This window comes from Mycobacterium saskatchewanense (genome assembly GCF_010729105.1).
Lineage (GTDB): Bacteria > Actinomycetota > Actinomycetes > Mycobacteriales > Mycobacteriaceae > Mycobacterium > Mycobacterium saskatchewanense.
Genome location: NZ_AP022573.1, coordinates 5594607 through 5651271, shown reverse-complemented (window position 1 = coordinate 5651271; position 56665 = coordinate 5594607). Strand labels below are relative to the sequence as shown.

The 56665-nt window shown below is 69.4% G+C and carries 52 protein-coding genes, 2 tRNA genes and 1 pseudogene (2 of these 55 only partly in view); 19 read left to right on the top strand and 36 right to left on the bottom strand.

The features are described 5' to 3' along the window. Positions 1-1035 carry the 5' portion of an alpha/beta hydrolase gene (locus G6N56_RS26540; protein ID WP_085256205.1) on the bottom strand. Its footprint begins 84 nt before the window's first position, so only the first 1035 of its 1119 coding nucleotides appear in the window; the start codon lies at positions 1033-1035; the stop codon falls past the left edge of the window. Here G6N56_RS26540 and G6N56_RS26535 point away from each other — a divergent pair. Together G6N56_RS26535 and G6N56_RS26530 are read left to right on the top strand one after the other, a co-directional pair. After that, a complete protein-coding gene (locus tag G6N56_RS26535; protein WP_085256204.1) occupies positions 1034-1879 on the top strand; it encodes an aldo/keto reductase in 846 nt (281 codons plus the stop codon). The genes G6N56_RS26540 and G6N56_RS26535 overlap by 2 nt on opposite strands. A gap of 63 nt (positions 1880-1942) precedes the next feature. Then, on the top strand, positions 1943-2767 hold the full coding sequence (locus G6N56_RS26530; RefSeq protein ID WP_085256203.1) for an aldo/keto reductase: 825 nt from the start codon (positions 1943-1945) through the stop codon (positions 2765-2767). Here G6N56_RS26530 and G6N56_RS26525 read toward each other — a convergent pair. From G6N56_RS26525 to G6N56_RS26515, 3 genes are read right to left on the bottom strand one after another with little or no spacing between them, the layout of a single operon-like run. Further along, entirely contained in the window at positions 2748-3461 is a 714-nt protein-coding gene (locus G6N56_RS26525) for an HNH endonuclease family protein (protein WP_085256202.1), read from the bottom strand. The genes G6N56_RS26530 and G6N56_RS26525 overlap by 20 nt on opposite strands. Further along, positions 3458-5683 (bottom strand): ATP-dependent DNA helicase RecG, encoded by a 2226-nt coding sequence (recG, locus tag G6N56_RS26520; protein WP_085256201.1) that lies wholly within the window; start codon positions 5681-5683, stop codon positions 3458-3460. The genes G6N56_RS26525 and recG overlap by 4 nt, the downstream gene beginning before the upstream one ends. A 2-nt stretch (positions 5684-5685) precedes the next feature. After that, the gene (locus G6N56_RS26515) at positions 5686-7368 is read right to left on the bottom strand and encodes a DAK2 domain-containing protein (protein ID WP_085256200.1); all 1683 of its coding nucleotides are present in this window, start codon (positions 7366-7368) and stop codon (positions 5686-5688) included. Between the two features lie 267 nt (positions 7369-7635). Between G6N56_RS26515 and rpmB the strand changes: the two genes are divergently transcribed. Further along, the gene (gene rpmB, locus G6N56_RS26510; protein WP_085256199.1) at positions 7636-7830 is read left to right on the top strand and encodes a 50S ribosomal protein L28; all 195 of its coding nucleotides are present in this window, start codon (positions 7636-7638) and stop codon (positions 7828-7830) included. A 10-nt stretch (positions 7831-7840) separates the two neighbouring features. Here rpmB and G6N56_RS26505 read toward each other — a convergent pair whose 3' ends face one another. From G6N56_RS26505 to G6N56_RS26490, 4 genes are read right to left on the bottom strand one after another with little or no spacing between them, the layout of a single operon-like run. After that, a complete protein-coding gene (locus G6N56_RS26505) occupies positions 7841-8491 on the bottom strand; it encodes a nitroreductase (protein WP_085256198.1) in 651 nt (216 codons plus the stop codon). 32 nt (positions 8492-8523) lie between these two features. Then, positions 8524-9054 carry an alcohol dehydrogenase catalytic domain-containing protein gene (locus tag G6N56_RS26500; protein WP_085256197.1) on the bottom strand — a complete coding sequence of 177 codons (531 nt, stop codon included), beginning with the start codon at positions 9052-9054 and terminating at the stop codon, positions 8524-8526. A 5-nt stretch (positions 9055-9059) separates the two neighbouring features. After that, a complete protein-coding gene (locus G6N56_RS26495) occupies positions 9060-9743 on the bottom strand; it encodes a uracil-DNA glycosylase (protein ID WP_085256196.1) in 684 nt (227 codons plus the stop codon). 41 nt (positions 9744-9784) lie between these two features. Next, positions 9785-10753, bottom strand: a complete 969-nt coding sequence (locus tag G6N56_RS26490) for a thiamine-phosphate kinase (RefSeq protein WP_085256195.1) — start codon at positions 10751-10753, stop codon at positions 9785-9787. A 119-nt stretch (positions 10754-10872) separates the two neighbouring features. Here G6N56_RS26490 and G6N56_RS26485 point away from each other — a divergent pair, with 119 nt between their 5' ends. Next, a complete protein-coding gene (locus G6N56_RS26485) occupies positions 10873-11445 on the top strand; it encodes a DUF3515 domain-containing protein (RefSeq protein WP_085256194.1) in 573 nt (190 codons plus the stop codon). Here G6N56_RS26485 and G6N56_RS26480 read toward each other — a convergent pair. After that, positions 11442-12560 carry a D-alanine--D-alanine ligase family protein gene (locus G6N56_RS26480; protein ID WP_085256193.1) on the bottom strand — a complete coding sequence of 373 codons (1119 nt, stop codon included), beginning with the start codon at positions 12558-12560 and terminating at the stop codon, positions 11442-11444. The genes G6N56_RS26485 and G6N56_RS26480 overlap by 4 nt on opposite strands. A gap of 67 nt (positions 12561-12627) precedes the next feature. Continuing rightward, entirely contained in the window at positions 12628-13647 is a 1020-nt protein-coding gene (locus G6N56_RS26475) for an NAD(P)H-dependent glycerol-3-phosphate dehydrogenase (RefSeq protein ID WP_085256192.1), read from the bottom strand. A gap of 223 nt (positions 13648-13870) precedes the next feature. On the opposite strand from G6N56_RS26475, the gene cofC reads away from it, so the two are divergent. The 3 genes from cofC (at position 13871) to mutT1 (ending at position 17986) form a co-directional block, all read left to right on the top strand. After that, the gene (gene cofC, locus G6N56_RS26470; protein ID WP_085256310.1) at positions 13871-14521 is read left to right on the top strand and encodes a 2-phospho-L-lactate guanylyltransferase; all 651 of its coding nucleotides are present in this window, start codon (positions 13871-13873) and stop codon (positions 14519-14521) included. A gap of 248 nt (positions 14522-14769) precedes the next feature. Then, positions 14770-16959 carry an RNA degradosome polyphosphate kinase gene (locus tag G6N56_RS26465; protein ID WP_085256191.1) on the top strand — a complete coding sequence of 730 codons (2190 nt, stop codon included), beginning with the start codon at positions 14770-14772 and terminating at the stop codon, positions 16957-16959. Positions 16960-17044: 85 nt separating this feature from the next. Next, entirely contained in the window at positions 17045-17986 is a 942-nt protein-coding gene (mutT1, locus tag G6N56_RS26460; protein ID WP_085256190.1) for an 8-oxo-(d)GTP phosphatase MutT1, read from the top strand. Positions 17987-18050: 64 nt separating this feature from the next. On the opposite strand, the gene G6N56_RS26455 is transcribed toward mutT1, so the two are convergent. From G6N56_RS26455 to leuC, 3 genes are all read right to left on the bottom strand, one after another. Beyond that, positions 18051-18686 (bottom strand): HU family DNA-binding protein, encoded by a 636-nt coding sequence (locus G6N56_RS26455; protein ID WP_085256189.1) that lies wholly within the window; start codon positions 18684-18686, stop codon positions 18051-18053. 214 nt (positions 18687-18900) lie between these two features. Beyond that, complete coding sequence (gene leuD, locus G6N56_RS26450) at positions 18901-19497, bottom strand: 3-isopropylmalate dehydratase small subunit (RefSeq protein ID WP_085256188.1); 597 nt, start codon at positions 19495-19497, stop codon at positions 18901-18903. Positions 19498-19515: 18 nt separating this feature from the next. After that, positions 19516-20964: a 3-isopropylmalate dehydratase large subunit gene (gene leuC / locus G6N56_RS26445; protein ID WP_085256187.1), complete on the bottom strand. Its 1449-nt coding sequence runs from the start codon at positions 20962-20964 to the stop codon at positions 19516-19518. A gap of 67 nt (positions 20965-21031) precedes the next feature. On the opposite strand from leuC, the gene G6N56_RS26440 reads away from it, so the two are divergent. Both G6N56_RS26440 and G6N56_RS26435 read left to right on the top strand, forming a co-directional pair. After that, the gene (locus G6N56_RS26440) at positions 21032-21733 is read left to right on the top strand and encodes an IclR family transcriptional regulator (RefSeq protein WP_085256186.1); all 702 of its coding nucleotides are present in this window, start codon (positions 21032-21034) and stop codon (positions 21731-21733) included. A gap of 329 nt (positions 21734-22062) precedes the next feature. After that, complete coding sequence (locus G6N56_RS26435) at positions 22063-22575, top strand: pyridoxamine 5'-phosphate oxidase family protein (protein WP_085256185.1); 513 nt, start codon at positions 22063-22065, stop codon at positions 22573-22575. A 6-nt stretch (positions 22576-22581) separates the two neighbouring features. Here the strand turns inward: G6N56_RS26435 and G6N56_RS26430 are convergent. The 4 genes from G6N56_RS26430 to G6N56_RS26415 all read right to left on the bottom strand — a co-directional run bounded on the left by G6N56_RS26430 (position 22582) and on the right by G6N56_RS26415 (position 25209). Then, positions 22582-22654 (bottom strand) — tRNA-Glu (locus G6N56_RS26430). 80 nt (positions 22655-22734) lie between these two features. Next, positions 22735-22809 (bottom strand) — tRNA-Gln (locus G6N56_RS26425). A gap of 139 nt (positions 22810-22948) precedes the next feature. Next, positions 22949-24415, bottom strand: coding sequence for a glutamate--tRNA ligase (gene gltX, locus G6N56_RS26420; RefSeq protein WP_085256184.1), 1467 nt, complete (start codon positions 24413-24415; stop codon positions 22949-22951). After that, entirely contained in the window at positions 24412-25209 is a 798-nt protein-coding gene (locus G6N56_RS26415) for a fumarylacetoacetate hydrolase family protein (protein ID WP_085256183.1), read from the bottom strand. The genes gltX and G6N56_RS26415 overlap by 4 nt, the downstream gene beginning before the upstream one ends. Before the next feature lie 103 nt (positions 25210-25312). Between G6N56_RS26415 and G6N56_RS26410 the strand changes: the two genes are divergently transcribed. Beyond that, positions 25313-26617 (top strand): MFS transporter, encoded by a 1305-nt coding sequence (locus G6N56_RS26410; protein ID WP_085256182.1) that lies wholly within the window; start codon positions 25313-25315, stop codon positions 26615-26617. Here the strand turns inward: G6N56_RS26410 and G6N56_RS26405 are convergent. Both G6N56_RS26405 and serA read right to left on the bottom strand, forming a co-directional pair. Then, a complete protein-coding gene (locus G6N56_RS26405; RefSeq protein ID WP_085256181.1) occupies positions 26517-27527 on the bottom strand; it encodes a 3-isopropylmalate dehydrogenase in 1011 nt (336 codons plus the stop codon). The two genes, G6N56_RS26410 and G6N56_RS26405, sit on opposite strands and share 101 nt — an antisense overlap. Further along, positions 27524-29110, bottom strand: coding sequence for a phosphoglycerate dehydrogenase (serA, locus tag G6N56_RS26400; protein ID WP_085256180.1), 1587 nt, complete (start codon positions 29108-29110; stop codon positions 27524-27526). Before serA ends, G6N56_RS26405 begins: the two co-directional genes overlap by 4 nt. A gap of 228 nt (positions 29111-29338) precedes the next feature. Between serA and wrbA the strand changes: the two genes are divergently transcribed. Next, entirely contained in the window at positions 29339-29941 is a 603-nt protein-coding gene (wrbA, locus tag G6N56_RS26395) for an NAD(P)H:quinone oxidoreductase (RefSeq protein WP_085256179.1), read from the top strand. 71 nt (positions 29942-30012) lie between these two features. Here wrbA and ilvC read toward each other — a convergent pair whose 3' ends face one another. From ilvC to G6N56_RS26380, 3 genes are read right to left on the bottom strand one after another with little or no spacing between them, the layout of a single operon-like run. Further along, positions 30013-31014, bottom strand: coding sequence for a ketol-acid reductoisomerase (gene ilvC, locus G6N56_RS26390; RefSeq protein WP_085256309.1), 1002 nt, complete (start codon positions 31012-31014; stop codon positions 30013-30015). 58 nt (positions 31015-31072) lie between these two features. Continuing rightward, a complete protein-coding gene (gene ilvN, locus G6N56_RS26385; protein ID WP_085256178.1) occupies positions 31073-31579 on the bottom strand; it encodes an acetolactate synthase small subunit in 507 nt (168 codons plus the stop codon). Then, positions 31579-33438, bottom strand: coding sequence for an acetolactate synthase large subunit (locus G6N56_RS26380; RefSeq protein WP_085256177.1), 1860 nt, complete (start codon positions 33436-33438; stop codon positions 31579-31581). The genes ilvN and G6N56_RS26380 overlap by 1 nt, the downstream gene beginning before the upstream one ends. Positions 33439-33772: 334 nt before the next feature. Here G6N56_RS26380 and G6N56_RS26375 point away from each other — a divergent pair. Continuing rightward, positions 33773-34108: pseudogene (locus tag G6N56_RS26375) on the top strand (PH domain-containing protein); the annotation flags it as partial. Between the two features lie 12 nt (positions 34109-34120). Here the strand turns inward: G6N56_RS26375 and G6N56_RS26370 are convergent. Continuing rightward, positions 34121-34978 carry a DoxX family protein gene (locus G6N56_RS26370; RefSeq protein ID WP_085256175.1) on the bottom strand — a complete coding sequence of 286 codons (858 nt, stop codon included), beginning with the start codon at positions 34976-34978 and terminating at the stop codon, positions 34121-34123. Positions 34979-35207: 229 nt separating this feature from the next. Between G6N56_RS26370 and G6N56_RS26365 the strand changes: the two genes are divergently transcribed. Continuing rightward, positions 35208-36329, top strand: coding sequence for a PQQ-dependent sugar dehydrogenase (locus tag G6N56_RS26365; protein WP_163645175.1), 1122 nt, complete (start codon positions 35208-35210; stop codon positions 36327-36329). A 66-nt stretch (positions 36330-36395) separates the two neighbouring features. On the opposite strand, the gene gatB is transcribed toward G6N56_RS26365, so the two are convergent. From gatB to gatC, 4 genes are all read right to left on the bottom strand, one after another. Then, positions 36396-37907 carry an Asp-tRNA(Asn)/Glu-tRNA(Gln) amidotransferase subunit GatB gene (gene gatB / locus G6N56_RS26360; protein ID WP_085256967.1) on the bottom strand — a complete coding sequence of 504 codons (1512 nt, stop codon included), beginning with the start codon at positions 37905-37907 and terminating at the stop codon, positions 36396-36398. Between the two features lie 403 nt (positions 37908-38310). Continuing rightward, complete coding sequence (locus G6N56_RS26355; RefSeq protein ID WP_085256966.1) at positions 38311-39342, bottom strand: ATP-dependent 6-phosphofructokinase; 1032 nt, start codon at positions 39340-39342, stop codon at positions 38311-38313. Positions 39343-39464: 122 nt separating this feature from the next. Further along, positions 39465-40946 carry an Asp-tRNA(Asn)/Glu-tRNA(Gln) amidotransferase subunit GatA gene (gene gatA, locus G6N56_RS26350; RefSeq protein ID WP_085256965.1) on the bottom strand — a complete coding sequence of 494 codons (1482 nt, stop codon included), beginning with the start codon at positions 40944-40946 and terminating at the stop codon, positions 39465-39467. Next, positions 40943-41242 carry an Asp-tRNA(Asn)/Glu-tRNA(Gln) amidotransferase subunit GatC gene (gene gatC, locus G6N56_RS26345; RefSeq protein ID WP_085256969.1) on the bottom strand — a complete coding sequence of 100 codons (300 nt, stop codon included), beginning with the start codon at positions 41240-41242 and terminating at the stop codon, positions 40943-40945. Before gatC ends, gatA begins: the two co-directional genes overlap by 4 nt. A 107-nt stretch (positions 41243-41349) precedes the next feature. Here gatC and G6N56_RS26340 point away from each other — a divergent pair, with 107 nt between their 5' ends. Then, positions 41350-42006, top strand: a complete 657-nt coding sequence (locus G6N56_RS26340; RefSeq protein ID WP_142280716.1) for an ACT domain-containing protein — start codon at positions 41350-41352, stop codon at positions 42004-42006. 4 nt (positions 42007-42010) lie between these two features. On the opposite strand, the gene G6N56_RS26335 is transcribed toward G6N56_RS26340, so the two are convergent. The 3 genes from G6N56_RS26335 to G6N56_RS26325 all read right to left on the bottom strand — a co-directional run bounded on the left by G6N56_RS26335 (position 42011) and on the right by G6N56_RS26325 (position 46544). Next, complete coding sequence (locus G6N56_RS26335) at positions 42011-43255, bottom strand: glycosyltransferase (RefSeq protein ID WP_085256963.1); 1245 nt, start codon at positions 43253-43255, stop codon at positions 42011-42013. 127 nt (positions 43256-43382) lie between these two features. Next, a complete protein-coding gene (ligA, locus tag G6N56_RS26330) occupies positions 43383-45467 on the bottom strand; it encodes an NAD-dependent DNA ligase LigA (protein WP_085256962.1) in 2085 nt (694 codons plus the stop codon). A 63-nt stretch (positions 45468-45530) separates the two neighbouring features. After that, the gene (locus G6N56_RS26325; protein WP_085256961.1) at positions 45531-46544 is read right to left on the bottom strand and encodes a uroporphyrinogen decarboxylase/cobalamine-independent methonine synthase family protein; all 1014 of its coding nucleotides are present in this window, start codon (positions 46542-46544) and stop codon (positions 45531-45533) included. An 86-nt stretch (positions 46545-46630) separates the two neighbouring features. Here G6N56_RS26325 and G6N56_RS26320 point away from each other — a divergent pair, with 86 nt between their 5' ends. Beyond that, positions 46631-47266 carry a sensor domain-containing protein gene (locus tag G6N56_RS26320; RefSeq protein ID WP_085256960.1) on the top strand — a complete coding sequence of 212 codons (636 nt, stop codon included), beginning with the start codon at positions 46631-46633 and terminating at the stop codon, positions 47264-47266. On the opposite strand, the gene mnmA is transcribed toward G6N56_RS26320, so the two are convergent. From mnmA to G6N56_RS26300, 4 genes are read right to left on the bottom strand one after another with little or no spacing between them, the layout of a single operon-like run. Further along, the gene (mnmA, locus tag G6N56_RS26315) at positions 47263-48339 is read right to left on the bottom strand and encodes a tRNA 2-thiouridine(34) synthase MnmA (protein WP_142280715.1); all 1077 of its coding nucleotides are present in this window, start codon (positions 48337-48339) and stop codon (positions 47263-47265) included. The two genes, G6N56_RS26320 and mnmA, sit on opposite strands and share 4 nt — an antisense overlap. Beyond that, positions 48336-49517: a cysteine desulfurase family protein gene (locus G6N56_RS26310; RefSeq protein ID WP_085256959.1), complete on the bottom strand. Its 1182-nt coding sequence runs from the start codon at positions 49515-49517 to the stop codon at positions 48336-48338. The genes mnmA and G6N56_RS26310 overlap by 4 nt, the downstream gene beginning before the upstream one ends. A gap of 33 nt (positions 49518-49550) precedes the next feature. Further along, positions 49551-50369, bottom strand: coding sequence for a lysophospholipid acyltransferase family protein (locus G6N56_RS26305; protein WP_085256958.1), 819 nt, complete (start codon positions 50367-50369; stop codon positions 49551-49553). After that, positions 50369-51217 carry a GNAT family N-acetyltransferase gene (locus tag G6N56_RS26300; RefSeq protein WP_085256957.1) on the bottom strand — a complete coding sequence of 283 codons (849 nt, stop codon included), beginning with the start codon at positions 51215-51217 and terminating at the stop codon, positions 50369-50371. The genes G6N56_RS26305 and G6N56_RS26300 overlap by 1 nt, the downstream gene beginning before the upstream one ends. Positions 51218-51428: 211 nt before the next feature. Between G6N56_RS26300 and G6N56_RS29560 the strand changes: the two genes are divergently transcribed. Beyond that, entirely contained in the window at positions 51429-51560 is a 132-nt protein-coding gene (locus G6N56_RS29560; RefSeq protein WP_264020691.1) for a hypothetical protein, read from the top strand. Between the two features lie 59 nt (positions 51561-51619). Here G6N56_RS29560 and G6N56_RS26295 read toward each other — a convergent pair whose 3' ends face one another. Next, complete coding sequence (locus G6N56_RS26295; RefSeq protein ID WP_085256956.1) at positions 51620-52576, bottom strand: electron transfer flavoprotein subunit alpha/FixB family protein; 957 nt, start codon at positions 52574-52576, stop codon at positions 51620-51622. A gap of 35 nt (positions 52577-52611) precedes the next feature. Beyond that, positions 52612-53403: an electron transfer flavoprotein subunit beta/FixA family protein gene (locus tag G6N56_RS26290; protein ID WP_085256955.1), complete on the bottom strand. Its 792-nt coding sequence runs from the start codon at positions 53401-53403 to the stop codon at positions 52612-52614. 281 nt (positions 53404-53684) lie between these two features. Between G6N56_RS26290 and G6N56_RS26285 the strand changes: the two genes are divergently transcribed. The 3 genes from G6N56_RS26285 to G6N56_RS26275 all read left to right on the top strand — a co-directional run. After that, positions 53685-54509: a class I SAM-dependent methyltransferase gene (locus G6N56_RS26285; protein ID WP_085256954.1), complete on the top strand. Its 825-nt coding sequence runs from the start codon at positions 53685-53687 to the stop codon at positions 54507-54509. Further along, the gene (locus G6N56_RS26280; protein ID WP_085256953.1) at positions 54506-56077 is read left to right on the top strand and encodes a 1,4-alpha-glucan branching protein domain-containing protein; all 1572 of its coding nucleotides are present in this window, start codon (positions 54506-54508) and stop codon (positions 56075-56077) included. Before G6N56_RS26285 ends, G6N56_RS26280 begins: the two co-directional genes overlap by 4 nt. 92 nt (positions 56078-56169) lie before the next feature. Next, on the top strand, positions 56170-56665 hold the 5' end (the start) of the coding sequence (locus tag G6N56_RS26275) for a glycosyltransferase family 4 protein (protein WP_085256952.1). It continues 758 nt past the right edge of the window; 496 of the gene's 1254 nt are visible here — the first part of the coding sequence; the start codon lies at positions 56170-56172; the stop codon falls past the right edge of the window.

Here is a 56665-nt window from a genome sequence, read left to right as displayed (position 1 = left end):
CACGAAGCCGTGGGTGAGCGAACCCATGCACCGCAGGTCGACCGCATTGCCGGCGGCCCGCAGCGCCGTCGCGTAGCTCTCCCCTTCGTCGCGCAGCGGGTCGAAACCCGCGATCGCAATCAGCGTGGGCGGCAGCCCCGACAGCGACTCGGCGAGCAGGGGCGAGACCCGCGGGTCGGTGCGGTCGATGCCCGAACCCCGGAGGTACTGCGCCTCGAACCAGTCGATGTCGCGCTTGGTCAGCAGGAAGCCGCGGGCGAACAGGCTCAGCGACCGGGTCTGCGCAGTGTGGTCGGTCCGCGGATAGATCAGCCACTGCAGCACCGGAGCGGGCGCACCCTCGTCTCGGGCCAGCCGGCAGACGACGGCGGCCAGGTTGCCGCCCGCACTGTCGCCGCCGACCGCGACCCGGCCCGGGGCGGCGCCGAGCTCTCCGGCGTGTTCGTAGGCCCAGGTGAATGCCGCGTAGGCGTCCTCGATCGCCGCGGGGGCCGGATGCTCGGGCGCCAGGCGGTAGTCGATCGACAGCACGTGGATCCCCGCGTCGCGGCACGTCAGTCGGCACAGCGCGTCGTAGCTGTCGAGGTCGCCGATCGCGAAGCCGCCACCGTGGTAGAAGACCAGCAGGGGCGCCGCGCCGCCGTGCGGCGGGCGGTAGTGCCGCGCCGCGATCTCCCCCGCGGGCCCGGGCAGTGAGAGCTCGTCCACCTCGACGTGTATCTGGGGCCCCGGAAGTTCGGTACACATGCGGTGCATCTGGGCGCGAGAGGCGGCCGCATCGTCGTCGACCACCAGGCCGTCGATGCCGACGGCGCGCGAACTCGACAGCATCAGCTGCAACGTCGGGTCCAGCGTGTTTCCGTCGATGATGACCGCGCGGCCGCCGCACAACGCCCGCTTGGCCAGGTTCGGGATCCACGGCATGACCTTGAGCCCCCCGCCGACCGCCGCGCCCTGCACGCGACTCTTCAGGCGCATCGGCGCGGGTTTCGCGCCGTAATGGAGCGCCGGCGCGCCTGGCAGACTCTTGGTCATGGGCAGTTCCCTCCGACAAGCCTTTGTCACCCTCAACGACGGCATTTCGATTCCCGCCGTTGGGCTGGGAGTCTTCCAGGTACCGCCGACGGACACCGAGCAGGTGGTCGGCGCCGCGCTGCGCGCCGGTTACCGGCACATCGACACCGCCGCGGCCTACCGCAACGAGCGGGAGACGGGGCGGGCGCTTGCCGACTCCGGCGTGCCGCGCGAACAACTGTACGTGGTGACCAAATTGTGGAACGCCGACCAGGGTTACGACAGCACGCTGGCCGCGTTCGACGCGAGCATGGAGCGGCTCGGGCTCGACTACCTGGACCTGTACCTGATCCACTGGCCCACGCCCGCCCTGAACAAGTTCGTCGACACCTTCAAGGCGTTCGCCCACCTGCGCGATCAGGGCCGGATCCGGTCCATCGGCGTCAGCAACTTCGAGCCCGAGCACCTGACCGTCCTCATCGACGCCACCGGCATCGTTCCCGCGGTCAACCAGGTGGAACTGCATCCGCGGTACCCGCAGAAGGAGTTGCGGGACGTGCACGCCCGGCGCGGCATCGCCACGGAGGCGTGGGCGCCGCTGGGCCAGGGAGCGCTGCTCACGCACCCGACGGTCACGGCGGTGGCCGAGGGACGCGGGCGGACTTCCGCGCAGGTGTTGATTAGGTGGCATATCCAGCTCGGTAATATCGTGATCCCCAAGTCGGTAAATCCCTCACGGATTGCGAGTAACTTCGACGTGTTCGATTTCGAACTCAGTCCCGAAGAAATGGCGTCGATCTCCTCGCTCGATGACGGAAAGCGGCTTGGTCCGGATCCACGAACCTTCAATTTCACAGGCAGGTGAAAGACGTTGACTGACGCGGCAGGCGTTGCCATACCGTCCATAGCTTTAAATGACGAAAACACGATGCCCGTGCTCGGCCTCGGCGTCGCGGACCTGTCGGACGACGAGGCGGAACACGCGGTGTCGGCGGCCCTGGAGATGGGCTGCCGGCTCATCGACACCGCCGCCGCCTACGGCAACGAGGCCGCCGTCGGCCGCGCGATCGCGGCTTCCGGCATCGCCCGCGCGGAGTTGTTCGTCACCACCAAGCTCGACATCCCCGACCAGGGCTTCACGAAGGCGCAGGACGCCTGCTCGGCCAGCCTCGAGCGCTTGGGCCTGGACTACCTGGACCTCTACCTGGTCCATTGGCCCGCCCCGTCGCTCGGCCGGTACGTCGACGCCTACGGTGGCCTCATCCAGTCGCGCGGGGAGGGACACGTCCGCTCGATCGGTGTCTCCAACTTCACCGCGGATCACCTGGAGACGGTCATCGACCTGACCTTCGTCACCCCCGCGGTCAACCAGGTCGAGCTGCATCCGCTGCTCAACCAGGCCGACCTGCGCAAAGCCGACGCGCAACACAACGTGGTGACGCAGTCTTACACCCCGCTGGTGCTGGGCAAGCTGATGGACAACGCGACGGTGACGTCGATCGCGGGCGAGTACGGCAAGACCGCGGCGCAGGTTTTGCTGCGGTGGAATCTGCAGCTGGGTAATTCGGTGATTTTCCGGTCGGCCAAACCCGAGCACATCGCCGGCAACCTGGATGTCTTCGATTTCGAATTGGCCGCCGAGCACATGGACGCGATCAACGGGCTCAACAACGGGACGCGGTTGCGTCCGGACCCGGACACGTTCAACGGGGCCGACGATCCGGCCGGCCCCGCTAGCTCGTCGGGCAGGTAGTCGCGGCTCCACGCAGCACGCCGGCCGACGCCTGGTCGACCGGCAACTGGTAGCCGCGCAGCACGGCGATGAACTGCATGGCGTACTGGCACGCGAACGCGGTGTTGGGCGGCATCCACCGCGCCGGCGGCGAATCGCCCTTGTCCTGGTTGGCCTGGCCGTCGACGGCGAGCAGGTTGGCCGGATCGTTGGCGAACCGCAGGCGCTCGGGGTCGGGCCAGGCGGACGCCCCCATGTCCCAGGCGTAGGCCAGCGGGACGATGTGGTCGATCTGGACCGATTCCCCGACCTTGGGTCCGCGCTGGAACGCGATGGTCTTGCTGGTGTAGGGGTCGTGCAGCGTGCCGGTGGCCACGGCGTCCGGGCAGCGCTTGACCCACACATAGGTCTTGTCGACGAGGTCGCGGTTGAGAATGTCGTCGCGGGTGTCACATCCGTTGTGACCCAACGGGGCATCGCTGTTGTCGTCCCAGGCGTCACCGAACGCCGCCCGGCGGTAGTCGTAGCGGTGTTGCCGCAGCGGCAGCACGGCGACGCCCGCCAGCACGTCGGCGCCGGGCAGCACCGTGGGGACATCGGCACGTGCGGCGTACTGGTCGGCGCGGCGGGCCGCCGACGACCCCAGCGTCTGATAGGCGACCAGGACGGCGACGATCGTTGCCGCCGTCAACCAGAACAGGACCCTGCGGTTCATGCCTTGTCGAGGTATTCGATGCGGTCGGTACTGGTGAATCGCGCGGCCAGCGCTGCCAATCCGGGGTTGGTGGCGTCCTCCTCGTAGGCGGAGACGCAGAAGGCGCGGGCCGCGTCGATGACGTCGAGATGGTCGGCCAGTGAGAGCAGCTTCAAGCTGATGGCACGGCCGGATTGGTTGCGCCCCAACACGTCTCCTTCGCGCCGCTCCTTGAGGTCGAGGTCGGCGAGCGCGAAACCGTCCAGAGTCTCGGCCACCGCGCGCAGGCGCTCGCCCGCCCCCGAGTCCGGCGATACCCAGCTGGCCAGCAGGCAGAGACTGGGATGCCGGCCGCGCCCGATGCGACCGCGCAGCTGATGCAGCTGGCTGATGCCGAAGCGGTCGGCGTCCATCACCAACATCACGGTCGCGTTCGGGACGTCCACGCCCACCTCGATGACCGTGGTGCACACCAGCACATCGATGTCACCCGCCCGGAAGGCGGACATCACGGCGTCCTTGTCATCGGCGGACAACCGTCCGTGCATCAATCCCAGGCGCACGTCCGCGAGCTCGCCCGATCGCAGCCGGGCGTAGAGCCCTTCGGCGGTTTCCGACGGCTTGACGTTCTGCTCCTGCTTCTCTTTCTCCGGATCGTCGGTCTCGTCGATCCGGGGGGTCACCACATAGGCCTGGCGGCCGGCGGCGACCTCTTCGGTGATCCGCCGCCAGGCACGTTCGAGCCAGGCGGGCTTGTCCCTGACGAAGATGACGTTGCTGGTGATCGGTTGGCGTCCGCGCGGAAGTTCGCGCAGCGTCGAGGTTTCCAGGTCGCCGTATACCGTCAGCGCGACGGTGCGCGGTATCGGCGTCGCCGTCATCACCAGCAGGTGCGGTGTCACACCCGGACGGGCCTTGGCCCGCAACTGGTCTCGTTGTTCGACACCGAACCGGTGCTGCTCGTCGACCACCACCATGCCCAGGTTGTCGAACTCCACGGCGTCCTGCAGCAGCGCGTGGGTCCCGACGACGATGCCGACCTGCCCGCCGGCGATCTCGGCCCGGACCTGCTTCTTCTGCGCCGCCGTCATCGAACCGGTCAGCAGGGCGACGCGCGTGGCGGTATCCGCGCCACCGAGCTGGCCCGCCATCGCCAGCGGGCCGAGCACGTCGTTGATCGACCGTACATGTTGGGCGGCAAGAACTTCCGTGGGCGCCAGCAGCGCGCATTGATATCCGGCGTCCACCAGCTGCAGCATCGCCAGCACCGCGAGGATGGTCTTCCCGGAACCCACCTCTCCCTGGAGCAGGCGGTTCATCGGCCGGGTCGCCGAGAGCTCCTCCGCAAACACGGCGAACACCTCACGTTGCCCCGCCGTCAGCTCGAAAGGCAACCGCGCCAACAGTTCTGCGGCCAGGCCCTCGGGGCGCGGCGGGGCGGGCGGACCCGATTCCGAGAGCTCGCTGTGCCGCCGGGCGACCAGCGCCCACTGCAGCCCGACGGCTTCGTCGAAGGTCAGGCGTTGCCGCGCCCGCCGCCGCGCCGATTCGTCCTCCGCCAGATGGATGTCGCGCAACGCCCGGTCCTCGGAGACCAGGCCGTGGCGTTCGCGCAGGCCGGCGGGTAGCGGGTCATCGATTGGATCCAGGACGTCGAGCACCTGGCGCACGCAGCGGAAGATGTCCCAGCTCTGCAGCTTCGTGGTCGCCGGATAGATGGGGAAGAAGGCGCGCTCGAACGCCGACATCTGCAGCTCGCCGGTGCTGGCCTTGGAGGCGATGGCGATGTTCTTCAGCGAGCTGGTGCCGCGATCCCGGCCGTCGGGCGAGTCCAGGATGAGGAACGCCGGGTGCGTCAGCTGCATGGCGTTGTTGAAGAATCCGACCTCCCCGGACAGCATCACCTTGGTGCCCTTGACCAGGTCCTTCTTCAAATAGTTTGCGTTGAAGAACGTCGCGGTCACCTTGTTGCGGCCGGCGCCCAGGGTGATCCGGTGACACAGCTTGTTGGGGGTCTTCTTCATCGGCCACGTCTTGGTTTCGGCGATCGTGTCGACGATCGTGACGTGCTCGCCGGCCGGCGGGCGCCGACCGTCGGCGTCCCAGCGGGTCGCGCCCTCGGTGTAGCTGCGCGGGTAATGGCGCAGCAGGTCGTCGACGGTGCGGATCCCCAGCTCCTCGTCGAGCTGGTCGGCGGCCTTGGCGCCCACCACGAAGTCCAGCCGGTCGCCCAGCGATGCCACGACTACTCGACCCCGATCAACAGCGCGTCCCCGCGATGGCCGGTGCGGTAGGTCACCAGCTCGGTCCCCGGGTGATGGTCGTGCATGTGCTCTTCCAAAATGTCGCCCAACGCCTCGGCGTCGACGTCGGCCTCGAACCCGGCGCCGACGAGGACGGTCGCCAGGTCACCGCCCGAGGCCAGCAGGAGGTCGAGCAGGCCGATCGCCGCCCCCACCGCGTCGGCGGCCACGATCAGCACCTCGTCGCCGGCGATGCCCAGCCCGTCGCCCGGCTGGCAGCGACCCGCCCACGTCAACGCGCTCTCGGTCGCGATGCGCACCGAGCCGTGCCGGGCGGCGCCGGCGGCGCGGGCCATGGTGTACCCGTCGTCGACGGCCGGCCGGTCCGTCTCGTGCACGGCCAGCGCGGCCAGGCCCTGCACCATCGAGCCGGTCGGTATCGGCACCACGTCGATGCCCCATCCGATGGCCGCGGTGCAGCCGGCCACCAGCTCCTCGGCGGCCACGTAGCCGTTGGGCAACACCATGACCTGGGCGGCGCCGGTGTCGACCACGGCACGCATCAGCTGATGTGCGCTGATGTCCGTTGCGGGATGGCCGGCGGTCACGTCCGGCCGCAGCACGTTGGCCCCCTCCGCGGCGAACAGTTCGGCCGCGCCGTCGCCGTCGACGACGGCGAGCACGGCCCGTTCGCGCGTCCAGCCGCCCGCCGGCAGCCCCGTCCCCCCCGAACCGAGGACCGAGATCACGATCCGGCTGGGACGCCCGGCCACCAGGCCCGCTTCGACGGCGGCGCCGGCGTCGTCGGTGTGCACGTGCACGGAGTAGGTGCCGTCGGTCGCGGGCGCGGCCGCGATGGCAACGGAATCCCCCAGCTCCTCCAGTCGGTCCCGCAACGCGTCAGCGGCGGGGGGATCGCACCCGTCCAGCCGGTACATCACCTCGAATTGCGGCGCCGGGCGCTCCGCGGGGGCGTGCGGCGGCATCTGGCGGGGCGCGATCTCATACACCGTGCGGGCCGGAGCCTGACCGGAGATGGTGGACCGCAGCGCGTCCAGCAGGACCAGCAAACCCCTTCCGCCGGCGTCCACCGCGCCGGCGTCGGCCAGCACGTCGAGCTGTTCCGTAGTCTTCTCCAGCGCGACCACCGCCGCGTCCCCGGCGGCGGTGACCGCCGCCACCAGACCTTCGTCCGCGCATTCCGCGACCGCCTCGGCGGCGGCCCGCAGCACCGAGACGATGGTCCCGGGGACTTCCTCCCCGCCCATCGAGGCGATGACCAGGTCCACCCCGCGCCGCAGGCCGGCGCCGAGGAGCGCGGCGTCGATGCGGCCCAGTTCACCACCGGAGTCGGCCGCCGCGGCCGCGGTGACGTCGGCGATGCCGCGCAGGATCTGGGACAGGATCACGCCGGAGTTGCCGCGCGCGCCGTTCAGCGCCCCGGCCGACAGCGCCGCCGCCGCGCGAGCCACGCACCCGGGGCCGCCGTCGGTATTGGCCCCCGCGTTGGCCTCGGCCAGCGCTGACCGCATGGTGAACAGCATGTTGGCGCCGGTGTCGGCGTCGGCGACCGGGAAGACGTTGAGGCGGTTGATCTCGTCGATGTGGGTGATCAGGTCGCTGACGGCGGTGTGTGCCCAGTCCCGCAGGGTCGCCGCGTCGAGCACGCGATGGGACGTGTCCAGTGTGACCCACCTCCTCCGTGCCCCGCACCCGGTGCGCGCCAGCGTAGCGCCGCGACACCCGCGGCGGCTGCCCGTGCGTGCCCGACCGGGTTCGTTGAGACTAACCAGTGCATACGACAGCGCCCGCCATACGCGGGACCGCGGCTGTGGGCCGTTTTGGCGGTTGCCGCAACTGTCGGTATCCTGGGAAGCCCGGGTCGATCCGGGTGCTGTGCCGGCCTTCCGTCAGACCCGAGCCGGACCCCCGATATTTGAGGAGCTTGAACAATGGCCGCTGTGTGCGACATCTGCGGGAAAGGCCCCGGCTTCGGTAAGTCGGTGTCCCACTCCCACCGCCGCACCAGCCGGCGCTGGGACCCGAACGTGCAGACCGTGCACGCCGCGACCCGTCCCGGCGGCAACAAGCAGCGCCTCAACGTCTGCACCTCCTGCATCAAGGCCGGCAAGGTCGTCCGCGGCTGACGCGGCCGCCTCACTCGTCGAGAAAGACCGCGTGCCGGTCGACGCGTTCGCGTCCGACCCGCAACGAATTGCCCGGGAAATCCGGGTCTGAGTAGCCGACGGCCAAGCCGCACAGGATTGTCGTTTCCTCCGGGATGCCCAGCTGCTCCCGCACGATTCCCGGGTATCCGGCGATCGAGACCTGGACACAGGCACCCAAGCCGCGCGCGGTCAGCGCCAGCACCAGTGTCTGCAGGAACATCCCGACGCCCAAGCTGTCCACCAGGCCGAAGTCGCGGTGCGTCGACACCACACCGCCCAGCGGGGCGCGGAAGAACTCCCAGTTGCGCAGCACCGCGACGCGCCTCGCCTCGGCGTCGTCGCGGGCGATGCCCATCGCGCCGTACACGTGCGCGCCAAGATCGCGGCGCAGGTGGGCGAATTCGGCGGGCAGCTGCGGCACCTTGGGTGGTTCCGAGCGGGCCTGCTCCAACATGGCGGCGACGAGCCGGTCGCGGGCAGCGCCGGAGACGAACACGACATGCCACGGCCGCACGTTGGAGTTCGACGGCGCGCGCGTGGCCAACTCGAGCGACTCCTCGACCAGGTGATGCGGCACGGGGTCGGGCAGGAACATTCGCGTCGAGTGCCGCCGCCGGATGGTGTCGTCGAGGTCGTACATGTCTGTGGTTGCCTCCCTGCCGGTCCCGGCACTCATTCCAGGACGATGACCGTCTTCCCGGGGCGCCGGCCCGGACGCTGGCCGCTTTCGAAGGCCTCCCGGCCCTCGCCAAGGGGGAAGGTCGCCGCGATCTGCACGCGCAGCCGTCCGTCGTCGACCAGCGCCGCGAGCCGGGTCAGCTGATCGCGATCGGGGGGGACGATGAAAAACGTGGCTGTGACACCGTATTCGTCGGCCCGGCCGGCCGGTCGGGGCGCCGAAGCCGCGGCCGCGGCGCCGTCTCGGTCGAACGGAATCAGCCCGTACACCTCGTCTCCGGGTGCGAAATCCGTTACTCCCGTGCCGATTTGATGTACCACGCCGGACACCTCGTGCGACGGGATGACGGGCGTCCGGCTCGCCCCGTCGCGGGTCCACGTCTCCTCCCATGTCAGCTCGTCGAAGGTGATCGCGGCGGCGTGCACGGCGACCAGCACTTCACCCGGCGCGGGAACCGGCACGGGCGCCGGCTCGACGACCAGTTCCCGCGGCCCGCCCCGATGATGCGCCCGCAGCGCCGTCATCCCGGTCAGGGCAGCCGCCAATCGATAGGGTCGGCGCCCATCTCGGCCAGCAACTTGTTGGCCCGGCTGAAAGGGCGCGAGCCGAAGAAGCCCCGAGACGCCGACAGCGGAGAGGGATGCGGCGATTCGATCGCCACGCAATTACCCTCGGCGAGAACGGGTTTAAGGGTGGACGCATCACGGCCCCACAGGATCGCCACCAGCGGTTGAGACCGTGCGACCAGCGCGCGGATGGCGCATTCGGTGACCGCTTCCCACCCCTTGCCGCGGTGCGACGCGGGATTGCTGGGACGGACCGTCAGCACCCTGTTCAACAGCATCACGCCGCGCTGCGCCCACGGGCTCAGGTCGCCGCACGAGGGCTGCGGATGACCCAGGTCGGTGGTGTATTCGTCGAAGATGTTGGCCAGGCTGCGCGGAAGCGGCCGCACTTCCGGCGCCACGGAGAAACTCAGCCCGACGGCGTGGCCCGGCGTCGGGTAAGGGTCCTGCCCGACGATCAGGACACGGACGTCGTCGAATGGGAAAGTGAAGGCGCGCAACACGTTCGGTCCCGCCGGGAGATACCGGTGGCCCGCGGCTATTTCGGTCCGCAGGAATTCCCCCATCCGGGCCACCTGGCCGGCAACCGGTTCGAGCGCGGTCGCCCACCCCCGCTCGACGAGCTCGCTCAGCGGGCGCGCGGTCACCGCCGTCCCTCTGCCATCGCGTAAACGATCACCGCGTCACCCTAACCTTCGAACGATTGCCAGCCGGCGTAGCCGGCCCACTCCGCGCCGTCGACCAGAACCCGGGCCGGCCCGTCGAGTACCCGGCCGATCGGTCGCCAGCCGGTCGGCACCGGACCCGCGAAACAGGCCACCAGGGCGTGATCTTCACCACCAGCCAGCACCCACGGCCAGGGATCTTCGCCCGCGGCGGCCGCGGCCGGGGCGAGCGCGTCGCGGTCGGCGACCAGCGCGGCGGTGGACAGGTCGAGCCCGACCCCCGACGCGTCGGCAACATGGCGCAGGTCGGCGATCAGACCGTCCGAGACGTCGATCATCGCTTCGGCGCCGGCGGCCGCGGCCGCCGCGCCCTGGCCGTACGGCGGCCGCGGCACCAGGTGCCGCTGCCGTAGTTCGTCGTGCCCCTCGATCCGCTTGCGCCACAGCCAGTATCCGGCAGCCGAGCGGCCCAGCTCGCCCGCCGCGGCGATCACCGAGCCGGCCTTCGCGCCCGAGCGCAACACCGGCGCGCGGCCGGCGAGGTCTCCCAGCACCGTCACCGAGATCACCCACTGCGGGCAGCTGACCAGGTCACCGCCGGCGATGCCCGCGCCGACCCGCCCGGCCTCGTCCCACATTCCGTCGACCAACGCCTCGGCCTGGGCGGCCGGGGTGTCCGCGGGCGCGCCGAACGCGACGACGAAGGCCGTGGCCCGCCCGCCCATGGCCTCGATGTCCGCGGCGTTCTGCGCGATCGCCTTGCGCCCGACGTCGTGGGGTGTCGACCAGTCCAGCCGGAAATGCCGGTCCTGCACCAGCATGTCGGTCGATACCACGGCGCGGCCGTCTCCCGCCGCGATCACGGCGCCGTCGTCGCCCGGCCCGAGCAGCACCGCCGCGGACTGCCGGCGGCCGCGCACCAGGCGATCGATGACGCCGAACTCGCCCACCTGTCGCAGCGTCGGCGGCTGCGCCGAAAAGTCGTCGTCCACGTCACCTCCTCCCGCGGTTCCGGCTATGTGAGGCCACCATACGGTCGCCCGGCCCGCGGTAAGTTAGGTCCCTGCCCGTGCCAGCGGAACCGCGTGACGAGACAGGAGGTGCGCGGGCGGTGCCGACCGACCCCGATACCGGCTCTAAGGACGACGCGGGACCCCCCCGCGCGGCGGTCCTGGCCGCGGTCGCACTGGCCGTCGTGGCGGTCGGGGTGATCCTGGCCATCGCGGCAGGCCGCGAGGCGCCGCGGCGGCCGGTTGACGTCGCCGCCATCCCCGCGCCGCAGGCCGCCAGTCCGGCTTGCCGGTCGCTGGCCGCGGCGCTCCCGCAGCGGCTCGGGGACTACCAGCGTGTGCCGATTGCCGCGCCGGTGCCCCCGGGTACATACGCCTGGCGGGCGAGCGCGGACGTCGGGCCGGTGGTCCTGCGCTGCGGCCTCGCCCGTCCGGGCGAATTCGTCGTCGGCACGCCCATTCAGGTGGTCGACAAGGTGCAGTGGTTCGAGGCCTCGGCGGAGCGGCAATCGGCCGGTGATGCGGGCACTTTCACGTGGTACACGGTGGACCGGCCGGTATATGTGGCGCTCACGCTGCCGTCGGGGTCGGGACCGACGCCAATCCAGCAACTCTCCGACGTGATCGACCACGCCATGCCGGCGGTGCCGATCGATCCCGCCCCTGCCCGCTAACGCAGACCGACGCCCCGTGCCAGTGCCGTTTCGACCATGGTCGCCAAGAGGGCCGGATAGTCCACGCCGCTGGCCGCCCACATCCTCGGAAACATCGAGATCGTGGTGAATCCCGGCATCGTGTTGATCTCGTTGATCACCGGCCCCTCCTCGGTGAGGAAGAAGTCGACCCGCGCGAGCCCCTGGCAGTCGATGGCCTTGAACGCCAGGACCGCCAATTGGCGTACGGCATCCGCGATCTCGTCGTCGACCTTGGCGGGCACGTCCAATTCGGCCGCGTCGTCGAGATATTTCGTGGCGAAGTCGTAGAACGAATCCTCGCGACCGCGCACCCCCACCACCCGGATCTCGCCCACCGTGCTGGCTTCCACGGAGCCGTCGGGCATTTCGAGCACGCCGCACTCCAGCTCGCGACCGTTGATCGCCGCCTCGACGATCACCTTCGGGTCGTGACGGCGGGCGGCGGCGACCGCCGCGGGCAACTGGTCCCAGCTCGTCACCCGGCTGACGCCGATCGACGAGCCCCCGCGCGCGGGTTTGACGAACACAGGCAGGCCCAGGCGCTCACGTTCCTCGGGATGCAGCGTCGGGCGGTTGGGGCGCAACACGATGTGCGGGCCGACGGGCAGCCCCTCGGCGGCCAGCAGCTTCTTGGTGAATTCCTTGTCCATGCCGGCGGCGCTGGCCAGCACCCCGGCGCCCACGTACGGCAGACCGGCGAGTTCGAGCAGTCCCTGGACGGTGCCGTCCTCGCCGTACGGGCCGTGCAGCACCGGGAAGACGACGTCGACGGACGCCAAAACCTCGCCCGCACCGGGCTGCAGTGCCACCAACTGGCCGCTGCGCCCTGGATCGGCCGGCAGTGCAAGCTCCCTTCCCGACTGGGCCGTCACCGCGGGCAGCTGCCGGTTGGTGATCGCCAGCGCGTCGGGGTCACCGTCGGTGAGCACCCACGCGCCTTCCGGCGTGATGCCCACCGCGACCACCTCGAAGCGCTCGGGGTCGAGGTTGCGCAGGATGCTGCCGGCGGAGACGCAGGAGATGGCGTGCTCGTTGCTGCGGCCGCCGAAGACGACCGCGACACGCACCCGGTTCGACCGGTCGCTGGCACTCACAACCTTCAGAGGCTACCGGGTGCGCGGCCCTTGGGCCGGACGGCGGCGGCCGAGCTGCGGGTTTACGTCACTCGGGCTTGGTCCTGCGGCCCAGCAACAGGGCCATCGCCTCGTCGACGGAAAGGCCCTTGTGGCAGACCCGGTGCACAGCGTCGGTCAGCGGCATCTCGACGTCGTAACTCAAGGCCAGCGCGAGTACCGACTCGCAGGAGGTGACGCCCTCGACGACGTGCCCGTCGCGCGCCTGCATCGCCGACTCCATCGTCCCGCCGCGCCCGAGGCATTCGCCGAATGACCGGTTGCGCGAATACGGCGACGTGCAGGTGGCGACCAGGTCACCGACTCCGGCCAGCCCGGCCAGCGTCGCGGCCTTGGCCCCGAGTGCGATTCCCAGCCGCATGATCTCCGCGAGACCGCGGGTGATGATCGCCGCCGCGGTGTTCTCGCCGAGCCCGACGCCTGCCGCCATCCCGCACGCCAGGGCGATGACGTTCTTGCACGCCCCGCCGATCTCGGTGCCGATCAAGTCGCTGTTGGTGTACGGGCGGAAGTAACCGCTGTTGAGCATGCGCTGCAGGGCAACGGCGCGCCCGGAGTCGTTGCACGCGATGACCGTGGCCGCCGGTTGGCCTCCGGCGATTTCGCTGGCCAGGTTCGGGCCCGAGATCACCGCGACGTGGTCGGGCTCCACGTCGGTCACCGAGACGATGACCTGGCTCATCCGCATGAGCGTTTCCAGCTCGATGCCCTTGGCGAGGCTGACCAGCGTCGCGCCCTCGGTCAGTGCGGAAACCCAGCGCTCGAGATTCGCCCGCAGCGTCTGGGCGGGAACGCCGAGCAGCACGGTCGTCGCGCCGCTGAGCGCCTCGCCCGGGTCCGACGTGGCGCGGATGCCGGCCGGCAACAACGTGCCGGGCAGGTAGTCGGGGTTGTACCGGGTGGAGTTGATCTCGTCGGCGATATCGGGCCTGCGGGCCCACAACTTGACCGCCGTCTCCGGCCCGCCGGCATCAACGAGCACCTTGGCCAGCGCGGTGCCCCAGGCACCGGCGCCCATGACCGCAACGGCGCCCGATGTGCCGGCCATTCACCACCCCCGTCTGTCCCTGTGGAATGCAGCCGATACACCCTAGAACAGGGACCGCCCAGCGGTCGATCAGCGGTGATCGCGAGCCCGGCGATGCCGGGCGACGCGGGTCACCGCCATCAGCCCAGCGGTGATCGCGAGCCCGGCGGTGCCGGGCGATGCGGGTCACCGCCATCAGACCAGCGGTGATCGCGAGCCCGGCGGTGCTGGCAGGATGGCCTTCATGAGCGGCACGCGGGCCGGCGGTGCGGGCGAGGTGGCCTTGATCATCGCGGTCAAGCGGCTGGCCGCCGCCAAGACCAGGCTGGCGCCGGTCTTTTCCCCGCGGACGCGGGAAAGCGTGGTGCTCGCCATGTTGGTGGACACGCTGACCGCCGCGAGCCGCGTCAGAGCCGTGGGCTCGATCACCGTCATCACGCCGGATGCGGCCGCCGCGGCCGCGGCGGCCGAGCTCGGGGCCGAGGTGCTGGACGACCCGACGCCCGAGGGCCACAACGACCCGCTGAACAACGCGATCGGCGCGGCGGAGCGTTCGGTCGCCGATTCCTTTGCGAATTTCGTTGTGCTGCAAGGAGATCTGCCCGCTCTGCAGAGTCAGGAGCTGGCCGAGGCGATCGGGGCGGCGCGCCAGCACCGGCGGAGTTTCGTCGCTGACCGGCTGGCGACGGGCACCTCGGCGCTGTGCGCGTTCGGAACGGCGCTCGATCCGCACTTTGGAGCGGATTCAGCGGCGCGGCACCGTCATTCGGGGGCAATCGAGCTGACCGGCGCGTGGCCGGGGCTGCGCTGCGATGTCGACACCCCCGCCGACTTGGCGGCCGCCCGCCAGCTCGGAGTGGGCCCGGCGACAGCACGGACCCTCGCGCATCACTAGGCCGTGTTGCGTAGTCGGCACCGAGATTGCCACGGGGTCGCGGTACGCCGGCGAATCACGACCCGCACCGCGGTCTCGGCGGTTGAGCCCCCAGAGACGATCGCAAGCGCGGCGCAGCCCGGCCGCTGGGGCACATCCCGTTTGCGGCAGACGAGTCACCACAATCGGACTAAGCCGCGTTTCCAGACGGTGAACACAGCGCCAACGGCGAATGGATGTCCGCAGCGCGCTAGCAGCATGAGCGGGTCATACGCAATGATCGCAGTGTGACCGACATCGAAGCCGAGGCGAGGCCCGACGAGAACATCTGGCATCCAGGCGACTCCACCTTGACTGCGCCGCCCGCGGCCACACCCGCGGCGATCACGGACCAGCTACCGGAGGAGCGATACCTCAACCGGGAATTGAGCTGGCTGGACTTCAACGCGCGCGTTCTGGCGTTGGCGGCCGACAACTCACTGCCCCTGCTGGAGCGCGCCAAATTCCTGGCGATCTTCGCGTCGAACCTCGACGAGTTCTACATGGTTCGGGTCGCCGGCCTCAAGCGCCGCGACGAGATGGGGTTGTCGGTCCGGTCGGCCGACGGCCTGACGCCGCGCGAGCAACTGGCGCTCATCGGCGAGCAGACGCAGCGGATCGCGACCCGGCACGCCCGGGTCTTCCTCGACGCGGTGCGCCCCGCGCTCGCCGAGGAGGGCATCCACATCGTCACGTGGGCCGATCTGGACCACGCCGAACAAGACGAGCTGTCCACCTATTTCACGGAGCAGGTCTTCCCGGTCCTGACGCCGCTGGCCGTCGACCCGGCCCACCCGTTCCCGTTCGTGAGCGGGTTGAGCCTGAACCTGGCGGTCATGGTCCGCCAACCGGAAGACGGCGGCCAGCATTTCGCCCGAGTCAAGGTGCCCAACAACGTCGATCGCTTCGTCGAACTCGAGTCTCGTCGTGTCGCGGACGACGGTGAAGGGCCTGCCGTTGTCCGCTACCTGCCGATGGAGGAGCTGATCGCGGCGTTTCTGCCGGTGCTTTTCCCGGGCATGGAGATTGTCGAGCATCACGCGTTCCGCATCACCCGCAACGCCGACTACGAGGTTGAAGAGGACCGCGACGAAGACCTGCTGCAGGCGCTGGAACGGGAGTTGGCGCGCAGGAGATTCGGGTCGCCCGTGCGTCTCGAGATCGCCGACGACATGACCGAGAGCATGTTGGAACTTCTGCTACGCGAGCTCGACGTGAATCCCGGCGACGTCATCGAAGTGCCGGGGCTTCTCGACCTGTCGTCGCTGTGGCAGATCTATGGCATCGACCGGCCGGCCCTCAAAGACGTGGCCTGGGTCCCCGACACGCATCCCGCCTTCGCCGACCGCGAAACGCCGAGGAGCATCTTCGCGACGCTGCGGGAAGGCGATGTGCTGCTTCACCATCCATACGACTCGTTCTCGACCAGCGTGCAGCGATTCATCGAGCTTGCCGCCGCCGACCCCAACGTGCTGGCGATCAAACAGACGCTGTACCGCACATCCGGCGATTCCCCGATCGTCCGAGCGCTCATCGCCGCCGCGGAAGCCGGCAAGCAGGTGGTGGCAATGGTCGAGATCAAGGCCCGTTTCGACGAACAAGCCAACATCCGTTGGGCGCGCACACTGGAACAAGCGGGCGTGCATGTGGTCTACGGGTACGTCGGGCTCAAGACGCACTGCAAGACCTGCTTGGTGGTGCGTCGCGAGGGGTCGACGATCCGTCGCTACTGCCACATCGGCACGGGCAACTACAACGGCAAGACGGCGCGGCTGTACGAGGACGTCGGGCTGCTGACGGCGTCCCCCGAGATCGGCGCCGATCTGACCGACCTGTTCAATTCGCTCACCGGCTACTCGCGCAAGGTTTCCTACCGCAATCTCCTGGTTGCCCCGCACAGCATCCGCACCGGCATCATCGAACGCGTCGAGCGCGAGGTCGCCGCGCACCGCGAAAACGGCGGCGGCCGAATCCGCATGAAGATGAACGCCCTCGTCGACGAGCAGGTCATCGACGCGCTGTACCGCGCATCGCAGGCGGGCGTGCGGGTCGAGGTCGTGGTGCGCGGCATCTGCGCCCTGCGCCCGGGCGCCGAGGGCTATTCGGAGAACATCTCCGTGCGCTCGATTCTCGGCCGGTTCCTCGAACACTCGCGGATCATGCATTTCAATTGCCTCAACGAATTCTGGATCGGCAGCGCGGACATGATGCACCGCAATCTCGATCGGCGCGTCGAGGCGCTGGTCCAGGTGAAGGATCCCAGGCTCACCGCGTACCTAAATGACCTGTTCGAGTCCGCGCTGGACCCGGCCACCCGATGCTGGGAACTCAGGGCGGACGGGCAGTGGACCGCGTCGCCGCAGGACGGACAGACCGTGCGCGACCACCAAGTATCGTTGATGGAGCGGCACCGCAGTTAGCACTGTGTGGTCATTTCCGGTTACTTTCGGGCCGCACCCGCGACCATGCGCGCGGCCCGGACCGAATTAACCTGCAGGAGTTGACGTGCCAAACCAGGACTCGTCCGCCTCTCGGCGCTCGGGTAGCCGAATCGTGTACGCCGCCGGGGCCGTCCTGTGGCGGCCCACCGTCTCGGCAAACCCTGGCCTGGAGATCGCCGTGATCCACCGTCCCCGCTACGACGACTGGTCGCTGCCCAAGGGGAAGGTGGATCCCGGCGAGACGGCACCCGTGGCCGCGGTGCGGGAGGTGTTGGAGGAGACCGGTCACCAAGCCACATTGGGCAGGCGACTCGACATGGTGAGCTATCCGATCGACCAGGGCGTCAAAAAGGTCTACTACTGGGCGGCGCGCAGCAACGGCGGTGAATTCCATCCCGGCAAAGAGGTGGACGAGCTGATCTGGCTGCCGGCCGACGAAGCGATGCGGCGACTTGATTACCCGCAAGACCGAAAAATGCTCGGCCACTTCGCCAAACATCCCGCCGATACGAAAACCGTGCTGGTGGTCCGGCACGGTACCGCCGGAAGCAAGTCACGCTTCTCCGGCGACGACACCAAGAGACCCCTCGACAAACGCGGACGCGCCCAGGCCGAGGCCCTCGTTCCGCAGCTGCTGTCCTTCGGCGCCTCCGAGGTGTACGCGGCCGACCGGCTCCGTTGCCACCAGACGGTGCAGCCGCTGGCCGAGGAGTTGGGCGTGGCGATCCACAACGAGCCCACCCTGACCGAAGAGGCCTATGCCAAGAGCCCGAAGCGGGGTCGTCAGCGTGTGCTGCAGATCGCGGAGCGCGGTGGCACGCCGGTGATCTGTACGCAGGGCAAGGTGATTCCGGACCTGATCGAGTGGTGGTGCGGCCGCGACGGAGTGCAACCGGACAAATCCCGCAACAACAAGGGCAGCACGTGGGTGCTGTCGCTGGCCGCGGGCCGGCTGCTGGCGGCCGACCACATCGGCGGCGCGCTCGCCGCCAACGTGCGGGCCTAGCACGCGAATACCCTTCGGGGGCACCGCTGCCACCCGAAGGGTATTCGCGTTTGGAATCCAGTTACTAGCGGCGGCCGCGACGGGCGGTCGTCGTTTTCTTGGCCGGAGCCTTCTTGGCCGGAGCCTTGGTCGCGGCCTTCTTGGCCGGAGCCTTGGTCGCGGCCTTCTTGGCGGGCGCGGCCTTCTTGGCCGGAGCCTTGGTGACGGCCTTCTTGGCCGGAGCCTTGGTCACGGCCTTCTTGGCGGGCGCGACCTTCTTGGCCGGAGCCTTCGTCGCGACCTTCTTGGCCGGAGCCTTGGTCGCGGCCTTCTTGGCCGGCGCCTTGCTCGCGGCCTTCTTGGCGGGGGCCTTCTTGGCCACCTTCTTCGCCGCACCTGCTCCAACACCACGTTTCACTGCAGGTCCTTCCGCCGGGAGGCGCTGTGCGCCAGCCACAACCGCCTTGAATTGGGCACCCGGACGAAACGCCGGGACGGATGTCGGCTTCACCTTCACCGTCTCACCGGTGCGCGGGTTGCGGGCCACGCGCGCCGCGCGCCGCCGCTGCTCGAACACACCGAACCCGGTAATGGTGACGCTGTCACCCTTGTGCACCGCGCGCACAATGGTGTCGACGACATTTTCGACGGCAGCGGTCGCCTGCCGACGGTCCGAGCCCAATTTCTGTGTGAGCACGTCAATGAGCTCTGCTTTGTTCATCCAATCCCTCCAAGCTAGTGGTCCTCGTGGTTTGCGAACCGACTAGTGGACACGGTAAACCCTCACCCAGCAAATTTCCAAGAGCCACGCGCAATTTCACGGCCGGCGGACGGACGTTTTCGCAATCCGGTTGCCGCCCTTGACCGGTGGCGGGTGTCGGAAATCGGGTGTTTTAGTTAGTCGACCGAGAAAAAATTCGTCCCGGATTGGTCCGTTAGGAAGCGGGCAGAGTGCGTGGTTTCCACTCCGGACGAGCGGCTTCGAACGACTCGATCTTGTCGAGTTTCCGCAGCGTAAGGGCTATATCGTCGAGTCCTTCGAGCAGTCGCCAGGCGGTGTGGTCGTCAATCCTGAACGGCAGCACCGCCGTTCCGGCGGTGATATTCCGATCTTGAAGATTGACAGTGATTTCCAGCCCGGGACTCTGCTCGATCAGCTTCCAGAGCAGTTCCACGCCGTCTTGGGAGACTTCGGCCGCCAGGAGGCCCGCCTTCCCCGCGTTGCCCCGAAAAATGTCACCGAACCGAGACGAGATAACCACCCGGAACCCGAAGTCCATGAGCGCCCACACCGCATGCTCGCGGGACGAGCCGGTGCCGAAATCGGGTCCCGCGACGAGCACGGAGCCTCGGTCAAACGGGCTGAGGTTGAGCACGAATGACGGATCCGACCGCCACGTCGCGAACAAGCCGTCCTCAAATCCGGTCCGCGTCACGCGCTTCAAATACACCGCCGGGATGATCTGATCGGTGTCCACATTGGACCGGCGCAGCGGCACGCCGATGCCGGTATGGGTGCGAAAGGCTTCCATCGTCGTCCTCGATTCTGGTCAGTGTGAGTTCAAGTCGGCCGGGGCGGAGAGTTTTCCACGGACCGCCGTCGCGGCGGCGACGACCGGTGACACGAGGTGCGTACGGCTGCCTTTGCCCTGCCGCCCTTCGAAGTTGCGGTTGGACGTCGCGGCGCATCGCTCGCCGGGCGCAAGCTGGTCGGGGTTCATGCCCAGGCACATCGAACAGCCCGCCTGCCGCCATTCGGCACCGGCGGCGGTGAAAATCTCACCCAGCCCTTCGGCTTCGGCCTGGGCGCGCACGCGCATGGAACCCGGGACGACGAGCATCCGCACCCCGGGGGCCACCTTGCGGCCGCGCAACACGTCGGCCACCGCGCGCAGATCCTCGATACGACCGTTGGTACAAGACCCGACAAACACGGCGTCGACGCCGACCTCGCGCATCGGTGTTCCGGGCCGAAGGTCCATGTAGGCCAAGGCTTTCTCGGCGGCCTGACGCTCGCCGTCGTCGGCGATCAGCTCGGGGTCCGGAACCGCCGCCGACAACGGCACCCCCTGGCCCGGGTTGGTTCCCCACGTGACGAACGGGCTCAACTCGGTTGCGTCGAGGTAGACGTCGGTGTCGAATTCCGCGCCGTCATCGGTGCGTAGCTGTTGCCAGTAGGCCATGGCCTCGTCCCACTGGGCACCCGTCGGTGCGTGCGGACGACCCCGCAGATATTCGTAAGTGGTCTCGTCGGGAGCCACCATGCCCGCGCGCGCGCCGGCCTCGATGCTCATATTGCAGATGGTCATCCGGCCTTCCATGGACAGTGATTCGATGGCACTGCCCCGGTATTCGATGACGTGGCCCTGCCCGCCGCCGGTGCCGATCTTGGCGATCAACGCCAGAATGATGTCTTTGGCCGTCACGCCGGCGGGCAGGCGACCCTCGACATTGACCGCCATCGTCTTGAACGGCCGCAGCGGCAATGTCTGCGTGGCCAGGACATGCTCGACCTCCGAGGTACCAATTCCCATGGCGAGCGCACCGAATGCTCCATGCGTCGACGTGTGACTATCCCCACACACGATCGTCATTCCCGGCTGCGTCAGCCCCAACTGCGGTCCCACCACGTGGACGATGCCCTGCTCGATGTCACCCATCGGGTAGAGCCGGATGCCGAATTCGGCGCAGTTGTGTCGCAACGTTTCGACCTGAGTGCGTGAGACCGGGTCAGCGATCGGCTTGTCGATGTCGACGGTGGGCACGTTGTGATCCTCGGTGGCCAGCGTCAGGTCGGGCCGCCGCACCGGTCGACCGGCCAGGCGGAGGCCGTCGAAGGCCTGCGGGCTGGTGACCTCATGCACCAGGTGCAGGTCGATGTAGATGAGGTCGGGAGCACCGCCCTGCTCGGAACCGCCGCCGGATGCCACAACGTGGTCGCTCCATACCTTTTCGGCCAGCGTGCGCGGCTTGCCGGCCCCCGTGGTGTCGGATCCCATCTCGAATTCGCCTCTATTCGGTCATTTCGGGCAGCAATCTCAACATGTGAGACGTTAATATCTTCCTATGAGACAGCATAGCGGCATCGGCGTCCTCGACAAAGCCATGGTGGTGCTGCACACCATCGCGGAATCCCCCTGCGGGTTGGCGGAACTCTGCGAACGCACCGGCCTGCCCAGGGCGACCGCCTACCGGCTGGCGGCCGCGCTCGAAGTTCATCGTCTGCTGGCACGTGACGACGACGGACGCTGGCGGCTGGGACCCGCGGTCAGCGAGCTCGCCATCCAGGTCAACGATCCGCTGCTGGCCGCCGGCGCGGCGGTGCTCCCCCTGCTGCGCGAGACAACGGGCGAGAGCGTCCAGTTGTATCGCCGGGAGGGCACATCCCGGGTCTGCATCGCCGCCCTGGAACCGGCTGTCGGCCTTCGCGATACGGTCCCGGTCGGCGCACGCCTGCCGATGACGGCAGGTTCGGGGGCCAAGGTGCTCCTGGCCTACAGCGACGCCGCCACGCAGAAGGCCGTCCTGCCGTCGGCGAAATTCACCGACCGCGTCCTGGCCGACGTTCGGCGGCGGGGCTGGGCGCAAAGCGTGGCCGAGCGTGAGCCCGGGGTGGCGAGCGTGTCTGCGCCGGTGCGCGACGGCCGCGGCGCTGTGATCGCCGCCATATCCGTGTCCGGGCCCATCGATCGGATCGGCCGGCGTCCCGGCGTACGTTGGGCCGCCGACCTGCTGAACGCCTCGGAGGCGCTGACTCGTCGACTCTGAGGCGGCTTGACGCCTGGAGCAACATCCACGCAGTCGTGTGCGGCCAGGGCGGTTAGATTGCCGGATCGCCGCCCTGGCCGCACATTCAACGCCCCCGGCGCACACTCGATGCCGAGGAAGGCGCCCGCTCGGCGAAGACCCCCTCGGCGAAGGTCCCCGCGGCCTGTCGAAGGCCCCCGCGGCCTGTCGAAGGCCCCTCGCCGTCGACTGTGCATCCAGCGCGCCGAGTGTGCAGCCAGAGCGGCGAAACCGCCGAATCCCGTCCCTACACGCACACTGAACGCCGCCAGCGCACACTCGAAAACAGGCGACCTGACAGACTGACCGCCATGGGAACCAATCAGCGCGCGAGCATCGTCATGTCCGAGGACGAGATCGCCGATTTTGTCGTCCGAAGCCGCACCGGAACCCTGGCCACCGTCGGTATCGACGGCCAGCCGCACCTGACCGCGATGTGGTACGCCGTGGTCGACGGTGAGATCTGGCTGGAAACCAAGGCCAAATCGCAGAAGGCGGTCAACCTCAAACGCGATCCGCGGGTGAGTTTCCTGATCGAGGACGGCGACACCTACGACACCCTGCGCGGGGTTTCCTTCGAGGGCATCGCCGAGATCATCGACGATCCCGAGGTCGCCCACCGCGTCGGCGTCAGCGTGTTCGAGCGCTACACCGGCCCCTACAGCGACGAGATGAAGCCGTTCGTCGAGCAGATGATGAACAAGCGGGTCTGCGTGCGCATCGTGCCCCGCCGCGCCCGGTCATGGGATCACCACAAATTGGGTCTGCCACCCATGCCGGTGGGCGGGTCGACCGCCCCGGCCGCGCGGGCGGCCGATCAGTAAATTTTGTAGCCCCGATGGGATTCGAACCCACGCTACCGCCGTGAGAGGGCGGCGTCCTAGGCCGCTAGACGACGGGGCCAGAACTGATCCGAGCAGTCAGCATAGCTCACGGTTAAAGGCCCACCTAATCGCCTGCACCGCCTGCTCGGGACGAGATTTTGGCTGGGGTACCAGGACTCGAACCTAGAATGGCTGAACCAGAATCAGCTGTGTTGCCAATTACACCATACCCCATTGGCTGCCTATAACCGCTGGTCACCGGCGTTCCGCGGACTCGGGAGAGCCTTCGGGTGCCGCCGCCGCCAGCCGTTGAGGGCCGACGTGCAGACTACCAAAGACTGAGCCGCCAATCCGCACGCGCGTCGTTCGTCTTCTAGACAATCGCTTCGCGCGCCGCACTCAGGCGCCGCAAGCTGCGGACGCGGCCGAGCAACTCCAGCGACTCGAACAATGGCGGGCTGACCGTCGTCCCGGTGGCGGCAACCCTGATCGGACCGAAAGCCTTACGCGGTTTGAGCGCCAGGTCGTCGATGAGCGCGGTCTTCAGCGCGGTCTCGATGTGCGCCGTGGTCCACTCCGCCAGGCCGTCCAGCGCGGCCAGGGCGGCGTCGAGCACCGGGCCCGCGTCGGGGCCGAGCTCCTTGCCCGCCGCCTTGGGGTCGATTGCGTACTCGTCTTCATTGAGGAACTTCAGCAGCTCCCACGCGTCGCCCAGCACCACGATGCGGGTCTGCACCAGATCGGCGGCGGTGGCGAACGCCGCGTCGTCCAGCCCAAGGCGGTGGCCGTGGGCGTCGAAGTAGTCGCGCAGGCGGCCCGCGAAATCCGCCGGCTCGAGCATCCGGATGTGCTCGGCGTTCAGGGCGTCGGCCTTCTTCTGGTCGAACCGGGCGGGGTTGGAGTTGACGTCGACGACGTCGAACGCGGCCACCATCTCGTCGAGGCTGAACAGGTCATGGTCGTCGGCGATCGCCCAGCCCAGCAGCGCAAGGTAATTCAGCAGCCCCTCGGGGATGAACCCCCGGTCGCGGTGGGCGAACAGATTGGATTGCGGATCGCGCTTCGACAGTTTCTTGGTGCCCTCCCCCAATACCGTTGGCAAGTGCGCGAACTGCGGGGTCCGCTCGGCCACGCCGATCCGGATCAGCGATTGATACAGCGCGAGCTGACGCGGGGTCGACGGCAGCAGGTCTTCGCCGCGCAGGACGTGGGTGATCTTCATCAGCGCGTCGTCGACGGGGTTGACCAAGGTGTACAACGGATCCCCGTTGGCGCGGGTCAGCGCGAAATCGGGCACGCTGCCCGCAGCGAACGTGGTGGTGCCGCGGACGAGGTCGTCCCAGGCCAGGTCCTCGTCGGGCATGCGCAGGCGCACCACGGGCTTACGGCCTTCCGCGAGGAAGGCCGCGCGCTGCGGGTCGGTCAGCTGCCGGTCGAAATTGTCGTAGCCCAGCTTCGGATTGCGGCCCGCGGCGATGTGACGGGCCTCGACCTCCTCGGGCGTCGAGAATGCGTAGTAGGCCTCCCCCGCTTCGAGAAGTTTGGCCACCACCTCGCGGTAGACCTCTTTGCGCTGCGACTGACGGTACGGGCCGTAGGGTCCGCCGACCTCGGGCCCCTCGTCCCAGTCCAGGCCGAGCCAGCGCAGCGCGTCGAGCAGCGCGAGATAGCTTTCCTCGCTGTCCCGTTCGGCGTCGGTGTCCTCGATGCGAAAAACGAACGTGCCGCCGGTGTGCCGGGCATAGGCCCAGTTGAACAGCGCGGTGCGGACCATCCCGACGTGCGGGGTGCCGGTGGGCGACGGACAGAATCGGACGCGTACCTGCCCTGCTGTGGTCACGACTTGCCCTTACGGACCACGGGATTGGAGAGGGTGCCGATGCCCTCGATCGTGATGGAGACGGTGTCTCCGTCCTCGATGGGGCCGACGCCGGCGGGTGTGCCGGTGAGGATGAGGTCGCCGGGCAGCAGCGTCATGACGGCGGAGATCCATTCGATGATGTCGCCGACGTCGTGAATCATCAGCGACGTCCGGCTGTTTTGCTTCACTTCACCGTTGACCTCGGTACGCAGCTCGAGGTCCGCCGGGTCGACGTCGGTGACGATCCAGGGCCCGACGGGGCAGAATGTGTCATGTCCTTTGGCGCGGGTCCACTGGCCGTCGGCCTTTTGTTGATCGCGTGCCGACACGTCGTTGGCGATCGTGTAGCCGAGGATGTTTTCGGCGGCCTGAGCGGCGGCGACGTCCTTGCACGGCCGGCCGATCACCGCGGCCAGCTCACCCTCGAAGTGCACGGGTGATGCGTTGGCGGGCAATTTGATCGGCGCGTTGGGACCGACGATCGCGGTGTTGGGCTTGAGGAAGATCACCGGATCGGCCGGCGCGGGGCCGGTGAGGTTGCTCATCTCGGCGACGTGGTCGGCATAGTTCTTTCCGACACAGACCACCTTGCCCGCCAGGATCGGGGCCAGCAGCCGCACATCGGCGAGTGGCCACGATCGGCCGGTGAAACTCGGCGTGCCGAAGGGATGCTCGGCGATCTCGCGGGCGGTCATCCCGGCGGGGTCGGCCGTGTCGCCCTCGATGCTGACGAAGGCGACACCGTCGGGGCTGGCGATTCGACCAAGGCGCATTTCGTTGAGCCTACTGACCAGTGGCCGGCTCGGGCGGGCGGCCCTTCGAGCACGCCCACGCGAACGTCACCAGCGGCTTTTCCGACGTGTGCAAGCATGGGGAATGGAGACGGACGTCGCCACCACCGGCCAACTCAGCGGGCGCGCAAGGTGGTCCATCCTGGTCGTTTCGCTGGTGGCGACGGCGAGTTCGTTCCTCTTCATCAACGGCGTTGCGTTCCTCATTCCCGCGCTGCAAGCTTCGCGCAACATACCGCTCGACGAGGCCGGTTTGTTGTCCTCGATGCCGAGCTGGGGAATGGTTGTCACGCTGGTGCTCTGGGGTTACCTGCTCGACCGGGTGGGCGAGCGCGTGGTGATGACCGCGGGTTCGGCGCTCACCGCGGTGGCGGCCTACGCCGCGGCGTCCGTCCATTCGATGACGCTGACGGGCGTGTATCTGTTCCTCGGCGGGATGGCGGCCGCCAGTTGCAACGCGGCCGGGGGACGGTTGGTGTCCGCCTGGTTCCCCCCGCACCAACGGGGTTTGGCCATGGGTTTTCGCCAGACGGCGCAGCCGTTGGGTATCGCTTTGGGCGCGCTGGTGATTCCCGAGCTGACCGAACGCGGGCCGACCGCGGGGCTGATGTTCCCCGCGCTGGCGTGCGCGTTGGGTGCGGTGGCCAGTGCGGTGGGGATCATCGATCCGCCTCGCAAACCACGGGAGAAGGCGGACGATCACGAGCTGGCCAGCCCCTATCGGGGGTCGTTGGTGCTGTGGCGAATTCACGCCGTGGCCGGTCTGATGATGATGCCTCAGACGGTGACCGTGACCTTCATGCTGGTGTGGCTGATCCGCAACCTGCAGTGGTCGGTCGCGGCCGCCGGCGGTTTGGTGACCCTTTCGCAGCTGCTCGGCGCCGCCGGGCGCATCGCCGTGGGCCGGTGGTCCGACCGGATCGGCTCACGGATGCGGCCGGTTCGCATCATCGCCTTGGCCGCGGCCGTGACACTCTTCCTGTTGGCGTGGGCCGACTTTCTGAATTCCCGGTACCAAGCACCGTTGATGGTGCTGATCGCGGTGATCGCCGCACTCGACAACGGGCTGGAGGCAACGGCCATCACGGAATTCGCCGGACCGTTCTGGAGCGGCCGCGCGCTGGGCATCCAGAACACCACCCAACGGGTGATGGCGGCCGCGGGGCCGCCCCTCTTCGGCGCGTTCATCGGCGCGGCCAAGTACCCGCCGGCGTGGTTGCTGTGCGGCGTATTCCCGCTGCTGGCAGCACCGTTGGTGCCGAGCCGCCTGGTCCCGCCGGGCTTGGAGACTAGAGCGCGGCGACAATCCGTTCGCCGACATCGCGTGTGGCAAGCCGTTCGCTCCCGCGCGTTGCCAGGTGCTTCGCGACGGCGCCGTCCACCCGGGTAGCGGCGTCGTCCTCACCCAGGTGCGCGAGGAGCAGCGCCACCGACATGATCGCCGCGGTGGGGTCGGCGATGCCCTGGCCCGCGATGTCGGGCGCGCTACCGTGCACGGGCTCGAACATCGACGGGTTGGCGCGGGTGGCGTCGATGTTTCCGCTTGCCGCCAAGCCGATTCCGCCGCACACCGCCGCGGCCAGGTCGGTGATGATGTCGCCGAACAGATTGTCGGTGACGATCACGTCGAACCGTCCCGGGTCGTTGACCAGGAAGATGGTGGCGGCGTCGACGTGCTGGTAGGCCACCTCGACGTCGGGATACTGTTCCCCGACCTCGGCCACGATCCGCGACCACAGCTTTCCGGCGAAGGTCAACACATTGTTCTTGTGCACCAGCGTCAGGTTTTTGCGACGTCGCTGTGCGCGCTCGAACGCATCGGCCACGACTCGGCGCACACCGAACGCGGTGTTCAGGCTGACCTCGGTGGCCACCTCGTTGGGCGTACCGGCGCGGATCGCGCCACCGGTACCGGTGTAGGGGCCTTCGGTCCCCTCGCGCACCACCACGAAATCGATGTCGGGATTGCCGGCGAGCGGACTGCTCACGCCCGGATACAGCCGTGCCGGCCGCAGGTTGACGTGGTGGTCCAGCTCAAAGCGCAGGCGCAGCAACAGGCCTCGCTCCAGCACGCCGCTCGGCACCGACGGATCGCCTACCGCGCCCAGCAAAATGGCGTCGTGCTCGCGCAATTCGGCGAGCACCGAATCCGGCAGCAGCTCGCCGGTGGCGTGGTAGCGCCGGGCGCCCAGGTCGTACTCGGTCTTCTGCACGCCGGGCAGCACGGAGTCGAGGACCTTGATCGCCTCGGCCGTCACTTCCGGCCCGATGCCGTCACCGCCGATCACAGCCAGTTTCACGAGAGATCGACCACCTCGAGCTTGTTGGCACCCACGGCCGCAGCGATCGCCGACCGCACGTCGTCGGGAACGTCTTGATCAAGCCGCAACAGGATCGTGGCGCTCGGGCCCTCGGTGTCCTCACTCAGTTGCGCCGCCTGAATATTCACGCCGGCGGCACCCAACAAGGTGCCGATCTTGCCCAGCGCCCCGGGCTGATCCATGTAGTTGATCACCAGGTTGGTGCCCTGGGCGCGCAGGTCGAAGTTGCGTCCGTTGATCTGGACGATCTTCTCGACCAACTGCGGACCCGACAGCGTGCCGGCGACGTTGACGGTCGAGCCGTCGTGCGCGACGGCCCGCACGTCGACGACGCTGCGGTGGTTGGGGCTCTCGGAAGCCGTGCTGAGTTCGGCGGTGACGCCACGCTCGGAAGCCAGCGCCGGCGCGTTGACGAAGGTCACCTGGTCCTCGATGACGGCGGAGAACAGCCCGCGCAGCGCCGAAAGCTTGAGTATCTCAACGTCTTCGGAGGCCAGTTCGCCGCGCACCTGGACCGACAGCGACGCGGGCAGCCCGTCGGACAGCGCGGCAACCAGCACGCCGAGCTTGCGCACCAGGTCCAGCCACGGGGCCACCTCTTCGTTGACCACGCCACCGCCCACGTTGACCGCGTCGGGCACGAATTCGCCGGCCAGCGCGAGCTTCACGCTCGCCGCGACATCGGTGCCGGCGCGGTCCTGCGCCTCGGCGGTGGACGCGCCGAGGTGCGGCGTGACGACCACCTGCGGCAGCTCGAACAGCGGGCTGTCGGTGCACGGCTCTTTCGCGAACACGTCGATGCCGGCCGCGCGCACGTGGCCGCTGCTGACCGCTTCGGCCAGCGCCGCCTCGTCGACGAGCCCGCCGCGCGCGGCGTTGACGATGATGACGCCCGGCTTGGTCTTCGCCAGCGCCTCCTTGCCGATCAGGCCCGCCGTCTCGGGGGTCTTCGGCAGGTGCACGGAGATGAAGTCGGCGCGGGCCAACAGGTCGTCGAGCGCCAGCAGTTCGATGCCCAGCTGGGAAGCGCGGGCCGGCGACACGTACGGGTCGTACGCGACGAGGTGGGCGCCGAAGGCCGCCAGCCGCTGGGCGACCAGTTGGCCGATCCGGCCCAGCCCCACGACGCCAACGGTCTTGCCGAAGATCTCGGTGCCGTTGAAGGAGGAGCGCTTCCACGTGTGCGCGCGCAGCGAGGCGTCGGCCGCCGGGATCTCGCGCGCCGCGGCCAGCATCAGCGCCAGTGCGTGTTCGGCGGCGCTGTGGATGTTCGACGTCGGGGCGTTGACCACGAGCACGCCGCGCTCGGTGGCGGCGTCCACGTCCACGTTGTCCAGCCCGACGCCCGCGCGGGCCACGATCTTCAGCTTGGGCGCCGCGGCCAGCACCTCGGCATCGACGGTGGTGGCCGATCGCACCAGCAGCGCGTCGGCGTCAGGCACCGCGGCCAGCAGCTTCTCGCGGTCCGGGCCATCCACCCAGCGCACCTCGACCTGGTCTCCCAGCGCGGCGACGGTTGATTGGGCGAGCTTGTCGGCGATTAATACAACAGGCAGATTCACCCGGACAGACTATCGGCTGGACTTAACGCCCCGGCGCCGCCGTCGTCGGGCCGAATATGACGTGCAGCCAGTGGACGTCGCCGCCACGAAGAACCCCACGACCGGCCGTCCCCCTTGGGGCGGGTGTGGCCCACGTGACTGGTGTGTTCTATCCACGGCGTACGGCTCTCGATCTGCCGCCACGGCAACGTCTTCGGGACCTGTTGACGGCCGCCCTAGGATGACGCCGTGACCAAGCTCGCTGTCATCTACTATTCCGCGACCGGCCATGGCACGGCGATGGCCCGGCGCGTCGCTGCCACGGCCGAGTCCGCAGGCGCCGACGTTCGCGTGAGGCACGTGGCGGAAACGCAGGATCCGCAGTCGTTCGCGCACAACCCGGCCTGGACGGCCAACTATGCGGCGACGAAAGACCTCCCGGCAGCCACCGGCGACGATATCGTCTGGGCCGACGCGGTGATCTTCGGGTCACCGACGCGCTTCGGCTCTCCCGCAGCGCAATTGCGGACCTTCCTCGATTCGCTGGGTGGGCTGTGGGCTCAGGGCCAACTCGCGGACAAGGTGTACGCGGCCTTCACGTCCTCCAATACGCTGCACGGCGGTCAGGAGACGACCCTGCTGTCGCTCTACATCACGCTGATCCATTTCGGCGGCATCATCGTTCCGCCGGGATACACCGATCCGCTGAAATTCGTCGACGGCAATCCGTACGGGGTGAGCCTGCTCTCGACCCATGACAACATCGAGACGTTCGACGAGGCGACCGCTAACGCCCTCGACCACCTGGCACGCCGCGTGGTCTTGACAGCCGGCCGCCTGCGCGACACATAAACCACGCACACGACACGCGGTAGCCGGTCGCGGTGGTTTATGTGTCGCGACAGCCGGCAAAGCCGGCCGGACTACGCCGTCTCGGTGATCGGCCGGTCGACCCAGCTCATCAGGTCACGCAACCGCTTGCCGACGACCTCGATGGGATGCTCGGCGTTCTCCTTACGCAACTGCTCGAGCTGCTTGTTGCCGCCCTCGACATTCTCGACCAGCTTCTTGGTGAAGCTGCCGTCCTGGATGTCGCGCAAGATCTCCCGCATGCGCTCTTTGGTGCCGGCGTCGATCACCCGCGGACCCGACAGGTAGCCGCCGAACTCCGCGGTGTCGGACACGGAGTAGTTCATCCGGGCGATGCCGCCCTCGTACATGAGGTCGACGATGAGCTTGAGCTCGTGCAGCACCTCGAAGTACGCCATTTCCGGCGGGTAGCCCGCCTCGACCATCACGTCGAAACCGGTCTTCACCAATTCCTCTGTGCCACCGCACAACACAGCCTGCTCACCGAACAGGTCGGTTTCGGTCTCGTCCTTGAACGTGGTCTTGATGACGCCGGCGCGGGTGCCGCCGATGGCCTTGGCGTAAGACAGTGCCAGCGCCTCACCCTTGCCGGTCGGGTCCTGGTCGACGGCGATCAGACACGGCACGCCCTTGCCGTCGACGAACTGGCGGCGCACCAGGTGGCCGGGCCCCTTCGGGGCCACCATCGCGACGGTGACGTCGGCCGGCGGTTTGATCAGCCCGAAGTGGATGTTGAGCCCGTGACCGAAAAACAGGGCGTCGCCCTCCTTCAGGTTGGGCTCGATCTCGTTCTTGAAGATGTCGGCCTGCGCGGTGTCCGGCGCCAGCAGCATGATCACGTCGGCCCACTTGGCGACCCCGGCGGGGGTGTCGACGGTCAGGCCCTGCTCCTCGACCTTGGCCCGCGACTTCGAGCCCTCCTTCAAACCGACCCGGACGTCGACACCGGAGTCACGCAGGCTCAGCGAGTGGGCGTGGCCCTGGCTGCCGTAGCCGATGACGCCGACCTTGCGCCCCTGGATGATCGACAGGTCCGCGTCGTCGTCGTAGAACATCTCTAACGCCTCGGTTGCCACTTCTGTATCTCCTTATCAACTGACAATCTGAAATAACTTACTTAGCCGTGCCGATGCCGCGAGGACCGCGGGACAACGACACCACACCCGACTGGACGATTTCCCGGATACCGAAGGGCTCCAGCACCCGCAACAGCGCCTCGATCTTGCCCCGGTTACCGGTGGCCTCGATGGTCAGTGCCTCTGGCGCGACGTCAATGACCTTGGCGCGGAACAAGTTCACCGCCTCGATCACCTGGCTGCGGCTGCCCGCGTCGGCGCGCACCTTGATGAGCGCCAGTTCGCGGGACACCGAGTTGTCCTCGTCCAGCTCGATGATCTTGATGACATTGATCAACTTGTTGAGCTGCTTGGTGATCTGCTCGAGTGGGGTCTCCTCGGCAGAGACCACGATGGTCATCCGCGACATGTCCTTCTGCTCGGTCGGACCGACGGCCAGGGACTGGATGTTGAACCCGCGCCGGGAGAACAGCGCGGCCACCCGCGCGAGCACTCCGGGCTTGTCCTCCACCAACACCGACAGCGTATGAGTCACCGCGTCCATCAGGCGTGTCCTTCGCTTTCGTCGTCGAACAGCGGGCGGATGCCGCGGGCCGCTTGGATCTCGTCGTTGCTGGTGCCCGCGGCCACCATCGGCCACACCTGCGCGTCGGCGCCGACGATGAAGTCGATGACGACGGGGCGGTCGTTGATGGCGCGCGCCTGGTTGATCACGTCTTCCACGTCTTCCTCACGCTCGCAACGCAATCCGACGCAGCCTAGCGCCTCGGCCAGCTTCACGAAGTCCGGGATGCGGTGCGAGTGCGTGGCCAGGTCGGTCTGCGAGTACCGCTCCCCGTAGAACAGGGTCTGCCACTGGCGCACCATGCCCAGGTTGCCGTTGTTGATCAGCGCCACCTTGATCGGCGCACCCTCGATCGCGCACGTGGCCAGTTCCTGGTTGGTCATCTGGAAGCAGCCGTCGCCGTCGATCGCCCATACCTCCGCCTCCGGGCGGGCCAGCTTGGCGCCCATGGCCGCCGGAACGGCGAACCCCATGGTGCCCAGGCCGCCGGAGTTGAGCCAGGTGCGCGGCTTCTCGTAGGAGACGAACTGCGCAGCCCACATCTGGTGCTGTCCCACGCCGGCGACGTAGATCGCGTCGGGGCCGGCGATCTGGCCCAGCTTCTCGATGACGTATTCGGGGCTGAGGCTGCCGTCGCTCTGCGGGCCGTAACTCAGCGGGTACGTGGACTGGACCTGATCGAGGTAGGCCCACCAGTCGTCCATGTCGAGGGTGCCCGGGATCTCGCGCTCCCGCAGCATCGCGATCAGCTCGGTGATGACGGCCTTCACGTCGCCGACGATCGGCACGTCGGCGTGCCGGTTCTTGCCGATCTCGGCCGGGTCGATGTCGGCGTGGATGACCTTGGCCTCCGGCGCGAACGTGTCGAGCTTGCCGGTCACGCGGTCGTCGAAGCGCGTCCCCAGCGCGATCAGCAGGTCGCTGCGCTGCAGCGCCGCCACCGCGGCGACGGTGCCGTGCATGCCGGGCATGCCGAGGTGCTGGCGATGGCTGTCCGGGAACGCGCCGCGCGCCATCAGCGTGGTGACGACGGGAATGCCGGTCAGCTCGGCCAACTCGCGCAGCTGCTCGGTCGCCTCGCCGCGGATCACCCCGCCCCCCACGTACAGCACCGGCTTGCGCGCGGCCGCGATCAGCTTCGCGGCCTCCCGGATCTGCCGGTTGTGCGGCTTGGTGTTCGGCTTGTAGCCGGGCAGGTCCAGGCGCGGCGGCCAGCTGAACGTGCACTGGCCCTGCAGCACGTCCTTGGGGATGTCGACGAGCACCGCGCCGGGCCGTCCCGACGACGCGATGTGGAACGCCTCGGCGATCACCTGCGGGATCTCGTCGCCGGAGCGGACCAGGAAGTTGTGCTTGGTGATGGGCATCGTGATGCCGGAGATGTCGGCCTCCTGGAAGGCGTCCGTCCCGATCAGCGTGCGGCCGACCTGACCGGTGATGGCCACCACCGGTATCGAGTCCATCTGCGCGTCGGCCAGCGGGGTGACGAGGTTGGTGGCGCCGGGGCCCGACGTGGCCATCATGACGCCGACCTTTCCGGTGGCGTGCGCGTAGCCGCTGGCGGCGTGGCCGGCGCCCTGCTCGTGCCGAACCAGCACGTGGCGCAGCTTCTTCGAGTCGAATAAGGGGTCGTAGACCGGCAGCACCGCGCCGCCGGGGATGCCGAAGATGACCTCGACGTCGAGCTCCTCCAGTGACCGGATCACCGACTGGGCACCGGTAAGCTGTTCCGGCGCAACACGTTTCGGGTGTTTGGTCGGGGCCGCCGCGGGAGTTTCCGCGGCGTCTGAGGCGATGTCGGCCGGGCGCTGCGTCGGCGGCCTGGTGGGAGCGCTCACTGTGGGTCCTCTTGTCTCGTGTCGCTGTTGAAGTCTGGTCGTGCGCAAGAAAAAACCCCCGTCAGCTGGCTGCTGCACGAGGGTTGGCGCGTTGGTGCTGGATCGCTGAAATGCTGACGAGCTAGTCAGGCACCAACGCGCCGACTAATTACTACGAGCATCCCGGGCTTTCCGGCGGTATCCATAGTCTCCGAAGGTAGCCTTCCCACAGCTCAACCGTCAAATCCGCTGCCCGCGCGACGGCCCGCATCCGCCGAGGCGCCGGCCTTGCCGCGGGCGGTGGGATGATGCGGGGGTGATTACTGGCTCGCCCGTCGTCATCAGGGTGTCGCCGATGGCGCACCTCGCCGTCGGCTACCTGACCCTGGGATTGCTCATACCGGTGCTGGTGTGGCCGCCGTCGGCGCCGCTGCTGATCGTTCCGGTGATCTTGTCGGCGTTGATCATCCGGCTGCGCACCGTGGCCGACGCGGAGGGTGTCACCGTGCGGACGCTGCGGGGCAGCCGCACGGTGCGGTGGGAGGAGATCGACGGGCTGCGCTTCCACCGGGGCTCGTGGGCGCGGGCCCGCCTCAAGGACGGCGGCGAGCTGCGCCTGCCCGCGGTGACCTTCGCGACGCTCCCACTGCTCACCGAGGCAAGTTCGGGCCGGGTGCCCAACCCCTACCGCCAGGAGCAGGCGTCAGGCGATGGGGTTGACGCCGTTGAGCAGCACCCACACCCCGACACCGGCGGCGATGCCGGCCAGCAGGGCCACGAATGACCCGATGAAGGGTCGGTGGGCCCAACCGCGGCCCGCGTCGAGCCCATACCGGCCCGGTCCGCACAGCACGACGGCGACGGCCATGACGATGAGCGTGATCTGGTATTCGTGCCCTTGTGGCAGGAAGAACGCGAACGCGTGCGAGCGAGAGCTGCCGGAAACGGTGGCCAGCAGGCCGTTGATCAGGAACGCCAGGGCGCCCGCGGCGGCCACCGGGGTGAACAATCCCAGCACCAGCAACACGCCCGCGACGATCTCGCCGCCGGCGCTGACGTACGCGAGGATGTCGGCGTGGTGGTAACCGACATCGGTCAGGGAGTTCCGCAGGCCGGTCAGGCCGCCCCCGCCCCACCAGCCGAACACCTTCTGCAGGCCGTGGGCGGCGAGCACCACGCCGAGGCCCACCCGCAACACCAGCAAACCGAGGTGCTGGGTGCCGCGGCGGCCGCCGGGGCGTAGCCGGTCGTCGTCGTCGTCCGAATCGATGCGTGCGGGCTCGGTGGCCGAGATCGGCGCCGGGTGCGCCGCCGGCTGCGGCTGGACGTACGGCAACGGCTCCTGGTGGTCGAGGAGGTTGTACGTCGAGTTGCCGGGACCGGCCGAGTTGCCGGGGTCCTGGTAGGGGATGACGGTCGTGGTTCCGAAGTCACCCGGATACCCGACCGGCGTCAGGTCGTCTTCGGGGTCGACCAGGCGCGCCGAGGCGGGGCGTCCCGGGTTCGGCGCGGGGGATTCCCCGGGCCGCTGCCAATGTGCGTCATTCGATTGACTGGTCACGCGTGTCAGGGTAAGGGCAATTGGTCCTGAATTGGGGATTTGAGCGGCGCTTTCGCGCGGAAATCACGGGTCGGCGCGCCAAAATGCGGCCGATTCGGCCCAAAATCGCCGTCCGGCCCCGTCTTGCGGCATTTCTGCGCCGATTCCGCACCGGCGGTGGGGGTTGCCGACGGGCGCGCACACGCGGGCGTGTGGCGGCCATGACCGCGGGTTCCGTAGCCTGTCGGTCATGCGGATTCGGCGCTCGGTTCGATGCGGGTTCGCCGCGCTCAGCGCGGTCGTGGTCGTGTCGGGTGGGTGCGCGCGGTTCAACGACGCCCAGTCCCAGCCGTTCACTACCGCGCCCGAGCTCAAGCCCCAGCCCAGCTCGAGCCCTCCCCCGCCGCCGCCCCTGCCGCCGACGCCCTTCCCGAAGGCCTGCCCCGCGCCGGGTGTGATGCAGGGCTGCCTGGAGAGCACCAGCGGCCTGATCATGGGTCCCGACAGCAAGACTGCGCTGGTCGGCGAACGCACCACCGGCGCCGTCAAGGAGATCTCCGTCAGCGCCGAGCCGAAGGTGAAGATGGTGATCCCGGTGGACCCGTCCGGTGACGGCGGGCTGATGGACATCGTGCTGTCACCCACCTACAACCAGGACCGCCTGATGTACGCCTACATCAGCACGCCCACCGACAACCGTGTCATCCGCATCGCCGACGGCGACATTCCGAAGGACATCCTGACCGGAATTCCCAAGGGCGCCAACGGAAACACCGGAGCGTTGATCTTCACCAGCCCGACCACCCTGGTGGTGATGACCGGCGACGCGGGCAATCCCGCGATGGCCGCCGACCCGAAGTCGTTGGCCGGCAAGGTGCTGCGCATCGAGCAGCCGACGACCATCGGGCAGGCGCCGCCGACGACCGCGCTGTCCGGTGTCGGCGCCGGCGGCGGACTGTGCACCGACCCCGTCGACGGCTCGCTCTATGTCGCGGACCGCACCCCGACGGCGGACCGGTTGCAGCGCATCACCAAAACCTCGGAGGTGTCCACGGTGTGGACCTGGCCGGATAAGCCGGGCGTCGCCGGGTGCGCGGCCATGGACGGCACCGTGCTGGTAAACCTGATCAACACCAAGCTGACGGTGGCCGTGCGGCTTGCCCCCTCCACGGGTGCGGTCACCGGCGAACCCGACGTCGTGCGCAAGGACACCCACGCCCATGCGTGGGCGTTGCGAATGTCGCCGGACGGCAACGTGTGGGGCGCCACTGTCAACAAGACCGCCGGGGACGCCGAGAAGCTCGACGACGTGGTGTTCCCGCTCTTCCCGCAGGGCGGCGGCTTCCCGCGCAACAACGACGACAAGACCTAACCTCCGGCCCGGTCGCGGGTGACTCCCGCGGTGAACTATCGGCGTGTCGCGTCGCCGGGCTTGCGGTCAGCCCTGCCCGCAGGCCGCCAGCACGAGTTCGCGCACGCGGGCCGCGTCGGCCTGACCCCGGGTGGCCTTCATCACCGCTCCGACGATCGCGCCGGCCGCGGCCACCTTGCCGCCGCGGATCTTCTCCGCCACATCCGGATTGGCGGCCAGCGCCTCGTCGACGGCGGCCTGGGTGACCGAGTCGTCGCGCACGAGCTCCAGGCCGCGGGCGGTCATCACCTGTTCGGGCTCGCCCTCCCCGGCCAGCACCCCCTCGACGACCTGGCGGGCGAGCTTCACGGACAGCTTGCCCTCCTCGACGAGCGTGATCACTGCAGCCACCTGAGCCGGGGTGATGGCCAGTTCATCGAGGCCGACGTTCGCCTCGTTGGCCTTCTGCACCAAGAAGTTGCCCCACCATGCGCGCGCCTGCTCGCTGGACGCCCCGTGCTTGACGGTGGCAATCACCTGATCGACCGCGCCGGCGTTGACGAGGTCCCGCATCACCTCGTCGGATACGCCCCACTCTTGCTGGATTCGCTTGCGCGTCAACCACGGTAGCTCGGGAATCGTCTGTCGCAGCCGCTCCACGAGATCGCGGCTGGGCGCGACGGGTTCGAGGTCGGGCTCGGGGAAATAGCGGTAGTCCTCGGCGGTTTCCTTGGTGCGGCCCGGGCTGGTGTATCCAGCCTCGTGAAAGTGCCTGGTTTCCTGCGTGATTCGGCCACCGGAGGCCAGGACGGCTGCCTGCCGCTGCATCTCGTAGCGGACGGCGACTTCGACGCTGCGCAGCGAGTTGACATTCTTGGTCTCGGTCCGGGTGCCGAACTGCTCCGCGCCGGACGGCTTCAGCGACACGTTGGAGTCGCACCGCATCGACCCCTGGTCCATCCGCACATCGGATACTTCCAAGGCGCGCAATAGGTCTCGCAACGCGGTGACGTACGTGCGGGCAATCTGCGGCGCCCTGGCGCCCGCTCCCACAATGGGCTTGGTGACGATTTCGATCAGCGGCACGCCGGCCCGGTTGTAGTCGATGAGCGACGTGGTCGCGCCGTGAATCCGGCCGGTTTCGCTGCCCAAGTGGGTGAGCTTGCCGGTGTCCTCTTCCATGTGCGCCCGCTCGATGTCCACGCGCCAGGTGCTGCCGTCGTCCAGGGGCACCTCGAGGTAGCCGTTGATGGCGATCGGCTCGTCGTACTGCGAGATCTGATAGTTCTTCGGCATGTCCGGGTAAAAGTAGTTCTTGCGCGCGAAGCGGCACCACGGCACGATCTCGCAGTTCAGCGCCAGCCCGATGCGGATGGCCGACTCCACCGCGGCCTGGTTGAGCACCGGCAGCGAGCCGGGCAGACCGAGACATACCGGGCATACCTGGGTATTGGGTTCCCCGCCGAATGTGGTGGAGCAGCCGCAGAACATTTTCGTCGCGGTGGACAGCTCGACGTGCACCTCGAGCCCGAGCACCGGATCGAAGCGCGCGAGGACGTCGTCGTAGTCCATCAGCTCGGCGCCGGTAGCAACACTCATGCCGTCGATCGTAGTGGTGACCGCGAGGCCGGCGGAGCCGGGCGAAGCGGGTCACCACCACCAGACCCCGTGGTGACCGCGAGGCCGGCGGAGCCGGGCGAAGCGGGTCACCACCACCAGACCCCGTGGTGACCGCGAGGCCGGCGGACCCGGGCGAAGCGGGTCACCACCACCAGACCCCGCGGTGACCGCGAGGCCGGCGGAGCCGGAGCCTGCCGGCCCGGCGGACCCACCCAATCCAGCTGACCGCTGAACGACTCCGCGAACCGAACCGCGGTTGTTCATACCTTCGGGTATGGCCGCTCTGCGCTGGCCCGGAAACCATCAATCTGTGCCCACGGGAAAAAGGCGGCAAATTTCGGCCGCCGTTAGGCCGGCGCTACCTGCCGTTTGCTTAATCCGCTCAGCCGAAGAAGGCCGCCGCGTCGTCGTACCGGCTCTCGGGCACGAGTTTGAGCTGGCGTACCGCATCCCCCAGCGGAACCCGGCCGATGTCCTGTCCGCGCAACGACACCATCTGGCCGTACTCCCCCGCGTGCGCGGCGTCGGCGGCGTTGACGCCGAACCGGGTGGCCAGCACGCGGTCGTAGGCGGTCGGGGTGCCGCCGCGCTGGACGTGGCCCAGCACCGTTACCCGCACTTCCTTGTTGATGCGTTTTTCGACCTCGACGGCGAGCTGGGCGGCCACGCCGGTGAACTTCTCGTGGCCGAACTCGTCAAGGCCGCCTTCGCGCAACGTGATTGAGCCCGCGATCGGTTTCGCCCCTTCGGCCACCACGCAGATGAAGTGTGAATCCCCGCGTTGGAAACGGCGTTTGACGAGCCGGCACACCTCCTCGACGTCGAAGGGCTGCTCGGGAATCAGGGTCATGTGCGCGCCCGAGGCCAGGCCCGCGTTCAGCGCGATCCAGCCCGCGTGTCTGCCCATCACCTCCACGAGCATCACCCGCTGGTGCGATTCGGCGGTGCTGTGCAACCGGTCGATGGCGTCGGTCGCCACCGTCAGAGCGGTGTCGTGGCCGAAAGTGACGTCGGTGCAGTCGATGTCGTTGTCGATCGTCTTCGGCACCCCGACGACGGGCACGTTCTCCTCCGACAGCCAGTGCGCGGCGGTCAGGGTCCCTTCACCGCCGATGGGAATGAGGACATCGATGCCGTTGTCGTCCAGCGTCTGCTTGATCTGGTCCAGCCCGGCGCGCAGCTTGTCGGGATGCACACGGGCGGTGCCCAGCATCGTCCCGCCCTTGGCCAGCAGGCGGTCGTTGCGGTCGTCGTTTTGCAGCTGGATGCGCCGGTTCTCCAACAACCCACGCCACCCGTCCTGAAACCCGACGACGGACGAGCCGTATCGGGAATCGCAGGTCCGCACCACCGCCCGGATGACGGCGTTGAGACCGGGGCAGTCGCCGCCCCCCGTGAGAACTCCGATCCGCATGCCCCTCATCTTGCCCTGCGCCCCACTGAGATGGCGCGAGCAGACGCAGAATCGCGCCGAACTGCCGCAAATGACGCGAGTTTGCGTCTGCTCGTCACAAAAGAGCGCGCGCCTGCCCGGCGCTAGATCGCGCTCGGCAACGCGCCCCGGACCGCCTCGTAGGCGGCGCCCACCCGGTACAGCCGGTCGTCGGCCAACGCCGGGGCCATGATCTGCAGCCCGACGGGCAGGCCGTCGTCCGGGGACAGCCCCGCTGGCACCGACATGCCGCAATGACCCGCCAGGTTGAGCGGCAGCGTGCACAGGTCGAACAGGTACATCGCCAGCGGGTCGTCGACCTTCTCGCCGATCGGGAACGCCGTCGTGGGCGTGGTCGGCGACACCACGACGTCGACGGACTCATAGGCCCGATCGAGGTCACGGGCGATCAGCGTGCGCACCTTCTGCGCCTGGTTGTAGTAGGCGTCGTAATAGCCGGCCGACAGCGCGTAGGTGCCGATCATGATGCGCCGCTTGACCTCGGGCCCGAACCCGGCGGCCCGGGTCAGGGCCATCACTTCCTCGGCGCTGTGGGTGCCGTCGTCGCCCACCCGCAGGCCGTAGCGCATGGCGTCGAAGCGCGCCAGGTTGCTGGACACCTCCGACGGCAGGATCAGGTAGTAGGCGGCCAGGGCGTATTCGAAATGCGGGCAGTCGACCTCGCTGACCTCGGCGCCCTGCGCGGTCAGCTGCTTGACGGCGGCCTCGAACGACGCCAGCACCCCGGGCTGGTAGCCCTCGCCGCGCAGCTGCTTGACCACGCCGACGCGCACGCCGCGCAGGTCCCCGGAGGCGCCGGCCCGGGCGGCGCCCACCACGTCGGGCACCGGCGCGTCGACGGAGGTCGAGTCGCGCAGGTCATGGCCGGCGATCACCTGGTGCAGCAGCGCGGTGTCGAGCACGGTCCGCGCGCACGGGCCGCCCTGGTCCAACGACGACGCGCAGGCCACCAGCCCGTACCGGGACACCGTGCCGTAGGTGGGTTTGACGCCGACCGTCGCGGTCAGCGCGGCCGGCTGCCGGATCGAGCCGCCGGTGTCGGTTCCGATCGCCAGCGGGGCCTGGAAGGCGGCCAGGGCCGCCGCGCTGCCGCCACCCGATCCGCCGGGCACCCGGCCGATGTTCCAGGGGTTGCGGGTGGGGCCGTAGGCGGAGTTCTCCGTCGACGAACCCATCGCGAACTCGTCCATGTTGGTCTTGCCCAGGATCGGGATGCCGGCCGCGCGCAACCGCACGGTGACCGTGGCGTCATACGGCGATCGCCAGCCCTCGAGGATCTTGGACCCGCAGGTGGTGGGCATGTCCGTGGTCGTGAAGACGTCCTTGAGTGCCAGCGGGACCCCGGCCAGCGCCGACGGCAGCCGCTCGCCGGCGGCCACCGCATTGTCGACGGCGGCCGCCGCCGCGAGCGCCTCGTCGGCCGCCACGTGCAGAAACGCGTGGTAGCGGTCGTCGGTCGCCGCGATCTGGTCCAGGCACGCCTGGGTGACCTCGGTGGACGACACCTCCTTGGCGGCGATCCGCGCGGCCAGCATCGCGGCGTCGGACCGGATCAGTTCGCTCACTCGCTGTCCCCGAGGATCTGCGGAACGGCGAAGCGGCCGTCGACGGCCTCGGGCGCCTCGGCGAGCGCCTCGCGCTGCGTCAGGCACGGCGTCGGCTCGTCGGGCCGCGTGACGTTGACGTCCTTGAGCGGGTTGCCGGTCGCTTCGACGCCGGTCACGTCGACTGCCTGCACCTGGCTGACGTGGGTCAGGATGGCGTCGAGTTGGCCGGCGAAACTGTCGAGTTCGCCGTCGGTCAACGCCAGCCGGGACAGCCGGGCCAGGTGCGCCACCTCGTCGCGGGAGATCTGGGACACGAGCGCAAAGCCTAGTCGGGTGACGCCTGCCGGCGCCCTGCCGCCCACCGCTCGACGAAGGACCGGTCGAAATGCCGCGGACACATCCCTGTGTCACAGTGTTGGCCGTGCCGTCGTATCTGTTGCGCATCGTGCTGGTCGACCGCCCCGGCAGCCTGGGCTCGCTCGCGGTGGCGCTCGGCTCGGTGGGGGCGGACATCCTGTCACTCGACGTGGTGGAGCGCAGCTCGGGGAACGCGATCGACGACCTGGTCATCGAGCTGCCCCCGGGGGCGATGCCCGACACGCTGATCACCGCCGCGGAGTCGCTGTCCGGTGTCCGGGTGGACAGCGTCCGCCCCCATACCGGGCTGCTGGAAGCGCACCGGGAGCTGGAGCTGCTCGACCACGTCGCCGCGGCCGCCGACGGCGAGTCCAGGCTCAAGGTCCTGGTCGACGAGGCGCCCAAGGTGCTGCGGGTCAGCTGGTGCATGGTGCTGCGCAGTTCCCACGGCGAGCTGCAGCGCCTCGCCGACAGCCCGGGCTCGCCCGAAACCAAGGAGGACTCGGCGCCCTGGCTGCCCATCGAGCGGGCATCGACGCTGGACGGCACCGCGGAGTGGGTGCCGCAGGCGTGGCGCGACATGGACACCACCATGGTCGCGGCCCCGCTGGGCGACCCGAACACGGCGGTCGTGCTGGGCCGGCCCGGCCCGGAATTCCGCCCCTCCGAGGTCGCCCGGCTGGGCTACCTGTCCGGGATCGTCGCGACGATGCTGCGCTGAGAGGCTACGCGGGCACCCGGTCCAGCAGGCTGTTGTAGATGGCGACGATCTTCTCGGTCTGCAGCGACTGCCGGCCGGCGTCCCGGCGCGCGGCGACAGCGTCGGTCATCTCGCGCAGTTTGGCGCGATCCGCGACGAGCGCGCGGATAGCCGCGGCGAGCGAGGCGGGCGACGGGCTGGTGGTGAGGACGCCGCCGCCTTCGGGGACCGTTTCGCCCAGCGCCGGGTCGCAGTAGATCATCGGCAGCGACATGGCGGCGGCCTCCAGCAGCACCAGGCCCTGGGTGTCGAAATCGTAGGACGTGAACAGCAGGGCGTCGCTCGACCTCATCGCGACCAGGCAGTCCTCGCGGTCCACCCGGCCGCGCAGGCGGATCCGCTCGCCGAGGCCGGCGGATTCGATCGTCTTGCGGATGGCGGGCACCAGGTGGCCGTCACCGTAGATGTCCAGCGTGCAGCCATCCACCTGGGCAACCGCCTCGACCGCCGCCGTGATGCGCTTTTCCGACGACAGCCGCCCGCACCAGATGAGGCGCAGCGGGTCGCCGTCCGCGGCGGGGGTGACCCGGGCCGCGCGGGCGCGGTCGATCACGTCGTCGTCGACGCCGTTGGAGACGACCGAGATCGGCCGGCTCACCCCGCGCCCGGCCAGGGACCGCGCGAAGTGCCTCGTCGGGGTGATCTCGTGGTCCACCGCCTGCGCGTGCGCCACCATGAGGCGCCAGGCCAGGCGCGATGCGAGGCCCTCTTTCACGCGGGTCAGGTTGAACTCCCGGGACAGGTGCCGCTTCTGCATCTGGGCGAACAGCACCGCCAGCGGAAGCGGCGTCGCGGTGGCTTGCTCGAAGTACACGTCGAAGCGGGTGTGCTTGGTCTGGACCACCGGAATGCCGTGCCGGCGCGCGGCTTCTACCCCCGCGACCGCCACCCCGAGGTCGCCCTGGGTGTGCACGACGTCGACGGGCTCGCGGGTGCGGAACGCCTCGTCGATGACCGCGCGGTTGACCTTGGACGGCCACACGAACATGAAGTCGTCGTGCCTGCCCAGCCTGCGCATGAGCGGGGCGATCACCGGCACCGGCTTCAGCTCGACGACGCCCGGGTCGGGGTCGGCCGTCTTGGGCAGCGGCGCCGTGAACACCGTCACCCGGTGCCCGCACTGCTCCAGGGCGCGACGCTGGGTGGCCACCGAGACCTGTGTCCCCCCGAGGCTGTCCGGGTGAAGATCGGTGAAAAGAGCGACATGCATGCAAAAGCCTCTCGAAAAGTCGGTGAAAAGTGCCCAGCGGCAATCGGCTACGACGTACGACCGCCCTGTCTGCCCCACCCCCGCAGGAAAGGTCAAGTAGTCGCGCCGCCCATGCTACTGAGAGCGGTCACTCCGCCGCCGGAGCGGCCGGCGGGCCCTGCTCCAACAACGTGCGGAACCCGTCCTCGTCGAGCACCGGGACCCCCAACTCGATGGCCTTGTCGTACTTTGAGCCCGGCGAGTCGCCGGCGACGACGTAGTCCGTCTTCTTCGACACCGAGCCCGCGGCCTTGCCGCCGCGGGCGATGATCGCCTCCTTGGCGTCGTCGCGGGAGAACCCGGCCAGCGAGCCGGTCACGACGACGGTCAATCCCTCCAGTGTGCGGGCCACGCTGGTGTCGCGCTCGTCGGCCATCCGCACGCCGGCGGCCCGCCACTTGTCGACGATCGCACGGTGCCAGTCGACGGTGAACCACTCGGCGAGCGCGGCGGCGATCGTCGGCCCGACGCCCTCCACCGCGGCGAGCTCCTCGGTGGACGCGGACACGATGGCGTCGAGGCTGCCGAACTCCGTTGCCAGGGCGCGGGCGGCCGTCGGTCCGACGTGGCGGATCGACAGGGCCACCAGCACCCGCCACAGCGGCGCGGCCTTGGCCTGGTCGAGGTTGGCCAGCAGGCGCTTGCCGTTGGCCGACAGCGTGCCGGCCTTAGTGCGGAACAGATCGGTGCGCAGCAGGTCGTCCTCGGTGAGGGTGAACAGGTCGCCCTCGTCGGCGATCACGCCGGCCTTCAGCAGCGCGATGGCGGCCTCATAACCCAGCCCCTCGATGTCCAGCGCCCCGCGGCCGGCGACGTGAAATACCCGTTCCCGCAGCTGCGCCGGACAGGACCGGGCGTTGGGGCAGCGGATGTCGGCGTCGCCCTCCTTGGCCGGGGCCAACGGGGTGCCGCACTCGGGACAGCTTGTGGGCATGACGAATTCGCGTTCGGTGCCGTCACGCAGGTCGACGACGGGGCCGAGCACCTCCGGGATCACGTCGCCGGCTTTGCGGATCACCACGGTGTCACCGATCAGCACGCCCTTGCGCTTGACCTCGGCGGCGTTATGCAGGGTGGCGAGCCCGACAGTCGACCCGGCGACCTTCACCGGTGTCATGAACGCGAACGGCGTGACCCGCCCGGTGCGTCCGACGTTGACCCGGATGTCCAGCAGCTCCGTCTGCGCCTCCTGAGGCGGGTACTTGTAGGCCACCGCCCACCGCGGCGCCCTCGACGTCGTCCCCAGCCGGCGCTGCAGCGCGACGTCGTCGACTTTGACTACGACGCCGTCGATTTCGTGCGGGACGTCGTAGCGGTGCTCGCCCCAGTACGTGACCCGGTCCTCGACGGCGGCCAGTCCGCGCACCCGGGCGGTCTCCTCGGCCACCGGCAACCCCCACGAGCGCAGCGCCGTGTACGCCTCGTGCAAGGTTTTCGGCGCGAAGCCTTCCGTGCGGCCGATGCCGTGGCAGATCATCCGCAACTTGCGCCGGGCGGTCACGGCCGGGTTCTTCTGGCGGAGCGACCCGGCGGCGCTGTTGCGGGGATTGGCGAACGGCGCCTTGCCTTCCTCGACGAGGCTGGCGTTCAGCGCCTCGAAGTCGGCGAGCATGAAGAACACCTCGCCGCGCACCTCCAATAGCCCGGGGACCGGGAAGTCAGCACTGGCCGCGAGCCGTTCGGGCACGTCGTCGATGGTGCGCGCGTTGAGCGTGACGTCTTCGCCGACGCGGCCGTCACCGCGGGTCGCGGCGCGCTCGAGCCGGCCGTCGCGATACACCAGCGACAGGGCCACCCCGTCGATCTTCAGCTCGCACAGGTAATCGGGGTCACGGCCGATCTCGTTCTCGACCCGAATGCTCCAGGCGGCGAGCTCGTCGCGGTCGAACACGTCGTCGAGGCTGAGCATGCGCTCGAGGTGTTCGGCCGAGGTGAAGTCGGTGGCGAAGCCCGCGCCGCCGACCAGTTGCGTCGGGGAGTCCGGCGCCCGCAGCTCCGGGTAGCGGTCCTCCAGCGCGAGCAGTTCGTTGAACATCGTGTCGAAGTCGGCGTCGGAAATGATCGGCGCGTCCTTGATGTAGTAGCGGAACTGGTGCTCGCGGACTTCGGCGGCCAGTTCCTGCCAGTGGCGCCGCACCTCGGGCGGTGCCTCGTCGGCTTCGGCAGGGCTCACCTCCGCAGGCTATCTAAGGGCGACGACAGCCCCCCGGCGCGGGCATCTGGGGCGAACCGAGCGTCAGATGGCGTCGGGGTCGTCGGCGAACGCGGCGGCCGCCGTGCGGGCGAGCTCTATCGCGGTCCTGGCCCACTGCGTCGTCGCGCCGGCCAGGCCGCACGCCGGGGTGACGCCGATCCGGTCCCGCAGGGCCGACCGGCCGAAGCCGAGGCGATCGGTCACCGCGACCACCGCACCGGCCACCTCTTCGGCCGAGGGGCGCCGCTCGGGAGCCGCGGCGGGGACCACGCCGAGCATGACCGCGCGGCCCGTTTCGACGAAGGCCGCGACGCCGTCCAGGTCGGCCGCCCGCAGCGTGCCCGCATCTACCGACACCGCGCCAATACCACTGCGCGCCAACAGATTCCACGGCAACTCGGGGGCGCAACTGTGCAGCAGCACCTCGGTCCCCACGCCCCCGACGCAGGTGTCCAGCAGCGCCTCGGCCACCGCCTCGTCCAGGGGCGCAATCGGGCTCAGCGACGTGACCCCGGTCAACCGGCCGCCCAGAGCACTCGGCAGCGACGGTTCGTCGAGCTGCACCACCACGGGCGTCTCGAGCCGACGGGCCAGCGCCGCGCGGTGCGCGCCGACGCCTTCCCCCAGTGACGCGGCCAGGTCACGCAGCGCCCCCGGGTCGGTGATCGCGCGGTGCCCGTTGGCCAGTTCGAGCCCGGCGGCCAGGGTGATCGGCCCGGGCGCCTGCACCTTGACCGGCCGCCCGCCGCCACGCAACCCCGCCGCCTCCCAGGCCTCCTCCAGCGCGTCCATGTCCTCGTCGAGCAGGCTGACGGCCCGCCGCGTCACCGCCCCGGGCCGGGCGGCGATCCGATACCCGCGGGGCACCGTGTCGATCGCGACGTCCACCAGCAGCGCGCCGGCCCGGCCCAGGGTGTCGGCGCCCACTCCCCTGGCGGGCAGCTCGACGAGGTGGGCCAGCGCGCCCGCCAATTCTCCGACGACGATTTCGGCGGCGGTGCGCGCTACGGTGCCGGGCCACGAGCCTATGCCGCTGGCGGTCGCGAAAACACTCACCGGGCAACCGTATTCGACGCCACGTCGGACGCCGGTCGCGAGGGGTGGGTACAGCGAGTAGCTTCAAGCCAAGAAGGGTGTGGCACATGGCGAGATTCACGCGGCCGCTGCTGTGGTGCGGCGCGGTGCTGCTCACGGCGGGGTGCACCCGGGTGGTGGACGGAACGGCGCTGCCGGGGTACGGGGCCAACCGTAAGGTGGTGCACGGCGTCAACGTCGACACCATCCTGCTGGACCAGTCGCGCATGCGCGCGATCACCGGGGCCGGCGAACACCTCAACATCATCCCGTCGATGGACGGCATCAATCCCGTCGACATCGACGCCCTCGCGGAGGCCACGCCGCGGGAATGCCGGTTCCTCTACGCGGAGACGGCGACGTTCGGGCCCGACATCGAAGAGTTCCACAAGACCACCTTCCAGGACCCGCCCGACGGGGCGCTCATCTCCGAGGGCGCGGCGACCTACCGCGACGTCGACACCGCCCGCGGCGCGTTCGGCAACCTGGTGACGACCGTCGGCAATTGCGCGGGCGACTCCACCGGCCAGCTGCTGGTCGGCGATTGGAACGCCGCGGCGAACACGCTGCACCTGGGCCCCGGCGGTTGCGGCCGCGACTACCGCGTCCTGTCCGTGGCTCTGCTGGAGGTCACGTTCTGCGGGTTCCCGCAATCCGTCTCCGACATCGTCATGACGAACATCGCCGCGAACGTGCCGGCCTAGCGTCCCGCGCCGACGATGGTGGCGCTGCCGAGCACCTCGTCGCCGTCGGCGTCCGGCCGGTAGAGCGCCAGGGTCTGGCCGGGCGCGACGCCGCGTAGCGGGGCGCGCAACCGCACGACAAGCTCGTCGCCGACCAATTCGGCCACGGCCCCGACCGTTTCGCCATGGGCCCGCACCTGGACCAGGCACTCGACGGGGCCCACGGGCGCGGTGCCGCCGGTGAAGACCGGGGAACGTCCGACGAGCCCGTGCACGTCGAGCTCGGCCGCGTCCCCCACCTGCACGGTCGCGGTCGCGGCGTCGATGGCGGTCACGTAGCGGGGGCGCCCGTCGGGACCGGGCCCGGCGATACCGAGGCCCTTGCGCTGCCCGATCGTGAAGCCGTGCACGCCATCGTGGCTGGCCAGCACGGCGCCGTCCGCGGTGACAACGCTGCCGCGGCGCACGCCGATGCGCGCACCGAGGAAGGCCCGGGTGTTACCGGAGGGGATGAAGCAGATGTCGTGGCTGTCGGGCTTGTCGGCGACCGCCAGGCCGCGGCGGGCGGCCTCGGCGCGGATCTCGGGCTTGGGGGTATCGCCGATCGGGAACGCGGCGCGGCGCAGCTGCTCGGCCGTGAGCACGGCCAGCACGTAGGACTGATCCTTGTCCCGGTCGACGGCGCGGCGCAGCCGACCCTCGGACAGCCGGGCATAGTGGCCGGTGGCCACCGTATCGAAGCCCAGCGCACAGGCTTTCGCCGACAGCGCCGAGAACTTGATCCGCTGGTTGCACCGCACGCAGGGGTTCGGCGTTTCCCCGCGGGCGTAGGAATCGACGAAATCGTCGATCACGTCGGCCTGGAACCGCTCCGCGAAATCCCAGACGTAGAAGGGTATCCCGAGCACATCGGCGACCCGGCGCGCGTCCGAGGCGTCCTCTTTCGAACAGCAGCCCCGCGATCCGGTGCGTAAGGTGCCGGGCGTTGCCGACAGCGCCAGGTGGACGCCGACGACCTCGTGCCCGGCATCGACCATCCGGGCGGCGGCGACCGAGGAGTCGACGCCGCCACTCATGGCGGCGAGGACTTTCACTTCACTGCCCCCACGGCGGCCAGGGCGGCACCCCGGGCCCGATCCACGGCCGCGGGCAGCACCCGCAATACAGCGTCCACGTCCGCGTCGACGCTCGTGTGTCCCAGGGAGAGTCGCAGCGACCCGCGGGCGCTGGCCGGGTCGGCGCCCATGGCGATCAGCACATGTGACGGCTGCGCAACACCGGCGGTGCAGGCGGATCCGGTGGAGCACTCGATGCCGTTGGCGTCTAGCAGCATCAACAGCGCGTCACCCTCGCAGCCGCGGAAGGTGAAGTGCGCGTTGCCGGGAAGTCGGTGCGGGTCGCGCGCGCCGTTCAGGCTGACGTCGTCAATGCCGGCGAGCACCCCGTCGATCAGTCGGTCGCGCAGGGCCCGCAGCCGCGCCCCGTTGGCCTCCAGCCCGTCCACGGCGATCTGGGCTGCGGTGGCCATGCCCACGGCGCCGGCGACATCGGGTGTGCCGGAACGGATGTCGCGCTCCTGCCCGCCGCCGTGCGACAGCGCCACACAAGCGACGTCGCGGCGCAGCAGCAACGCCCCCACGGCTGGCGGGCCGCCGAACTTGTGGGCTGCCACGCTCATCGCGGACAGTCCGCTGGCGGCGAAGCCGACGGGCAACTGGCCCACCGCCTGCACGGCGTCGCTGTGCATGGGAACGCCGAATTCGGCTGCAACGGCGGCCAACTCGGCGGCCGGCTGGACGGTGCCCACTTCGTTGTTGGCCCACATCACCGACACCAGCGCGACGTCGTCGTGGGCCTGCAGCGCCGCACGCAGGTCCGCCGCCGACACCGAGCCGTCCGGCGCGGTGGGCAGCCAGGTCACCTCGGCGCCCTCGTGCTCGGCGAGCCACTGCACCGAATCCAGGACAGCGTGGTGCTCGACCTCGCTGGTGACGATGCGCCGCAGCCGCGGCTCGGCATCCCGGCGGGCCCAGTAGATGCCCTTGACCGCGAGGTTGTCGCTCTCGGTGCCGCCCGCGGTGAAGATGACCTCGGACGGCCGCGCGCCCAGCTTGGCCGCGATCAGCTCGCGGGATTCCTCGATGCGCCGCCGCGCCGCCCGGCCGCTGGTGTGCAGCGAGGAGGCGTTGCCGAGGGTGCCCAGCACGCCCGTCATCGCCTCGACGGCGGCGGGGTGCATCGGGGTAGTGGCGGCGTGATCCAGGTAGACCATGACGCGCCCCACGATACCTGCAGGTCTAGTCGGCTAACCCACCAGCACGTGGCGGCGACCCGGGCGCTGCGGCACCCCCACGCCCACCGCCGACTGGCAACGACGGGCCAGCGCCCGCCGATCGGTACCCGGCAGCTGCAGAGATTCCACGTGAACATGCGCCAGGGTGCGGGGTACGGCCAGCAACCGGCACATCGACCGCCACAAGGTGTCGTCCCCGACGAAAGCCGGAGCGGTCGAAACGCAACCGTCGACGTGGTGATACGTCAACCGGAGCGGCTGCACGGGACGACCGGCATCGATCGCGGCCTGGAACATCGCCGGATAGAACGACCCGCAGGCCAGCCCGCACCACGTGGTGCCCTCCGGAAACGCCACCACGGTCTGACCCGAGCGCAGCCGATGCGCGACGGTCTCGACCACCCCGGGCAGCCGCCGCAGGTTCGCGCGTTCGATGGGAATGATCTTGAGCAGGCGCACCGCCAGGTCGCCGAACAGGTCGGCGCGGGCCACGAACGACCCGGGCAGCACCGACCCGATGGCGAACACGTCCAGCCACGACATGTGCGGGCTTACCACCAGGACCCCGCGCAGGTTCCGGATCGGACTTCCCGACACGCTGATCCTGACCCCGAAGCAGCGCAGCATCACCCGGCAGCACAACTTTTGCACCCGCGCCTGACCCGGCAGGGGCACCAGCGCCAACGGCACCACCGGCACCAACAGCAGCGCCAACATGACGCGGAGCGTCATCCGGAGCGCCACCCGCCACCTCGGCGATGCGGGGCCGACACGCACGCAGCTGCCGTCGCAGGTCGCGCGCGGCAGCCAGGAGTGGGCGGCGACGCTCATCAGGCACCGCCCACCATGTCGGCCGCGGCCGAGACCGACCGCAGCCGCTTGAGATAGCGCGTATCGGCGCGTCGTTTGTCCAGCAGCACGCAGAAGTCCCCCACCCCGAAGTCGGGGTCGTGGGCGGGCTCGCCGCAGACCTGCGCGCCGAGGCGCAGGTAGCCGCGCATGAGCGGGGGCACCGCGGGCCGCGGTGGGGCCGGGATGTCGTCGAGGGCGCGCCCGCCGACGCGCACCGGCCGGTACGGCCGCACGCGGTACTCCGGCGGGGCGGCGTTGCGGCTGAGGACGAAGTCGCGGACGCCGCGCAGCTGGCTGCCGGGGGTCTCGCCGTCTGACTCGTCGCCGATGGGCACCGAGACGCAGCCGGTCACGTAGTCGTAGCCGTAGCGGTCCAGGTAGGCGAGGATGCCGGCCCACATCAACAGCACCACGCCGCCGTTGCGGTGACCATCCCGCACCACCGCGCGGCCCATCTCGACCAGGGCCGGCCTGAGCGTGTCGAACGCGCGAAGGTCGAATTCCGTCTCGGTGTAGAGCCCCCCGGCCGCGATGCCGCCCGCGGGCGCCAGCATCCGGTAGCAGCCCACCAGTTCGCCGGTGTCGTCGTCGCGGACCAGGAGGTGGTCGCAGAACTCGTCGAACCGGTCGACGTCGATGCGCGCTCCGTCGGCGGCCGGCAGCTCGAAGCCGGGCGTGCTGGTGAACACGTCGTAGCGCAGGCGCTGCGCCGCCTCGATCATTCCGGGGTCCGTCGACAGCAACAACGAATAGTGCGGTCCGCCGGATGGGTTGCTCGCTGCGTCGGCCGGCTTCTCGCTGGGTATGAGGACAGAAGCGATGCTCATGCAAAACAACGTCGCGCAATCGATGAGCTAGTCGGCATCGACGCTGTGACGTGTCGATGCACGTCAGATGACGAAATGAGGCCGAAATCGGTGAGATTCAACCGGACTGTGATGCAGACGTGAACGCTGGCCGACGGGAGGGCGTCCGCCGGGCACGCCGCCGCCCCCACGGGTCGCGGTGGCGGGCGATGTCGCGTGGGCAACGGTACGTGTGAAGGCCGGCCCCGGGCGGCTCACCGTGCTGGACGACGTGGTCGAGCAGCAGCGTCGGCTCGGCCAGTCGGCCCCTAAGAGGACCGTCGACCGCGCCGAACTCGGCGAGCCGCACACCGGGCTGGCGTAGCGGCGCATCGACCGGACGCTGACCGGCTGATCGCGGCGAGGGGATATCTCTAGGGAGATTTAGCCCTTGCGCTGCTTGATCGCGTCGGTCAGCTGCGGGGCCACCTTGAACAGGTCGCCCACCACGCCGTAGTCCGCGATCTCGAAGATCGGCGCCTCTTCGTCCTTGTTGACGGCGACGATGGTCTTCGAGGTCTGCATGCCGGCGCGGTGCTGGATCGCCCCGGAGATGCCGAGCGCGATGTAGAGCTGGGGAGACACCGTCTTGCCGGTCTGGCCCACCTGGAACTGGCCCGGGTAGTAGCCGGAGTCGACGGCGGCGCGGGACGCGCCGACGGCGCCGCCGAGCGAGTCGGCCAGCTCCTCGACAACGTGGAAGTTGTCCGCGCTGCCCACGCCGCGGCCGCCGGAGACCACGATCGTGGCCTCGGTCAGTTCCGGGCGGTCACCGGCGACGGCGGGCTCGCGGGAGGTGATCTTGGTGGCATTCTCGGCCGGGGCCGGCACCTCTATGGTGACCTGCTCGCCGGCGCCGGCCTGCGGCTCGGCGTCGATGGCGCCGCCGCGCACGGTGACGATCGGGGTGTCACCGTTGGCCTGCGACTCGACGGTGAACGCGCCACCGAAGATGGAGTGCACGAACTTGTTGCCCTCGCTGACGCCGACCACGTCGACCAGCAGGCCCGACCCGATCCGCGCCGCCAGCCGGCCGGCGATCTCCTTGCCGTCGGCGTTGGCCGAGAGCAGCACCGCGGCGGGCGAGTTGGACTCGGTCAGCGAGGCCAGCACGTCGACCACCGGGGTGATCAGGTAGCTCTCCGCGTCGTCGGACTCGGCGACGTAGATCTTCTCGGCGCCGGCCTCCTTGAGCCCGTCGACCAGCGGCGCGGCGGTGCCGGGCTTGCCGACGACGACGGCGGCCGGCTCGCCCAGCGCGCGGGCGGCGGTGATCAGCTCGGAGGTGACCTTCTTCAGTGCGCCTTCGGCGTGCTCGACGAGCACGAGTACTTCAGCCATGGTTCAGTTCGCTCTTCTCGTGTCTGGGATCAGTGTCAGATGATCTTCTGGCCGACCAGGTACTGCGCGATCTGGCTGCCGCCTTCGCCTTCGTCGGTGACCTTCTCACCCGCGGTCTTCGGCGGCTTCGGCGTCGACGACAGCACCTTCGACCCGGCGTTGTCCAGCCCGACCTCGTCGGGCTCGACCCCGATCTCGGCCAGGGTCAGCACCGTGACCTCTTTCTTCTTGGCGGCCATGATGCCCTTGAAGGACGGAAAGCGCGGTTCGTTGATCTTCTCGGTGACGCTGACCACCGCGGGCAGGGTGGCCTCGAGGCTGAAGACGCCGTCGTCGGTCTCGCGCTCACCGGTCACCTTGCCGCCCTCGATGGACAGCTTGCGCAGGTGGGTCAGCTGCGGCAGGCCCAGGTACTCGGCGATGATCGCCGGCACGGCGCCGCCGGAGCCGTCGGTGGATTCGTTGCCGGCGATGACGAGCTCGGTGCCCTCGATGGTGCCCAGCGCCCGGGCCAGCGCCCACGCCGTCTGGACCACGCAGGACCCGTGCATGCCGTCGTCCTTGAGGTGGACGGCCTTGTCGGCGCCCATCGACAGCGCCTTGCGGATCGCCTCGGTGGCGCGCTCGGGACCCGCGGTCAGCACGGTCACCGAACCTTCCCCGCCCTCCCGCTCGCGGATCTGCAGGGCCTCTTCCACGGCGCGCTCGTTGATCTCGTCCAGCACGGCGTCGGCGGCCTCGCGGTCCAGCGTGAAGTCGCCGTCAGACAGCTTGCGCTCCGACCAGGTGTCCGGGACCTGCTTGATCAGGACCACGATGTTCGTCATGAGTGTGGTTCGTCCTCCTCGAAAGAGTCCCGCAGTCTCGACTGCGGGATCTCGGTACACGTTTGGCACGCACGGGCGTGTTACTACCGGGTAACTTTGTGCGGTCTGCCTCCACACCATAGCGAACCGTCCTGCACGTATTGCCCGCCTCCTCCCCCTCCGCTCCCGCGGAGGGCATCGTCGCCGGGCGGCACGTTCTTGCAGCCCGCCCGCCTCGTGAATCCCGGGCTGGCCGCTTCCCGGTTCGCTATTCCGTCACTTCGCGTTAGCCTGCCTATGCAATGAGCGCATTCGTCCCCGACGTTCCCCAGACCCTCCCCGGCAACGCCGCGCCGGGGGCCTCCGCGCAGGCCGCGGCCGGGTTGATACTGACGGGCGAACGCACCATCCCCGATGTGGACATCGAGAACTACTGGTTCCGCCGCCACCAGGTCGTTTACCAACGGCTGGCCCCCCATTGCGCCGGCCGTGAGGTGCTCGAGGCGGGCTGCGGCGAGGGCTACGGCGCCGACCTGATCGCCGGTGTCGCCCGCCGGGTCGTCGCCGTGGACTACGACGAGACCACCGTGGCCCATGTCCGCGCTCGCTACCCCAGGGTCGAGGTGATGCGGGCCAACCTCGCCGAGCTACCGCTGCCCGACGCGTCGGTCGATATTGTGGTGAACTTCCAAGTCATCGAGCACCTGTGGGACCAGCCACAATTCGTGGCCGAATGCGCCCGCGTGCTGCGCCCGTCCGGGCTGCTGATGGTGTCCACCCCCAACCGGATCACCTTCTCCCCGGGCCGCGACACCCCGATCAACCCGTTCCACACCCGCGAACTGAACGCCGACGAACTCAGGCAACTGCTGGTGGACGCGGGCTTCACCGGGGTGACGGTGAGCGGCCTGCACCACGGCGCCCGGCTGCGAGAAATGGATGCGCGCCACGGCGGCTCGATCATCGACGCGCAGATCGAGCGGGCGGTGGCCGACGCGCCCTGGTCGCCCCAACTGGCGGCCGACGTCGCCGCGGTGACGACCGACGACTTCGAGCTGGTCGAGAACGGCGCGGGTCGCAACATCGACGACAGCCTGGACCTCATCGCGATCGCGGTGGCGCCGTGACCGTGGCGGGGGACCGCGTGCCGGGCCTCTTCACCCTCGTTTTGCACACGCACCTGCCGTGGCTGGCCCATCACGGCCGCTGGCCGGTCGGCGAGGAATGGCTCTACCAGTCCTGGGCGGGGGCCTACCTGCCACTGATGGGGGTGTTGCAGACCCTGGCCGACGAGGGCCGGTCGGGCCTGCTCACGCTCGGCGTCACCCCGGTGGTCAACGCCCAACTCGACGACCCGTACTGCCTCGACGGCATGCACCACTGGCTGGCCAACTGGCGATTGCGCGCCGAGGAGGCCGCGAGCGTGCGGTCGGCCCGTGGGTCGAAGTCGGCCGGTTACCAGTCCTGCACACCGGCAGCCTTGCGGGCCTTCGGCGTTCGGGAATGCGCTCTGGCCGACCGGACGCTGGGCGACTTCGCCACCCTGTGGCGGCACGGCGCGAGCCCGCTGCTGCGCGGCCTGCTCGACGCCGGCACCGTGGAGCTGCTCGGCGGGCCGCTGGCCCACCCCTTCCAGCCGCTGCTGAACCCCAGGCTGCGCGAGTTCGCGCTGCACGAGGGGCTGGCCGACGCGCACTTGCGCTTGGGATCGCGCCCGACCGGGATCTGGGCGCCGGAATGTGCCTACGCCCCGGGCATGGAACACGACTACGCCGCCGCCGGGGTCACCCACTTCATGGTCGACGGCCCGTCGCTGCACGGCGACACCGCCCTGGGCCGGCCCGTCGGGAACACCGACGTGGTGGCGTTCGGCCGCGACCTGCAGGTCAGCTATCGGGTGTGGTCGCCGAGGTCCGGCTATCCCGGCCACGCCGCGTATCGCGACTTCCACACGTATGACCACCTCACCGGACTCAAGCCGGCCCGGGTGACCGGCCGCAACGTGGCCTCGGAGGGCAAGGCGCCCTACGACCCGGAGCGTGCCGACCGCGCCGTCGACGCCCACGTGGCCGACTTCGTCGAGGTGGTCCGCGCCCGGCTGCGGTCGGAGTCGGAACGCATCGGTCGGCCGGCCCACGTGGTCGCGGCCTTCGACACCGAGCTCTTCGGCCACTGGTGGTACGAGGGGCCCACGTGGCTGCAGCGGGTGATGCGTGCGCTGCCCGAGGCCGGGGTTCGGGTCGGCACGCTGCGCGACGCGATCGACGACGGGTTCGTCGGTGACGCCGTCGCGCTGCCGCCCAGCTCGTGGGGTTCGGGCAAGGACTGGCAGGTGTGGGCCGGCGAGCAGGTGGCCGACCTCGTCCAGCTCAACGCCGAGGTCGTCGACACGGCGCTGAGCACGGTCGACAAGGCGCTGTCCCAGACCGACGGGCCGCTCCCCCGCGACCGCGTCGCCGACCAGATCCTGCGCGAGACCCTGCTCACCGTCTCGAGCGACTGGCCCTTCATGGTGAGCAAGGACTCGGCCGCCGACTACGCCCGGTACCGGGCGCACCTGCACGCCCACGCCATGCGCGAGATCGCCGGGGCCCTGGCGTCGGGCCGGCGCGACACCGCGCAGCGGCTGGCCGACGGCTGGAACCGCGCCGACGGCCTGTTCGGCGCCCTGGACGCGCGTAGGTTGCCCCGGTGATCTGCGCTTCGCCCGCGAGCGACCGTGTCGGCACAGCGACACGCCGCTGGGCGTGGCATTTTCGGGACGCTCGGGCCGTAGAGGGATAACGCGTGAAGATCCTGATGGTCTCGTGGGAGTACCCGCCGGTCGTGATCGGCGGCCTGGGCCGCCACGTCCACCACCTGGCGACCGCACTCGCCGCGGCCGGCCACGATGTCGTCGTGCTGTCGCGCCGCCCGGCGGGCACCGACGCGAGCACGCACCCCACCACCGACGAGGTCGTCGAGGGCGTCAGGGTCATCGCGGCCGCGCACGACCCGCACGAATTCACCTTCGGTACCGACATGATGGCCTGGGCGCTGGCGATGGGCCACGCCATGATCCGCGCCGGGATGTCGCTGAAATCCCCGCAGACCCCCGGCCGCAACCGACCGTGGCGTCCCGACGTCGTCCACGCGCACGACTGGCTGGTCGCCCACCCCGCGATCGCCCTCGCCCAGTTCTACGATGTGCCCGTCGTTTCCACGATCCACGCCACCGAGGCCGGCCGGCATTCCGGCTGGGTCAGCGGTCCGATCAGCCGTCAGGTGCACGCGCTCGAGTCGT

Excerpts from the sequence above, each read along its gene's own strand:
- G6N56_RS26535 (WP_085256204.1), top strand. The coding sequence starts at position 1,034 with ATGGGCAGTTCCCTCCGACAAGCCTTTGTCACCCTCAACGACGGCATT.
- G6N56_RS26530 (WP_085256203.1), top strand. The coding sequence starts at position 1,943 with ATGCCCGTGCTCGGCCTCGGCGTCGCGGACCTGTCGGACGACGAGGCG.
- G6N56_RS26525 (WP_085256202.1), bottom strand. The coding sequence starts at position 3,461 with ATGAACCGCAGGGTCCTGTTCTGGTTGACGGCGGCAACGATCGTCGCC.
- rpmB (WP_085256199.1), top strand. The coding sequence starts at position 7,636 with ATGGCCGCTGTGTGCGACATCTGCGGGAAAGGCCCCGGCTTCGGTAAG.
- G6N56_RS26505 (WP_085256198.1), bottom strand. The coding sequence starts at position 8,491 with ATGTACGACCTCGACGACACCATCCGGCGGCGGCACTCGACGCGAATG.
- G6N56_RS26500 (WP_085256197.1), bottom strand. The coding sequence starts at position 9,054 with ATGACGGCGCTGCGGGCGCATCATCGGGGCGGGCCGCGGGAACTGGTC.
- G6N56_RS26475 (WP_085256192.1), bottom strand. The coding sequence starts at position 13,647 with ATGGCCGGCACATCGGGCGCCGTTGCGGTCATGGGCGCCGGTGCCTGG.
- cofC (WP_085256310.1), top strand. The coding sequence starts at position 13,871 with ATGAGCGGCACGCGGGCCGGCGGTGCGGGCGAGGTGGCCTTGATCATC.
- G6N56_RS26455 (WP_085256189.1), bottom strand. The coding sequence starts at position 18,686 with ATGAACAAAGCAGAGCTCATTGACGTGCTCACACAGAAATTGGGCTCG.
- leuD (WP_085256188.1), bottom strand. The coding sequence starts at position 19,497 with ATGGAAGCCTTTCGCACCCATACCGGCATCGGCGTGCCGCTGCGCCGG.
- leuC (WP_085256187.1), bottom strand. The coding sequence starts at position 20,964 with ATGGGATCCGACACCACGGGGGCCGGCAAGCCGCGCACGCTGGCCGAA.
- G6N56_RS26440 (WP_085256186.1), top strand. The coding sequence starts at position 21,032 with ATGAGACAGCATAGCGGCATCGGCGTCCTCGACAAAGCCATGGTGGTG.
- G6N56_RS26435 (WP_085256185.1), top strand. The coding sequence starts at position 22,063 with ATGGGAACCAATCAGCGCGCGAGCATCGTCATGTCCGAGGACGAGATC.
- G6N56_RS26415 (WP_085256183.1), bottom strand. The coding sequence starts at position 25,209 with ATGCGCCTTGGTCGAATCGCCAGCCCCGACGGTGTCGCCTTCGTCAGC.
- G6N56_RS26410 (WP_085256182.1), top strand. The coding sequence starts at position 25,313 with ATGGAGACGGACGTCGCCACCACCGGCCAACTCAGCGGGCGCGCAAGG.
- ilvC (WP_085256309.1), bottom strand. The coding sequence starts at position 31,014 with ATGTTCTACGACGACGACGCGGACCTGTCGATCATCCAGGGGCGCAAG.
- ilvN (WP_085256178.1), bottom strand. The coding sequence starts at position 31,579 with ATGGACGCGGTGACTCATACGCTGTCGGTGTTGGTGGAGGACAAGCCC.
- G6N56_RS26365 (WP_163645175.1), top strand. The coding sequence starts at position 35,208 with ATGCGGATTCGGCGCTCGGTTCGATGCGGGTTCGCCGCGCTCAGCGCG.
- gatB (WP_085256967.1), bottom strand. The coding sequence starts at position 37,907 with ATGAGTGTTGCTACCGGCGCCGAGCTGATGGACTACGACGACGTCCTC.
- G6N56_RS26355 (WP_085256966.1), bottom strand. The coding sequence starts at position 39,342 with ATGCGGATCGGAGTTCTCACGGGGGGCGGCGACTGCCCCGGTCTCAAC.
- G6N56_RS26335 (WP_085256963.1), bottom strand. The coding sequence starts at position 43,255 with ATGCATGTCGCTCTTTTCACCGATCTTCACCCGGACAGCCTCGGGGGG.
- G6N56_RS26320 (WP_085256960.1), top strand. The coding sequence starts at position 46,631 with ATGGCGAGATTCACGCGGCCGCTGCTGTGGTGCGGCGCGGTGCTGCTC.
- G6N56_RS26310 (WP_085256959.1), bottom strand. The coding sequence starts at position 49,517 with ATGGTCTACCTGGATCACGCCGCCACTACCCCGATGCACCCCGCCGCC.
- G6N56_RS26305 (WP_085256958.1), bottom strand. The coding sequence starts at position 50,369 with ATGAGCGTCGCCGCCCACTCCTGGCTGCCGCGCGCGACCTGCGACGGC.
- G6N56_RS26300 (WP_085256957.1), bottom strand. The coding sequence starts at position 51,217 with ATGAGCATCGCTTCTGTCCTCATACCCAGCGAGAAGCCGGCCGACGCA.
- G6N56_RS26295 (WP_085256956.1), bottom strand. The coding sequence starts at position 52,576 with ATGGCTGAAGTACTCGTGCTCGTCGAGCACGCCGAAGGCGCACTGAAG.
- G6N56_RS26290 (WP_085256955.1), bottom strand. The coding sequence starts at position 53,403 with ATGACGAACATCGTGGTCCTGATCAAGCAGGTCCCGGACACCTGGTCG.
- G6N56_RS26285 (WP_085256954.1), top strand. The coding sequence starts at position 53,685 with ATGAGCGCATTCGTCCCCGACGTTCCCCAGACCCTCCCCGGCAACGCC.